Source organism: Mycoplasma anserisalpingitidis, assembly GCF_007858495.1.
GTDB lineage: Bacteria > Bacillota_I > Bacilli_A > Mycoplasmatales > Metamycoplasmataceae > Mycoplasmopsis > Mycoplasmopsis anserisalpingitidis_A.
Genome location: NZ_CP041663.1, coordinates 807,400 through 865,070 on the forward strand (window position 1 = coordinate 807,400; position 57,671 = coordinate 865,070).

Annotated in this window: 46 protein-coding genes, 1 tRNA gene and 1 CRISPR repeat array (2 of these 48 only partly in view); of the genes, 33 read left to right on the top strand and 14 right to left on the bottom strand. The window is 25.5% G+C overall.

The features are described from left to right. The 3 genes in view from FOY43_RS03380 to FOY43_RS03390 are tightly spaced (at most 17 nt apart) and all read right to left on the bottom strand, a layout consistent with a single transcriptional unit that may run on beyond the window. Positions 1-148 carry the 5' end (the start) of a PTS lactose/cellobiose transporter subunit IIA gene (locus FOY43_RS03380; RefSeq protein WP_162847765.1) on the bottom strand. The gene continues 176 nt to the left of window position 1, outside the view, so the window shows 148 of its 324 coding nt (coding positions 1-148); the start codon lies at positions 146-148; the stop codon falls past the left edge of the window. Next, positions 132-1,010, bottom strand: a complete 879-nt coding sequence (murQ, locus tag FOY43_RS03385) for an N-acetylmuramic acid 6-phosphate etherase (RefSeq protein WP_146309129.1) — start codon at positions 1,008-1,010, stop codon at positions 132-134. Before murQ ends, FOY43_RS03380 begins: the two co-directional genes overlap by 17 nt. A gap of 17 nt (positions 1,011-1,027) precedes the next feature. Continuing rightward, positions 1,028-2,314 carry an N-acetylmuramoyl-L-alanine amidase-like domain-containing protein gene (locus tag FOY43_RS03390; RefSeq protein ID WP_146309130.1) on the bottom strand — a complete coding sequence of 429 codons (1,287 nt, stop codon included), beginning with the start codon at positions 2,312-2,314 and terminating at the stop codon, positions 1,028-1,030. Between the two features lie 235 nt (positions 2,315-2,549). Here FOY43_RS03390 and FOY43_RS03395 point away from each other — a divergent pair, with 235 nt between their 5' ends. From FOY43_RS03395 to FOY43_RS03460, 13 genes are all read left to right on the top strand, one after another. Further along, a complete protein-coding gene (locus FOY43_RS03395) occupies positions 2,550-3,335 on the top strand; it encodes a MurR/RpiR family transcriptional regulator (protein ID WP_146309131.1) in 786 nt (261 codons plus the stop codon). A gap of 10 nt (positions 3,336-3,345) precedes the next feature. Further along, entirely contained in the window at positions 3,346-4,122 is a 777-nt protein-coding gene (locus FOY43_RS03400; protein ID WP_146309132.1) for a hypothetical protein, read from the top strand. A 192-nt stretch (positions 4,123-4,314) separates the two neighbouring features. Continuing rightward, a complete protein-coding gene (locus tag FOY43_RS03405) occupies positions 4,315-5,013 on the top strand; it encodes a hypothetical protein (RefSeq protein ID WP_146309133.1) in 699 nt (232 codons plus the stop codon). 105 nt (positions 5,014-5,118) lie between these two features. Continuing rightward, the gene (locus FOY43_RS03410) at positions 5,119-5,877 is read left to right on the top strand and encodes a hypothetical protein (RefSeq protein ID WP_146309134.1); all 759 of its coding nucleotides are present in this window, start codon (positions 5,119-5,121) and stop codon (positions 5,875-5,877) included. Positions 5,878-5,983: 106 nt separating this feature from the next. Then, on the top strand, positions 5,984-7,051 hold the full coding sequence (locus tag FOY43_RS03415; protein WP_146309135.1) for an ATP-binding protein: 1,068 nt from the start codon (positions 5,984-5,986) through the stop codon (positions 7,049-7,051). After that, positions 7,041-9,293 (top strand): S8 family peptidase, encoded by a 2,253-nt coding sequence (locus FOY43_RS03420; protein ID WP_201273907.1) that lies wholly within the window; start codon positions 7,041-7,043, stop codon positions 9,291-9,293. Before FOY43_RS03415 ends, FOY43_RS03420 begins: the two co-directional genes overlap by 11 nt. 159 nt (positions 9,294-9,452) lie before the next feature. Continuing rightward, positions 9,453-11,030, top strand: a complete 1,578-nt coding sequence (locus FOY43_RS03425) for a type I restriction-modification system subunit M (RefSeq protein ID WP_146309137.1) — start codon at positions 9,453-9,455, stop codon at positions 11,028-11,030. Next, on the top strand, positions 11,023-12,810 hold the full coding sequence (locus FOY43_RS03435; protein WP_201273908.1) for a restriction endonuclease subunit S: 1,788 nt from the start codon (positions 11,023-11,025) through the stop codon (positions 12,808-12,810). Before FOY43_RS03425 ends, FOY43_RS03435 begins: the two co-directional genes overlap by 8 nt. 13 nt (positions 12,811-12,823) lie before the next feature. Beyond that, complete coding sequence (locus tag FOY43_RS03440) at positions 12,824-15,877, top strand: type I restriction endonuclease subunit R (protein WP_146309138.1); 3,054 nt, start codon at positions 12,824-12,826, stop codon at positions 15,875-15,877. Positions 15,878-16,014: 137 nt separating this feature from the next. Next, complete coding sequence (locus FOY43_RS03445; protein ID WP_236094560.1) at positions 16,015-16,959, top strand: Fic family protein; 945 nt, start codon at positions 16,015-16,017, stop codon at positions 16,957-16,959. A gap of 345 nt (positions 16,960-17,304) precedes the next feature. Continuing rightward, positions 17,305-18,195: a type II CRISPR-associated endonuclease Cas1 gene (gene cas1, locus FOY43_RS03450; RefSeq protein WP_146309139.1), complete on the top strand. Its 891-nt coding sequence runs from the start codon at positions 17,305-17,307 to the stop codon at positions 18,193-18,195. Continuing rightward, the gene (gene cas2 / locus FOY43_RS03455) at positions 18,177-18,485 is read left to right on the top strand and encodes a CRISPR-associated endonuclease Cas2 (RefSeq protein ID WP_146309140.1); all 309 of its coding nucleotides are present in this window, start codon (positions 18,177-18,179) and stop codon (positions 18,483-18,485) included. The genes cas1 and cas2 overlap by 19 nt, the downstream gene beginning before the upstream one ends. Next, positions 18,485-19,234, top strand: coding sequence for a hypothetical protein (locus tag FOY43_RS03460; protein ID WP_146309141.1), 750 nt, complete (start codon positions 18,485-18,487; stop codon positions 19,232-19,234). Before cas2 ends, FOY43_RS03460 begins: the two co-directional genes overlap by 1 nt. A gap of 40 nt (positions 19,235-19,274) precedes the next feature. Further along, positions 19,275-19,838: direct repeats of the CRISPR family, unit length 36 nt; unit sequence GTTTTTTGGTTGTGTTAAAGTTGAGTTAGTATAGAC. Between the two features lie 109 nt (positions 19,839-19,947). Here the strand turns inward: FOY43_RS03460 and cas9 are convergent. The 4 genes from cas9 to FOY43_RS03480 form a co-directional block, all read right to left on the bottom strand. Continuing rightward, positions 19,948-23,985, bottom strand: coding sequence for a type II CRISPR RNA-guided endonuclease Cas9 (gene cas9, locus FOY43_RS03465; protein WP_162847766.1), 4,038 nt, complete (start codon positions 23,983-23,985; stop codon positions 19,948-19,950). Positions 23,986-24,486: 501 nt separating this feature from the next. Further along, positions 24,487-25,494, bottom strand: coding sequence for a nucleotidyl transferase AbiEii/AbiGii toxin family protein (locus FOY43_RS03470; RefSeq protein WP_236094562.1), 1,008 nt, complete (start codon positions 25,492-25,494; stop codon positions 24,487-24,489). Continuing rightward, complete coding sequence (locus FOY43_RS03475; protein ID WP_146309143.1) at positions 25,487-26,095, bottom strand: DUF6088 family protein; 609 nt, start codon at positions 26,093-26,095, stop codon at positions 25,487-25,489. Before FOY43_RS03475 ends, FOY43_RS03470 begins: the two co-directional genes overlap by 8 nt. An 81-nt stretch (positions 26,096-26,176) precedes the next feature. Beyond that, positions 26,177-26,899, bottom strand: a complete 723-nt coding sequence (locus FOY43_RS03480) for a hypothetical protein (RefSeq protein WP_146309144.1) — start codon at positions 26,897-26,899, stop codon at positions 26,177-26,179. Positions 26,900-27,321: 422 nt separating this feature from the next. Here FOY43_RS03480 and FOY43_RS03485 point away from each other — a divergent pair, with 422 nt between their 5' ends. From FOY43_RS03485 to FOY43_RS03500, 4 genes are all read left to right on the top strand, one after another. Next, positions 27,322-28,176 (top strand): hypothetical protein, encoded by an 855-nt coding sequence (locus FOY43_RS03485; RefSeq protein ID WP_146309145.1) that lies wholly within the window; start codon positions 27,322-27,324, stop codon positions 28,174-28,176. A 582-nt stretch (positions 28,177-28,758) separates the two neighbouring features. Then, on the top strand, positions 28,759-29,685 hold the full coding sequence (locus FOY43_RS03490; protein ID WP_146309146.1) for an MAG4530 family protein: 927 nt from the start codon (positions 28,759-28,761) through the stop codon (positions 29,683-29,685). Between the two features lie 305 nt (positions 29,686-29,990). Then, entirely contained in the window at positions 29,991-30,347 is a 357-nt protein-coding gene (locus tag FOY43_RS03495; protein WP_146309147.1) for a hypothetical protein, read from the top strand. A 908-nt stretch (positions 30,348-31,255) separates the two neighbouring features. Beyond that, positions 31,256-32,560, top strand: coding sequence for an ATP-binding protein (locus FOY43_RS03500; RefSeq protein ID WP_146309148.1), 1,305 nt, complete (start codon positions 31,256-31,258; stop codon positions 32,558-32,560). A gap of 72 nt (positions 32,561-32,632) precedes the next feature. Here FOY43_RS03500 and FOY43_RS03505 read toward each other — a convergent pair. The 3 genes from FOY43_RS03505 to FOY43_RS03515 all read right to left on the bottom strand — a co-directional run bounded on the left by FOY43_RS03505 (position 32,633) and on the right by FOY43_RS03515 (position 34,584). Continuing rightward, positions 32,633-32,706: transfer RNA gene (locus FOY43_RS03505), tRNA-Trp, on the bottom strand. 13 nt (positions 32,707-32,719) lie between these two features. Beyond that, positions 32,720-33,820 carry a redox-regulated ATPase YchF gene (gene ychF, locus FOY43_RS03510; RefSeq protein ID WP_146309149.1) on the bottom strand — a complete coding sequence of 367 codons (1,101 nt, stop codon included), beginning with the start codon at positions 33,818-33,820 and terminating at the stop codon, positions 32,720-32,722. A gap of 8 nt (positions 33,821-33,828) precedes the next feature. Continuing rightward, positions 33,829-34,584 carry a hypothetical protein gene (locus FOY43_RS03515; RefSeq protein ID WP_146309150.1) on the bottom strand — a complete coding sequence of 252 codons (756 nt, stop codon included), beginning with the start codon at positions 34,582-34,584 and terminating at the stop codon, positions 33,829-33,831. A gap of 64 nt (positions 34,585-34,648) precedes the next feature. Here FOY43_RS03515 and uvrB point away from each other — a divergent pair, with 64 nt between their 5' ends. The 5 genes from uvrB to lgt all read left to right on the top strand — a co-directional run bounded on the left by uvrB (position 34,649) and on the right by lgt (position 41,894). Continuing rightward, complete coding sequence (gene uvrB, locus FOY43_RS03520) at positions 34,649-36,643, top strand: excinuclease ABC subunit UvrB (protein ID WP_146309151.1); 1,995 nt, start codon at positions 34,649-34,651, stop codon at positions 36,641-36,643. Between the two features lie 62 nt (positions 36,644-36,705). Further along, complete coding sequence (locus FOY43_RS03525; protein WP_146309152.1) at positions 36,706-37,113, top strand: hypothetical protein; 408 nt, start codon at positions 36,706-36,708, stop codon at positions 37,111-37,113. Positions 37,114-37,125: 12 nt separating this feature from the next. Further along, positions 37,126-39,969: an excinuclease ABC subunit UvrA gene (gene uvrA, locus FOY43_RS03530; RefSeq protein ID WP_146309153.1), complete on the top strand. Its 2,844-nt coding sequence runs from the start codon at positions 37,126-37,128 to the stop codon at positions 39,967-39,969. 40 nt (positions 39,970-40,009) lie between these two features. After that, positions 40,010-40,933: an HPr(Ser) kinase/phosphatase gene (gene hprK / locus FOY43_RS03535; RefSeq protein ID WP_146309154.1), complete on the top strand. Its 924-nt coding sequence runs from the start codon at positions 40,010-40,012 to the stop codon at positions 40,931-40,933. A 1-nt stretch (position 40,934) separates the two neighbouring features. Beyond that, a complete protein-coding gene (lgt, locus tag FOY43_RS03540; RefSeq protein WP_146309155.1) occupies positions 40,935-41,894 on the top strand; it encodes a prolipoprotein diacylglyceryl transferase in 960 nt (319 codons plus the stop codon). 91 nt (positions 41,895-41,985) lie between these two features. Here the strand turns inward: lgt and FOY43_RS03545 are convergent, their stop codons facing one another. The 4 genes from FOY43_RS03545 to FOY43_RS03560 form a co-directional block, all read right to left on the bottom strand. Then, a complete protein-coding gene (locus tag FOY43_RS03545; RefSeq protein WP_328592694.1) occupies positions 41,986-42,879 on the bottom strand; it encodes an alpha/beta hydrolase in 894 nt (297 codons plus the stop codon). Between the two features lie 112 nt (positions 42,880-42,991). Further along, positions 42,992-43,336 carry a cyclophilin-like fold protein gene (locus FOY43_RS03550; RefSeq protein WP_146309157.1) on the bottom strand — a complete coding sequence of 115 codons (345 nt, stop codon included), beginning with the start codon at positions 43,334-43,336 and terminating at the stop codon, positions 42,992-42,994. A 464-nt stretch (positions 43,337-43,800) separates the two neighbouring features. Further along, positions 43,801-44,676: a nucleotidyl transferase AbiEii/AbiGii toxin family protein gene (locus FOY43_RS03555; protein WP_201273910.1), complete on the bottom strand. Its 876-nt coding sequence runs from the start codon at positions 44,674-44,676 to the stop codon at positions 43,801-43,803. Then, entirely contained in the window at positions 44,633-45,253 is a 621-nt protein-coding gene (locus tag FOY43_RS03560) for a type IV toxin-antitoxin system AbiEi family antitoxin domain-containing protein (RefSeq protein WP_236094564.1), read from the bottom strand. Before FOY43_RS03560 ends, FOY43_RS03555 begins: the two co-directional genes overlap by 44 nt. Positions 45,254-46,102: 849 nt before the next feature. Here FOY43_RS03560 and FOY43_RS03570 point away from each other — a divergent pair. From FOY43_RS03570 to yihA, 11 genes are all read left to right on the top strand, one after another. Beyond that, entirely contained in the window at positions 46,103-47,371 is a 1,269-nt protein-coding gene (locus FOY43_RS03570; protein WP_146309158.1) for an ATP-binding protein, read from the top strand. Positions 47,372-47,561: 190 nt separating this feature from the next. Beyond that, positions 47,562-47,735, top strand: a complete 174-nt coding sequence (locus FOY43_RS03875; protein WP_162847767.1) for a hypothetical protein — start codon at positions 47,562-47,564, stop codon at positions 47,733-47,735. 9 nt (positions 47,736-47,744) lie between these two features. After that, the gene (locus FOY43_RS03575; protein WP_146309159.1) at positions 47,745-49,733 is read left to right on the top strand and encodes a serine/threonine-protein kinase; all 1,989 of its coding nucleotides are present in this window, start codon (positions 47,745-47,747) and stop codon (positions 49,731-49,733) included. After that, positions 49,717-51,324 carry an ATP-binding cassette domain-containing protein gene (locus FOY43_RS03580; protein WP_146309160.1) on the top strand — a complete coding sequence of 536 codons (1,608 nt, stop codon included), beginning with the start codon at positions 49,717-49,719 and terminating at the stop codon, positions 51,322-51,324. Before FOY43_RS03575 ends, FOY43_RS03580 begins: the two co-directional genes overlap by 17 nt. Further along, entirely contained in the window at positions 51,314-52,867 is a 1,554-nt protein-coding gene (locus FOY43_RS03585; protein WP_162847768.1) for an ATP-binding cassette domain-containing protein, read from the top strand. Before FOY43_RS03580 ends, FOY43_RS03585 begins: the two co-directional genes overlap by 11 nt. Before the next feature lie 175 nt (positions 52,868-53,042). Continuing rightward, a complete protein-coding gene (locus tag FOY43_RS03590; protein WP_146309162.1) occupies positions 53,043-53,966 on the top strand; it encodes an NAD(P)/FAD-dependent oxidoreductase in 924 nt (307 codons plus the stop codon). Positions 53,967-54,019: 53 nt separating this feature from the next. Then, a complete protein-coding gene (locus FOY43_RS03595; protein WP_146309163.1) occupies positions 54,020-54,469 on the top strand; it encodes a hypothetical protein in 450 nt (149 codons plus the stop codon). A 147-nt stretch (positions 54,470-54,616) separates the two neighbouring features. After that, the gene (locus tag FOY43_RS03600; RefSeq protein ID WP_146309164.1) at positions 54,617-55,576 is read left to right on the top strand and encodes a phosphate acetyltransferase; all 960 of its coding nucleotides are present in this window, start codon (positions 54,617-54,619) and stop codon (positions 55,574-55,576) included. A gap of 3 nt (positions 55,577-55,579) precedes the next feature. Beyond that, on the top strand, positions 55,580-56,764 hold the full coding sequence (locus tag FOY43_RS03605; protein WP_146309165.1) for an acetate/propionate family kinase: 1,185 nt from the start codon (positions 55,580-55,582) through the stop codon (positions 56,762-56,764). Then, positions 56,757-57,188 carry a pantetheine-phosphate adenylyltransferase gene (gene coaD, locus FOY43_RS03610; RefSeq protein WP_162847769.1) on the top strand — a complete coding sequence of 144 codons (432 nt, stop codon included), beginning with the start codon at positions 56,757-56,759 and terminating at the stop codon, positions 57,186-57,188. Before FOY43_RS03605 ends, coaD begins: the two co-directional genes overlap by 8 nt. Further along, positions 57,181-57,671, top strand: partial view of a ribosome biogenesis GTP-binding protein YihA/YsxC gene (gene yihA, locus FOY43_RS03615; RefSeq protein ID WP_146309166.1) — the 5' portion only. 85 nt of this gene lie beyond the right edge of the window; the window shows 491 of its 576 coding nt (coding positions 1-491); it begins with the start codon at positions 57,181-57,183; the stop codon falls past the right edge of the window. Before coaD ends, yihA begins: the two co-directional genes overlap by 8 nt.

Consider the following 57,671-nt stretch of genomic DNA (forward strand, 5'->3'; position numbering starts at 1 on the left):
ATTGCTTTCCTTCTTTGATTTTTTGATTAGCAAGTTCAAATTCAGATTCAATAGCGTGATCTAACGCTTCTAAGAATAATGCTTTTGCACCACCACTATTAGCGATTAGTTCAAAAGCAATTAATTCTACATTAATTTCTTGATCCATAAATTTTTTCGTACTCCTTTTTAGCTTGTTCATAAGTAAAATTGTTTTCAATCATTAAAATAGAGATTTTAACATTGTTGGCAACCTTAAATATTTCTTCAACAAAATCACGTTCTTTTTTAGTTATTTGCATAATCATATTAATACATCTTTCACGTAATTTTTGATTTGAAGGTACAACATTTATCATAAAGTTTTCTTCGACATAACCTAGTTTGATCATTACTGAAGATGAAATCATGTTGCAAACTAATTTTTGTGAAGTACCTGCTTTTAATCTGGTTGAACCTGTTATTGTTTCGGCACCAGTTTCTATTTCAACAGCCACATCAACCCATTTTGATGTTGGTGAGTTTAGACTATTACAAATAAAAGCTGTTTTTGCACCGATTTTTTTTGCATATTCTAATCCAGAAACAACATATGGTGTTCTTCCTGATGCTGTTAAACCAATTAGAATATCATTTTTACTTAAATTTATATTCTTTAAGTCGATGATCGCTTGTTCTCTATTATCTTCTGAACCTTCTTGTGGAGTGATTATTGCATCTAATCCACCAGCAATTAGTCCAATAACTTTGTTTTTTACACCGAAGGTTGGATATATTTCAGAAGCATCTAAAATACCGATTCTTCCACTAGTACCAGCGCCTATATAAACAATTCTTCCATCAAATTCTTTAAGTTGCTTGTGAGCGATTTCAATAATTTGAGCGATTTGTTCTTTGTGTTTAAGCACTAATGGTGGAACAAGTGAATCTTCATAATTGAATTTTTCTACAATTTCAACAGTAGAAATTTTAGATAAATTTGTGGTTCTTGGATTTCTCTGTTCTGTATCTAGTTTAGAAATTTCATTCACCTCAAATTCCTCCGATTCTACACAGCTCTATAAATTAGAATACCAGGAACTTTAGCTGGATTATAGTAAACTGTTTTACCTTGTGCGTTACTTTCTTTAGTGTTGATGTTTCTGTCTTGTAAGTAATCTACAAGAGGTGTGTCAACTACTTTCATGTTTTTTGCACTTGATGAAGCATTTCTGTAGTATGCTTTTTTAACTGTTTGACCATTTTTATCAACTTCATCTTTAAATATTAATAAACCACAGTGTGTTACATCAAGTCAATCATTTAAGCTTGAAGGAGCTGCTAAAGTTACAATATCTCCTTCTTTGAAGTATTTGTAAAGAAGTTCATCAGTAACTTTATCATAATTTACATAACTGATTTCTCTTACTTCACTTCCAGTTCCTACTAAAACTTCTTTACTAGTGTCTTTTTTGATGTTTCTATTGAATGTAAGTGTTGTCACTTTATCTTCACCTAAAATATTTTTGTCTACAACATTAGTCATTTGTAAACCTGTAGGTGAGAATTTTTCACTAGCTCAGTCAGTAAAGTAGTGTTTTCTGGTTTCATAACTTACTTTACCATTTACATATCTAGTATTAACTAAGTTTTGCATAAATTCATCTTCAGTATTTGAATTAGCGAATGCATAAATATAGTCTAAATATGTAAAGCAATCTAAGTTATCAAGATCAACAACCAAAATTTCAGATGTATTTGGTGATCCTATTAGTCTTTCAGCTGTATATTTCACATCCATGAATTCATTAGCAATTCTTACTAATAATTCATTTTTTGAAATATTTTCTTTTTTTCATTCAGCTGTTTTGCTTAAAACATCTTTAATCTTATTTTTTGTAGATGTATATGTTAGGATTGCATAGTCATTTTCTGTAAGATATTTTGAGTATCCATTTACTAATTCAAATGGTGCTCTATCTTTTACTGATTGAATGAATTTAGCAAATTCATCAATTTTATTTTTAAGATCAGTGTTATTTTCATAACTTTTGTGTTCAGAAATTAATGCATTTACTTTATTTAAAAGTTCTTTAGCTTTAGCAATTTCAGCTTTAGATTCATTTAGTAAATGAGAATTTTTTCCGCCACTTAAACTTTCTTTATTGAATTTTTCAATATCATCAATTTTTGCTTTCAATTCGTTTGAATAAGTTATTGAAAGATTGATTTCTTTATTTGCATTTTCAATATTTTTTACTTCTTCAGATTTTTGAACGCATGATACTAGTGGTAATGTTGTTAGTATTGTAGAAGCTCCAAAAATCAAAGTAAAAACTTTTTTGTTTAACTTCATTAAACCTCCTCTATCTCTACAACTAAATTTTATAAATATAATAGGTTGAAATTAAAAATATTTTTATTAATCTTTTATTTTTATTAAAATATTTTTAATAATAACTAAAAAGTAAATTTATATACTTAAAAACAGATTAAATCACTATTTTTTATAAAAAATTCATTTTATGAAAATATATTTTCCACATCAAAAAATGAAAATTTATACCAGTTATTTTCTATAATTTATATATATGAGTAAGAAAAAAACAACAAGTAGCGAGCAATCAAAAAATAGTCGTTCTGAAGAATATGTATCTTCTCTTATTTCAATAAGTAAACAAGATAAAAATGTAAGTTCATATATAGCTACAAAAATATTAGAAATGTTGCAAAATGGTGAAAAATTCACTAAAGCTATAGATTTTGCTAAAACTATTGGTGTATCAAATTCAGCACTAACTTTTTTTGTTAAAAAGACAAATTTAACAAATTTTAAAGAAATTATTTTTGTTCATAATTTATTAATAGATTTTAAGTCAAATACTGAAAAAGTAGACTATGGTGATTCAATTTACAAAGCGGCTAAAATATTAAATAGTGCTAATAAAATATTTTTAGTTGGTGTTTCTTCATCAGTAGGATTTAATTATGATTTTTATCTTAAACTATTAAGAATGGACAAACATTGTATTTTGGTGTGAAATAAATATGAACAAATTGGATTAAGCCATATTTTGAATGAAAATGATGTAATTATAGTTAATTCTATTTCTTTACAACATTTATGAATGATTGAAATTATTAAAAAAACAAAAGCAAAAGTTATTTTAATTTCATCTTGAATACCTGAGGAAATTAAAAATAAGGTTAAATTCTATTTTAAGGTTGATTCAAATGAAAAAAGTGATGGATTAAGACTTTATTCTATGAAATCTAGAATAGCTTCAGCTGAAATTTTCTATAAAATTTATGATTGTATGAAGTCAATGGGTGATAATTTAGAAAAAATTAAATTAACTTCATATAGACAAGAATAGAGGAGAGAATATGATATTAACTATATTTATAATAATATTATTAGTATGTCTTTATGTGTTTACAACATTAATTTATCGTTATTTACTAACCTGACTTTTTAGAAAAAACTGATTTTTAGGTCTTTATGAACACATTTATCACTCAAATACAATTAATATACCTATTCAAACAAAAAAATTATATGAAGATACTCATTTAGATAATCATAAGAAATTATTAAATTATACGGTCGTAACAACAATTTATTTAGTGTGATATCTAGTTTGTTTTATGTTTATTTGTATCTATTTAGTTTTAAGATATTTTAATGTTATCAATCACCAAATAGACTATTTAGATGTAAAAATATTATTCAATTTTTCAATTTTACATGTTCTATTTATATTTTCAATTATAGATATGATATTTCAATTTCAATTATTAATTTCAATGCTTATTAAAAGTTGAAAATGAACATTAGTAGCTGAGAAAAAAATAAAACAGATCGCACTAATTGAAGATTTTAAAATTGAACCAAAAAAAGATATTGATCTATCTCAATTTAATATAAATAGTAGAAAAAACTATTATATTTATTCAATTAAAATTAACAAATTTAGTCCTAAAAGTATTGTAAAAGTAGATTTTGAATATTTTAAACAAAAATATGGGTTAGAATTAACTAAAAACTTATTTGAAACATTTTTTTGACTGATTGAAAACAATAAACCTGAAAGTAAATCTACCTTTAGTTATTTAGAGAATTTGGAAATTTTATATTTTTATAACTTAACACAATTCAAATAATGAATATTAAAGTTGATATTTTTAATTTTAATCTTCATTTTTTTATTTAACAAGTTATAGAAAATGTTATGACAATAGTAAAATTATAAATATAAGATTTCTCAAAAGGAGAGCATGACATTAAGCATTTTTATTGTTATAACTTTAATATATAGTCTTGGATTAACTTTTTTAGTGTACAAGTATTTTGTTATGGCTTTTTTTCGAAGAGCTTGATTTTTAGGATTTTATAAATATATTGTTGAATCAAATTTAAGTGAAATGCCTTTGGAAGTAAAAAAGTTATATAAAAGAACAAAGGATGATAATCGTAAAATATTGACTGATTTTAACGTTGTAGCAACTTTATATGTATTAATTTATTTATCATGTTTTTTATTTATTTGAATTTATATATTACTCAAAAGTACAAATGAAATTGATCATGAAATTTATGTATTAGATGGAAAATTATTTTCTAATTTCACATTATTACATCTTATAGGTATTCTATTGATTATAGAATTGAGTTTTAATTGTAGATATTTAATTATAATAATGGTTAAATGTTGAAATTGAAAATCACAGGTTGATGAAATAATTAGTACAATAAACATTTCTGGCAATTATGATATAGTTCTAAAAAATCAAAAAAATTCAACTAAGAAAAATATTGATATCGAAAATAACGTTTTTAATTTTGGGATAAAAATTAAGAAGTTCATTGATGGAAAATCTTTAGTAATAAACTTTAATGATTTCAAAGAAAAATACGGATCTGAATCAACAAAACATTTATTTAAAACTATGTTTTGATTATTGAATAATCGTAGATATAATAGAGGGTTGATTTTTTCAAAATCTAACAACTTAGAAGAGTTATACAAATATAATTTTCCAAATCAGCATTAATAATAAATATTAAATTTCACATTTTTTCATATTATTTAAAATTTTGTAGTTATTTTAAGGATTTTGTTATTTTTAGTACTAAAATAAAAAGTAGAAGGGATAATTATGATTTTAGGAATAATAGTAACAATATTTTTAATATATTTAATGAGTTTACATGGCGCTTTCTATGTATATGGAATTTACAAACCATATACTAAAATTTGGACTTTAGCTTTGTATAATAAAATAATAGACAATTCTACTACCGAATTACCTAAGAATGTTTTTAATGCAATCAAAATTCTTGAAGCTGATACTAAAAATAAAGTTAATAAAGTAATAAAAACTATTTTTATTTATTTAAGTATTAATATTGTAATTTTTGCAATGCTTCTTATTTATGGAATATTAGTAAAACTTAATGTTATTGTTGTTAAAGATAATTTTATAATGGAAACCGAAATAGTTAAAGGTTTATCTCAATTTTGATTCTTTTTAATTTTAGATTTTGTTGAACTATGTTTTACTGTATTTGTATCAATTAACTTTATATTAAATGGAAAATCTAAATTAAAAGCAATGAAAGATAAAATTAAAACAATTTCTGTTATTGAAGAGTATGTTTTAGATGAAACACAACTTGTTTTTGAAAGTTCGAAAAAATTTAATAGTGAACAATATGCTTTTGGTTCAAAAATTGTTTCAATAATGCCTATTTTAGGTTTGATTGTAGAGCTTAAAAAAATTGAAAGTAAGTATAATAAAACGCAAATAAAAAATATTTATGAGTCAATTTTATGATTAGCACAAGAAACTAAAGGAAATAAGGATTATAATTTTTATAATCTTCAAAACTTAATTCAAAGATACAAATCACTTTAATGATTTTTAATGTAGGATATCCTACATTTTTTTAATTTTTGTCCCATATTTAAAAAAAATGTCCCCAATTAATGTATAATACAAGCATATTGAGGAGGCACGAAAAATGAAAAAACAAAATGTAATAAATTTAATTAAGTATCATATGGAAAGAGACGAAGTTTCATTTATTGATGAAGCATTAATAATAACGAAGTATTTTGATAAAATCGGAGATTATCAGCTTAGTGAATATATTATGGGACTTATTTCTGGTAATAATCAATATTATCCTCAGATTAATGAATATAAGAGTAGATTCCTTAAAAAGTTAGATATTGAAAATGTATCCTCATTAAATTTACCTCTATCTATTTCTGATGATATTAAGGGAATAATCAATGCTGTAAATCATGACATAGAAATAAATAAATTTCTTTTTGAAGGACATCCTGGTACTGGAAAAACTGAAGCTGCAAAACATGTAGCAAGATTGTTAAATAGGGTTATTTTAAGAGTTGATTTTGAGAATATTGTAGATAGTAAATTAGGACAAACTACAAAAAACATATCAGATCTTTTCAAGGAAATTAGTTCACTACCTAATTCCAATAAAATTGTTATTCTTTTTGATGAAATAGATGTTATAGCTTTAGATAGAATTAATGAAAATGATGTAAGAGAAATGGGAAGAGCTACATCAACAATTCTTATGGAACTAGATAATCTAATATCAAAAAATAAAGGTATTGTCATTATTGCCACAACTAATTTGTTTAATAATTTTGACAAAGCATTAGCAAGAAGATTTGATGCAAGAATTAATTTTAATAATTATTCTAAGAAAGATTTAATTGAAGTTGCAGAAAATTATTATTCCTTATTTATAAAGAAATTCAAAGGTTTAACAAAGGATACTAAATTGTTCAAAAAAATACTCGAACTATCTGATGAATTACCCTATCCTGGTGAATTAAAAAATATAATAAAAACTTCACTTGCTTTTAGCAACGTTGATTCAGAATTCGATTATTTGAAAAAAATATATAAAAATTTAATTGGCGATTTAGATAGTAAAACTTTCAATGAATTACATGACCAAGGGTTCACATTAAGAGAAATTGAAAAATTAAAAGATGAATCAAAAAGTAACATTTCTAGAAAACTAAATAAAGGAGATGAGGGTGGAAAATAATATTTTATTACTTAGAGGTAACGAATTTAAACAAATTTCTAGAAAAGGTTTTGGTGGTGATCCAAATATAAATGGACATGTCACAGTCACAATGGACCACCTTGATAAATTAATTAATAAATTAATGCAGATTCGTGAATTTTGAAATAATGAAAAGGTTGTTTTTGATGGTATCTTAATATCTGTTTATTATAATAAGATTGCTGCTAAAAGCAATAGAATATCAACAATTTTTAAAGGTAAACATTCTAACGATTTTATTGTAGGTAATAAATACAATGAACAAAAAAATAAGCATATAACTACTTATCATATTACAAAAGATGATTTGAATAAAACAATTGAATTATGTGTTGAATCCTCTAAGGTTTTAAAACAATATTTAAACAGTAAAATTAATCAAAAAATTTTTAAAGAGAAGAAAGAATATATTAGGAAGATTGATTATGGTAATTCTTTGAAGAATTGAAAAATATTTATCGGAGTCATTGCAGACATATCATATGTTGAAACTTTTGATGTAGAACTAGCTAAAAAAGATGTTAATCAACACATGATTACTCTTTATGATGTAAAACAAGATTTAAAATTATTACTTAGAAAATTGGGTATTGATATTTTAAGTACTAGAATAATAGGTAATCATACAATATTTTTAGAAAAAAATCAATTAGATTTATTATATGAAAAAGCACCTTATCTTGTCTCTATGTCTACAGTTGATTTTTCTAATCTTTCGCCAGATGATTTTTTGATTAATAACGAGATTGTAAATTACAAAATAGAAGATCCAACAAATCAACCTACCATAGGTGTTATTGATACTTTATTTGATAAAAAAGTGTATTTCAATAAATGAGTTGAATATCACGATTTGATTTCAGATGAAATAAAAAAGAGTGAAAAGGATTACATTCACGGAACTTCAGTTACATCAATAATTGTCGATGGTTGTCGTTTAAACAATTGACTTGATGATGGTTGTGGTAGATTTAAGGTAAGACATTTTGGTGTATCATTAAGTGATGGTTTTTCATCATTCAACATTATAAAAAATATAAAAGAAATAGTAAAAGCCAATAAAGATATTAGAGTATGAAATATTTCTTTAGGTACTAATGATGAAGTAAATGAAAATTTTATTTCAGTAGAAGCATCTATTTTGGATGAAATTCAATTTGAGAATAATGTCATTTTTGTTATATCTGGGACAAACAATCATACCAAAAACATAAGAAGAATAGGATCTCCTGCTGATTCAATAAATTCTTTAGTTGTTAATTCAGTGACGCAAAATAAAAAAATAGCTAATTATACGCGCAAAGGAACTATTTTATCATTTTTTACAAAACCTGATGTTTGCTACTACGGAGGCAGTGATGAAAAATATATTAATGCTATTGGACCATCAGGAAAAATAGAAGTAAGTGGTACATCCTATGCGGCACCTTGAATTGCTAGAAAGCTTTCGTATTTAATTGATGTTTTAGGTTTTAATCGCGAAATAGCAAAAGCTTTGATTATTGATTCTTCTAGGGGTTGAAATTGAGAAATAAGTGATGAAAAAATAGCTTATTATGGTCATGGTGTTGTTCCTATTCATATCAATGATATTTTAAAAACTAAAAAGGATGAGATCAAATTTATGATTTCAGATATAAGTGAAAAATGAAATTCTTATAACTATAATTTCCCTATACCTTTGAATGATGATAAATATTCTTTTGTTGCAAAAGCCACTATGTGTTATTTTCCAAAGTGCAATCGTAACCAAGGGGTCGATTATACAAACACTGAATTAAATTTACATTTTGGACGTATAGATGATGAAAATAAAATAAAAGACATTGCCGGTGATAAACAGAATAATGAAGGTGGTTCTAAAACAAGTTATGTTCACGAAGTTTCTGCTAGAAATGATTTCAGGAAATGAGATAATGTGAAGTGTAAAATTGAGAAATTTTCTGCAAAAACAAAAGAAAGAAAATCTTACAAAAATAAAAAATGAGGTATGGAAATTAAAACAAGTAATCGTTTAGATAGTAACGATGGAAAAGGGATAAGATTTGGTGTTGTGGTAACTTTAAAAGATATACACGGAAGAAATAGAATAGACGAATTTGTAAGAAATTTCACATTAAATAGCTGAATAGTTGATGAAATTGATATTGATAAAAAAATCAATATTTATGAAAAAAACCATGAAGAGATCGTATTTGAGACAGAAGATTTAAAATTTTAGAAAATCTAATTCTTGTTACATATGTAACAAGTTTTTTATTATCTATAAAAATATTGTAAATGTGTTTACATTCTAAGTGTTCAAGATATTTATCCAAAAAACATATAAGGAACATATAATTTAATATAATTCAAATAACAAGATTATTAAGGGGTATTTATGAGTAGTAATTTATCAAAACAAACAACACAAAGAGCTGAATTGCATAAAAAAATTTGAGCCATTGCCGATGAAGTTCGTGGTTCGGTTGACGGATGAGATTTTAAACAATATGTACTAGGAATTCTTTTCTATCGTTTCATCTCAGAAAATTTAGCTGATTATTTTAATAAAGATGAACATGAATCAGGTAATTTAGACTTTGATTATAAAAATATTAGTGACGAAATAGCAAATGAAAATTTTAAATATGACAGTATAACTGAAAAAGGATTCTTTATTTTGCCAAGTCAATTATTTGCTAACGTTGTAAAAAATGCAAATACTAATGAAAATTTAAATGTAGATCTTGATAATATATTCAAAAGCATTGAAAATAGCGCAGTAGGAAATGATTCTGAAGAAGATATTAAAGGATTATTTGATGATATTGATATTACAAGTAATAGATTAGGAAATACTGTAAAAGAAAAAAATGATCGTCTTGCAAAAATATTAAATGGAATTGCTGAGATCAATTTTGATAGTTTTATCGAAAATGACATTGATGCTTTCGGTGATGCATATGAATTTTTAATTTCTAATTATGCAAGTAATGCTGGAAAATCAGGAGGAGAATTTTTTACTCCACAATCTGTTTCTAAATTACTAGCTAGAATCGTAATGGATGGTAAAACTAAAATAAATAAAGTTTACGATCCTACTTGTGGTTCTGGTTCACTTTTACTGCAAATGAAAAAACAATACAGTGAAGGTGTTATTGAAGAAGGTTTTTATGGTCAAGAAATAAATATGACTAACTTTAACTTAGCAAGAATGAATATGTTCTTGCATAACATTAACTATAATGATTTCTGAATCAAAAGAGGCGATACTTTAATTCAGCCATTACATATGGATCAAAAACCTTTTGATGCTATTGTATCGAATCCACCATATTCGATAAAATGAATTGGAGAAGATGATCCAACATTAATTAATGATGAACGTTTTGCTCCAGCTGGAAGATTAGCTCCTAAATCTAAGGCTGATTTTGCATTCATATTACACTCCTTACATCATCTTTCATCTCAAGGTAGAGCTGCTATAGTTTGTTTCCCTGGAATTTTCTACCGTAAAGGTGCTGAAAAAACAATTTGTAAATATTTAGTTGATAATAATTTTATCGACTGTATTATTCAACTTCCTGATAACTTATTCTTTGGTACATCAATTGCTACCTGTATTTTAGTTATGTCTAAAAATAAAACTGAGAATAAGGTTTTATTCATTGATGCATCAAAAGAATTTAAGAAAGAAACTAATAATAACATTCTTAGTGATGAAAATATCGAAAACATTGTGAAAGAATTTAGAGAAAGAAAAGAAATTCAATATTTCTCTAGATATGTTGATAAAGAAGAAATAGAAAATAATGATTACGATCTATCTGTTCTAAAATACGTTGAAAAAGAAGACACTAGAGAAAAAATTGATATCAAATTATTAAACAAAGAAATTAAAGAAACTGTTCAAAGAATTAACGAATTAAGAAATGCTATTGATGAAATAGTTAAGGATTTAGAAGAAGATGAATAAAATTTGAGATTTGATTAAAAACGAAAAAGTTGAGTGAAAAAGTTTAAGCGATGTTTGTGATATAAAAAGAGGAACGAAAATAACTAAAAAAATTATGGAAGAAAATAAAGGTGAATATCCTGTTTATTCATCTCAAACAACCAAGAATGGAGAAATAGGCAAACTTAATTATTATATGTTTGATGGTGAATATGTTACATGAACAACGGATGGTTGCTATGCAGGTACTTTTTATTACAGGAATGAAAAATTTTCTGCTACAACACACTGTGGTGTTTTAAGTGTTAAGTGTTGGCAAAAATTATTGACAAAATTTTTATATTATTATCTTACTTACGATTCTGTTAACTTAAAGAACTCAATAGTTGGTACAATACCTCTTTTTACATCTGAAATGGTTTCATCAATTAAAATCCCAATTCCATCAATAGAAACACAAAACAAAATTGTAAAAATACTTGATAAATTCAACATTTATGTTAAAGAGTTGGAGCGCGAGTTGGAGCGCGAGTTGGAGCGCCGGAATAAACAATATCAACACTATAGAGATGTGTTATTGAGTGAGAACTATCTAGAATCAAATTATAGAAATAATTTAATGAATGTTGACCGAGAAATTAAGTGAAAGAAACTTGGTGAATTTTGTGAAATTGGAACTGGTAATTCGAACCGCAAAGATGAAGTGTCTGATGGAATATATCCTTTTTTTGTTAGATCCAAAAATATTTTAAGATCAAATAAGTATGAATTTGATGAAACAGCAATAATAATTCCTGGAGAAGGTGGTGTAGGTGAAATATTTCATTTTATTGAAGGAAAATATTCATTACATCAAAGAGCTTATAGAATTAAGGTTTTACATACTAATATTAATAGTAAATTTATTTATCATTATCTAACAAATTGATTTAAAGAATATATATTAAATATAGCAGTGGGAGCAACTGCTACATCAATAAGAAAGCCTATGATTGAAGATTTTGAAATACCAATTCCATCACTAAATATTCAAAATAGAATTGTCAAAATACTTGATAAGTTTTCTGAATTATCCGAAAACACTAAGGGACTTTTACCAAGAGAAATTCAACAAAGACAAGAACAGTATAAGTACTATAGAGATAAATTATTAGTATTTGATAATACACATAGCCCAGAGAGAGAGAGAGAGAGAGACGTTGCGGGGCAACTAAGTAGAGAATATCTTTCTATACTTGAAGAAGCAGAAAAAGTTGAGTGAAAAACTATTGGTGAAGTTTGTTATTTAAGGATCGGAAGAGTTATATCAAAAAAAGACATTCAAACTTTTGATGAAGATAGACATCCAGTGTACTCATCGCAAACAATTAATGATGGAATTGTCGGATATTTAAAATCATATGATTATAATGGAATCTATGTTTCTTGAACAACTAGAGGAAATGCTGGATTTGTTAGATTATTAGATGGAAAATTTACAATAACAGCAAATGCTGGAATTATTTGACCAAAAGATCAGTATTTGCTGGGTACAAGGTTTATTTATCACTGACTAGTGAAAAACATGAGCAACATAAGTATTAAAGGTATAGGAGTAATACCATTGTTCACTTTAGAGCAAATGAAGTTAGTTAAAATCCCTATTCCACCAATAGAAACACAAAACAAAATTGTAAAAATACTTGATAAATTTTCAGAGTTAACAGAAGGAACTAAAAACTCTTTACCTAAAGAAATTAAACTTAGAAAACAACAGTATGAATATTATAGAAATAAACTTTTAGATTTTCCTAAAGAATAATAATGGAGGATTTATGTCTAATCCCAATGAAAATAACGTTAAAAAACTATCGACAATCGCAGAATTAAATACTGGGATTATTTTAGCTCAGTATAAATCTGTTGCTAATGAAGGTAAAAGTTATCAAAGTGAAGAAGCTTTAGAAAAATTTCTTATTAATTCACTTAAACAACAAGGTTATCAATATTTAGAAAACCTTAAGGAACCACAAGATTTACTAATTAATCTTAGAAATCAAATTGAAAAATTAAATAAGATTAAATTTAATGATAGTGAATGAAAGAGATTTAGTGAAGAAGTTTTTACAAATCCTAAACATAATCTAACCGATAAATCTAGACAAATTCAGGAAGATCATATAATAACTTTTACTTTTGATAATAACGAAAAACAAAATATAAAACTAATTGATAAAAAAGACTTAAATAATAATAGTTTACAAGTTATTAATCAATTTAAACAAAATGGGATACATTTAAATATTTATGATGTAACTATTTTAGTAAATGGACTTCCACTTGTGCATATTGAACTTAAATCTAGAGGAAGACTTATTTCTGAAGCATTCTATCAAATTAATAGATATAGTAAAGAGAGTTTTAATGCTGTAAATTCTTTATACAAATATGTACAGATATTTGTTATTTCTAATGGAACTATGACTAAGTATTTTACTAACAATTATAATGATGGTAAAAATAGTATGGATTTTGCTTGTGAATGAGCAGATTCAAAAAATAATCCTATTCCTGATCTTGTTGATTTTACAAAAACATTTTTTGAAAGAAGAGTGTTGTTAGAAATTCTAACTAAATATTGTATTTTTACATCACAAAATAAATTATTAGTGATGCGCCCATATCAAATAGCTGCTACTGAAAGAATTTTGTGAAAAATTAAATCAAGTTTTGAAAATAAAAAATATGGTTCAGTAGAAGGTGGTGGTTATATTTGACACACAACCGGATCGGGTAAAACACTAACTTCATTTAAGACAGCAAACTTAGCCAGAAATTTAGATTTTATTGATAAAGTATTTTTCGTTGTTGATAGAAAAGACTTGGATTATCAGACAGTTAATGAATACAAAAAATTTGATAAAGATAGTGTTGAATCAATTAGAGATACTTCTGCACTGAAAAAGTCTATTGAATCTAGTGACAAAAAGATTATTGTTACAACAATTCAAAAACTAAATAATTTTATTAGCAAAAACTTAAATCACCCTATTTTTGACAAGCATTGTGTTTTGATTTATGATGAATGTCATAGATCTCAATTTGGAGAAATTCAAAAAAATATAACTAAAAAATTCAAAAAATATTATCAATTTGGATTTACAGGAACTCCAATATTTGTTGAAAATGCACTTGGTAATGAAATTACTGGTTCAATTTTTGGACAATTATTACACTCATATGTTATTACTGATGCTATTAGAGATGGCAAAGTATTAAAGTTTAAAGTCGATTATTGTAATGTATCAGCTTCTTTTAAAGAAGAAGAAACTGAAACTGATGAAATCAAGTTAAAAACGCTTGAAAGTAAAGTTCTTGGTAACTTAGAAAGAATTACAAAAATTAGTGAGCATATTTTGAGGGTATTCAATGAAAAAACTCATAGAGGAATTTCATATACTCACAAAAACAAGAAACTAAGTGGTTTTAATGCTATTTTGGCAGTTGAAAATGTTGAATCAGCTAAAAAATATTATGCTGTTTTAAATGATTTACAAAAAAATAAAAATAATGAAGAAAAATTAAAAATAGCAACAATTTTTAGTTTTACACCAAACGAAAAACAAGATGCTATTGGTGAATTATTAGATGAAGATTTAGATGAACCAACAAAATTATTAGACCAATCATCAAGAGAATTCCTTGAAAAAGCAATTAATGATTATAATTCAATGTTTTCTGATGAAAAGTTAAATTTTTCAACAGATACAAAAGGTTTCCAAAATTATTATTCTGATCTTTCAAAAAGAGTTAGAGATAAAGAAGTCGACTTACTTATTGTAGTAGGAATGTTTTTAACAGGTTTTGATGCACCAAGTTTAAATACACTTTTTGTTGATAAAAATTTAAGATATCATGGATTAATTCAAGCTTTTTCGAGAACTAACAGAATCTTTAATGAAGTTAAAAGTTTTGGAAACATTGTTTGTTTTAGAGACTTACAAAAAGCTACTGAAGATGCTGTTAGAACTTTTGGTGACAAAAACAGTCTTAATGTTATGCTTGAAAAAAGTTATGAACAATACATGAAAGGCTTCAATGATGAAATTTCTGGTAATTATGTAACAGGTTATGAAGAAATTTGTAATAAGCTAAAAACAGAATTTTCAGAACCAACTAAAATTAACTCAGAAAAAGAGAAGGAAGAATTTGTTAAAACATTTGGTCAATTCCTTAAATTAGAAAATATATTAAGAAACTTTGATGATTTTCATAATAGTGAACCAATTTTAAGTGAGCGAGAAAAACAAGATATGAAGAGTGTGTATCTTGATATAAGAGAATCGTTCATCAAAGAAAGAGATCACAAAGAAAAAGAAAATCTCTCGAAAGATTTTCCTAACCTTGAATTTCACATTGAACTTTTAAGAACTGATGAAATAAATTTAGATTATATATTTAAATTAATTATTGATAAGTCTAAAGAACATAATGATATTTCGGCCCTTAAAGAAGAGATAAGAAGATACATTAAATCTAGCGTTGGATATAGAGAAAAAGAAGAACTTATTATAGAATTTTTAGACAGTATGAATTTAACTACTTTACAAGTAAAACAAGATATTTTAGGTGAGTTCTATGAATTTGCATTAAAAAAACGTGAAGAGAAAATACAAGAACTTATAAATGAAGAAAAACTTATCAATACTGATAACGAAGCATCTAATTTTATTATACAATCAATAGAAAAAGGTGAAGTTTCACCAAATGGTATTCAATTAAATAACATATTACCTAAACTTTCGAGAATGAATAATGATAAACAAAAGAAAAAAGAAAAAGTTATAACTAAACTAAAAAAACTTATTGAAGAATTTTTTGGATTATAAAACGTTATGTAATAGTGAAGTAGCGTTCAATAGTCTTGTTTAGTTTGATTTTACACTTGATTTGTCCTTAAATTTTGAATTTTCCCTTAAAATGTGGTATATTTTAAGGGATAAGTTGAACTATAAGGGAGAAACTAATGAGAAATTTTAATTATTCTAAAATTAAGGATAAAAAATGAGATTCAGAAGTTCTTGGTTTAGTTGCTTCAATTTATAGATACCAAGGTAGACAAGAACTTTATTTGAGACAAAAACCTGAAGAATTGAATAAACTTATAGAAATAGCGAAGATTCAAAGTACAGAAGCTTCTAATGAAATTGAAGGAATTGTAACCACAAGTACAAGACTTAAACAGTTAGTGGAAGAAAAGATAACTCCAAGAAATAGAAATGAACAAGAAATTGCAGGATATAGAGATGTTTTGAACATTATTCATGAAAGCTTTGATGTAATTCCTATTTCGAGAAATTATATTTTACAAATGCACAAAATTATGTTTAGTCATATGAATAATCCAATTGCAGGGAAAACTAAGAATGTGCAAAATTATATCAGTGCAACATACTCTGATGGACATACTGAAGTTTTATTCACACCACTTTCACCTTTTGAAACTCCTGAAGCGTTAGATAAAATATGTAATGAATATAATAAGGTTATCGCTAATTTGGAATTAGATCCACTTCTTGCTACACCTATTTTCATTCATGACTTTTTATGTATTCACCCATTTAATGATGGTAATGGTAGAATGAGTAGATTACTAACAACACTTTTATTATATAGAAGTGGTTTTTACGTAGCTAAATACATTTCACTTGAATCCCTAATTTATAAAGATAAAACAGCATATTATGATACTTTAAGGCAAGCAGGAGTTCATTGACATGATGAAAACGAGGGTGTATTACCTTTTATAAAGTATCTATTAGGAATAATCCTTGCTGCATATAAGGAGTTTGAAGATAGATTTACAATTATAGAAGAAAAACTTCCAGCTATTGAACTAGTAAGAAAAGCGATATTACACAAACTTGGAAGATTTACCAAACAAGACATTAGAGAACTTTGTCCATACTAAGTATAAGTTCTATTGAGCTAGCATTAAGAAAGTTAATTGAAGATGGTGAAATCAAGAGAGAGGGTGTAGGAAGAGCAATAAAATATATACGATTAAAATAGTAATAAGTCTGCTTATAATAATACAAATAATGTAGCGATTAAAAATTTAAAAATAAATCAACTTTTCTAACATATTTTTACAAATATATAAAATTGTTATATAATTTAAATGCAACTAAAAAAGATCTATACTAACTCAACTTTAAACACAAACTAAGAAATAAGGCGTGGATAATACTTATTTATCCTCAGCCGTAGTTGCAGATCAACGTTATTTATAACGTTGGTTTTTTATTTTAAACTTGTGAAAAAAGTAATTGAGATAAATCTAACTGATTATATTTCTGTTTTTCTTGGTAATTTACTAATAAAAAATCAAACAGGAAGAATTACAATGCCCTTAAATCAAATTGAAACAATAATATTAAATAATCCTAGATGCAATATATCTGTAACCTGGATTAGTGAAATTGTTAAAAACGATATAAATTTTATAATTTGTGACCAAAAAATGATGCCAACAGCATCAATTATAAGAATTAACGGAAATTACAATAATAATGAATTTGTTAAGCAATTAGAATGAACTGATGATTATAAATATAAATTATGAGCAAAGATTGTTAAACTCAAAATTCAAAATAGTTTTAATTTACTACAAGAATTAAATTTATTTGAAGATGAAGAAAAAAAGAAGAAATTTCTAGAATACAGAGATAAAGTAGAACTAAATGATAAAACAAATAGAGAAGGACATGCTGCAAAAGTTTATTTTAATCTTCTTTTTGGGCAAAATTTTAATAGAAGAGAAGAAAATAAAATAAACATAGCACTAAATTATGGCTACAGTATACTTCTTAGTTATATTTCCAGAACACTTATTTCTGCCGGCCTTGATAATAGATTGTCTATTTGACATAATGTTAAAGTGAATCCTTTAGCTCTTGCTTGTGATTTGATGGAGCCTTTTAGATCTCAAGTTGATTTTCTAGTATATAAAATGTATGTATTAAATAAAAATTCAGAGATCGAGAACTTTAAAGAAGCTTTGTTTGATTTATTAGAATTAAAAGTGAGTTTTAATGGAAAAATGAGTAAATTTCAAAAAGTTATTAGTAATTTTATTCACAATTTTCAAAAAATGGAATTTCAAGAATTTATAGCGGACTTTATAGAATGAGACAAATGCGAATAATATTAATGTATGACATTTATGATGATAACTCGAGAGAATCAAATTCATTTAGAACTAACTTAATCAAAAATGGATATTACATGATTCAGTATTCCATTTATGTAAAAGTTATTCCATCTTACTCACAATATAGTTCTGAAAAACAAAAAATATCAAAATTTCTACCTAAAAGTGCAAATGTGAGACTTATATTACTTTCTGAAAAACAATATCAAGAAATTGAGCTAATAAAAGGGAATTACAGTAAAAATGAAATAATCAATAACTGTGGGAGGTATATAAAATTATAATGATAAAGATAAATAAATTTCAAAACCAACATTATGATTACAACGGGATCATAATAATTCAATCTGAAAACGTAGATAACTTGATAAAAGAATTGCACTCCGATGATGCAATAATTGAGATAGGTAACAGTGAATTTAAAATAAGTGATTTTATAGTAATTGATCCATTAACAAAACTTATTGATTTATATCAAATAAGTTCAAAAAACATTTTATATAAATATATTGTTAATTCATTAGAGTGAACTAAAGAGGTAATTTTTAATTCAGAAATCCTTGAGAAATGCAATAAAAACATTAATGATTTTATAGGAGAAGAATTTAGTAGTTATCTACCCGATTATTCCAAAATAATTAAGTATATTTATGATTTTAATCAAGACAAATTTATAGATAAAAATACTTTAATTAAATGATTAAATAATTTTAAGCTCCAGAGTAAAAATAACATTATTCTGAAAAATGTAGATTTTATAAAATTATCAGATATATCTGAATATATCAATAATTATAATTTTATTTTTCTAACTAATAATGCATTTAACATCATTGAAAATTTAACAGATTTAAAATTAGTGTATTTAGAAAATGATGGTTATTTATTACATATAGAAAATTATGAAGTTGTTAAATTTGAGATTTACAAAAGAGATTCTTCGTTTAAAATGAATCATAATACTCTTCCAATAAATGGTAAAAATGAGCTAAGAAAAATTAGAAATATAATTCAAGAATTAATTATTAAGTAAGTAATGATATAATTTTTATATCAAAAAACTAAATTTTGAGGTTTTTTGGTTGTGTTAAAGTTGAGTTAGTATAGACGAATTAGTGCGCCAGTATCTGTTTATTGACGTTTTTTGGTTGTGTTAAAGTTGAGTTAGTATAGACTAGCTTTAGCGATTAATTCATCGTAAACGTGTTTTTTGGTTGTGTTAAAGTTGAGTTAGTATAGACCAGGCAAGAACATTAAAGTAAATTCATTAAGTTTTTTGGTTGTGTTAAAGTTGAGTTAGTATAAACCTCAGTTTTGAAAGAATAAAGCTCTTCCCTGTTTTTTGGTTGTGTTAAAGTTGAGTTAGTATAGACTACTGTTTTCAGCGTGTGATGTAAAAAGTCGTTTTTTGGTTGTGTTAAAGTTGAGTTAGTATAGACAAATAGGTTATGAAAAAAATGAAAGCTGCAGTTTTTTTGGTTGTGTTAAAGTTGAGTTAGTATAGACAGTTCTAACAATTATTTAATCAATTGAACAGTTTTTTGGTTGTGTTAAAGTTGAGTTAGTATAGACTAGAACTTTCTAATGTTGCTAGACAATCTGTTTTTTGGTTGTGTTAAAGTTGAGTTAGTATAGGCTTTAATTCAAACCGTTTTTATAATAGTTTATAAATAAAAATCAAATCACTAATTAAAATTTAGTGGTTTGATTTTTATTTATGCAAGATATTAAATAATAAATTTATTTTTACTTAATTCAACGCTTATATTCTTTTAGTACACTATTTAATCTTGGTTTATAATTGACTTGTTTTTCTCTTACCGTTGAAAATTCTACCCGAATATCAGTATATTCAATCGTTTTTATTATAAATAAATTCTTATTTTCTATTTGTTCTACAGACTTATCAGAGTTGCTTTTTTCTTCTTTCCTGATATAAGTTAACTTGTTCAATAAATAAATAACTTCAGTTTCTTTGGTTATTTGTATATCTTCATCTTCTTTGATGTAATTAAACTTTTTAAATCCTTCAATGTTTTTGGTAATTCAATTATTAATTTTTTGTAAAAAGTAATTATTTGTTATGTGAGTGTCAATTTTTGATAAAATTTTAATTAATTCAATTCTTTCACTAACATTTTTTAAAAAATCATATCTTAAAATGATAGGTTTTCAGTCATTATCATTTTTATTTTTAATACATAATATACCAAAGTAATTCTCATCAATTTCTTTTAGATTACCAATTCTAGAAGTCTTATCTTTTTTAGTCCAATTTATATAAGCGCTTGACTTTCTATTTTGTGAATTATCAAATAATGTTATTTTCTTTATCACCATAATTTTTTTAGAATCTTTTAATAAATATTTTTGAGGTATAAAAACAAATCATTTATTTTGAATATCTGAATCTTTTATTATTTTTTTGTGTTTTGATATACATTTAGAATATTCATCAACCAAATTAGCACAATCATTAGATACATTATGATTATTTTTACACTTATTTAATAAGTAGTATATTAAAGAATCATAAATAACCTTAATTTGCGATAAAAATTTTGTATCATTAACCCAAATAGGAATTCACTTAAAATAAATTTTATCTTTTTCATTTACTTTATTTTTTTCTTTGGAAACAACATCTAAATAAATTTTTATAAGTGATTCAGGAGTGTCTAAATCATCATTTTCTTTATTCTTTCATTTGTGATATGTCTGAATTGTAAAACTGATTAATGTGGCTAGATCAATTTCCTTAATATCACTTGATCTTCTTAAGTCTCTAATGATTTTTGTTTCATCGTTCTGATATTGTTGATATACAGCTACAATATTTTCTTGAGTTGTTTTTTTATTAAATTTTATAACTGGGTAATATTTAAAATCAACACTATTTTCAAATTCCTTTTTATATTTTCGTTCTTCATCTAAAAGCACTTGTTGAACTGCACCAGCAACTTCTTCTTTTTCCTTATTATAATATTTTCATTTTCCAAGAACGTTTTCTTCTGTTATTAAATCCTTGAATATTTTAGAGTTATTGTATGTTGTTGAAATAACTGTTGAGTCAACGGCATGATGAATATTATCATTCCTATCTTTAAATGGGAGTCTTGAATATGTTCTTACAGCAGAAGTTGCGAAACCTTTGAATGGAATAATTTTAATATCTTTATCATGAAACTTTATTTTAAATCATTCACATGCTGTTTTTGTTATCGTTTGTGTATCGATAAGATTGCTTCTTAAAAATGTATTATCGATTCTATATCCAGATTTTAACAGATTTCTTATTTTCTTTCTTCTTATGTTTTTAAAGTATTGTATTAGTAGTTTGGTTTTGGTTTCTTTTTTTCCTTTTTTGATTTTTCAATCTTCTATTAGTGATTTTAAAAGTTCAAAAGATTTGTAATCAACATTATTATTCTTATTTTGATTATTTTTTTCGTCATCGATTTTATATAAATCATTTCAATTTTTAAGAATTGTTTTATTATTTTTGACATAATCATATGCAGTTTCATTGCTTTTCTCCTTGTTGGAAGTTGAATTTGTTAAAGCTAAATTAGCCATTCTACTATCGTAAAATTTACTTTGTGGAATAATATGATCAATTTCATAGTCGTCTAAGTCAGAAATTTTAAAATTTTCAAATGACGATAATATTTCTCTGCCTGTATATAAATCAATTCCGTTTTGTTCAATTAACAATTTAATCTTTTTAAGATTATTACTATCTTTTCCGTATTTTTCTAAAAGAAATTTATTAAACTCCATCAACACGTTATTTTCATCATTAATTTGTTTAATAACTTTTTCACTTTTATTTAATTCACGAGCTATTTCGATAACGATATTATTAAATTTGTAATCTTTATATAGTTTGTCAACTAATTTATCAGTTATTTTTAATGTTTTTTCGGTTGTAGCATTTAAGTTTTTTGTTTTGAAAAATACATCAATATCTATATTTTCTGGTTTTGTTCGAACACTTTGAATAATTTCTTCTCTATATTTTGAGAAGGTTAAAATTTCTTCATTATTTTCTCTTTTTAAAATTTTATTGTTGAATTCGTTTATTGCCTTACTTGATAAGTTACCGTATTTTGGCTTTAATGCAATTACAGCAGCAATAGCTTCATTTACTTTTTTATTATCTTTAATAAGTTTTTTGTTAACTGGAAGTTTATCGATATTTTCTTCAAAGTATTTTTCTAACTGAATTTTTCTACTTTCTTCATCACTATTTCTACAAAGAAGTGACGTAAAATAACTAAAAATAGATTCTTCTTCAGATTTATTTTCTCAAAGTAATTGATCAATATTACTAAAATTAAAACCAAGAGATTTGCATAATATATTAGCATATTCGAATTTAGGAAATTTAAAGGTGTTTTTATCAATTATTTTCTCTAACTTTGTAGTATCATCAGCATCTAAGTATTCTAATTTTGATTCATCAATAAAATCGTTTTGAATAGTTTCGCTTAAATAATTATAAAAGAAATCAAACTTTGTGAGATTTTTGTCTTTTAATCCTAATATTGTTATTAAGCTTTCTATATTTAGTTCTATTTCTTTATTAGCTTTAGACTTATCTCATTTTTTAATATTAGCTAAATATATTATTAACTTTTCATACATTTCAGGAGTGATTAATTTACGGGCTTCATGATTTAATATATTTTGAAGATTATTAATGGTATTAAAGATTTTATAGTTATTACTTAAGATAACTTCAACACTTAAATCTTCAAAACCATTTATGGTATTGTAAATAGAACATTTCTTTATATATTTGTCTCAAATGTTGTTATATAGTTTTTCACCATCTTTTGAATATATTCCATAAGTACTGTAACTTTTTTCACTACCAGGTCCTTCATTGTATTTTCTAGTGAAACTAAATAAGCTCTTTATATTTTCTTTGAAATCACTAAAAATATTTTCAGCAAATACTTTGTTTAGTATTCATTCTAGTTCTCTGCTTCATTCTATATTTGAAAAGACTTCTTTAAATTTATCATCCTTTAATTTAAGATTTCATTTAATCTTGACTTGTGAGTTTAATACATCTTTCTTAAATTTTTCAAATGTTGGAAAAACTTCAATATTAGTTGGATTTTCAGTTTTTTCGGAAATTTTAATATCATAAAATACACCCCTATTTTTGAATAGGTCATAGATTAATTTGATTGCTATTTTTCTAAAGTAAATAGTATTAGTAGATGGTTTATTAATATCGAATTCCTTTTGAAGTAAAAGATTTATAAAAAGTAATCTTAAAAGCTGAATATTATTTTTATATTCATTTAGGAATTCATTAAAACCAGATAAATCTTGACTGTTGAAAAATAGTTTTTGAATGAAATTGCTATCATATTGTTTATTGATGTTCTTCATTTCTTCATCAATTATGTCTAGTATATAAATTTTTTGAGCTTCATTTATTTTTATAAAACCAGATGATGATAAATCATTTTCTAATTCTTCTTTTGATTTATATCCAAATAAATTATTGTTATTTTCATCACAACAATTCATAATCATTGTTCTTAATTTAGATAACTTTAATTTTCTTCTTCTAATTAATCTTCTTGCTCCACGTTTTTCTCTTCTTTTCTTTGCACTTGTAACTTCAGGGAATAACTCAACTCCTGTTTTTAAAACCTCATTTGTTTTTTGACCATTTTCTTCTGATGTTTTCAATATTGTTCAACCAACCGAACCAACACCAAGATCAAGTCCAAGTGTTATTTCGGAATTATTATTTTGTTCCATAAATGCCTCTCTATAAAAATTTAATATATTTAAATTATAGTAGAAAGCAAAATAAAGCATTGCTTTTTGAATAAAAGCGAAATTTATTTTGTACTTTTGGAACCTTTTCTGCTTATATTTTCACACGCATATTTTTACTGTTGCTTTTATACACATTTTGCGTTAGGTTTAAAGTGTTAAAACAACAATAAAAAATATACCTGTAAAATACCTTCCTTCATAGAAAGACGGAATTTAATCTTCATAAAATATTAGAAATAATAAAGGAAATAAGTGAAAAAGAAGAATTTAGAAAACTTTGAAAAAGTTATCAAAATAAATTTCCATTCACTAAAGAGATAAAATTTAATGAAGTTATTAATTCGGCTGAGATGATTAACGAATTAATTAGTAGGTCTAATGTTTGTTAAAATTTGATAAACACATTTATAAACTAAAACAACAAAAGTTGACATTTATTTGTGCACTTTTGTTGTTTTAGTTTATACCGAAAAAAGTATTTTATTTTTTATTTAATTTATGTATTTGTTCTTCTAAATTTTTCAAGTTTTCGATTATTAATTCAAATGGTGGGATATCTCCATAAATCATTTGTTTCATATGTTCATAGTCTTCTTTTATTTCGTTTATTCTGTATTCTTCAGGTACAATTTTTATTTTATCAATAGTGGCTTCTTCATACTTAGCTCATTTAGTATAGTAGAATTTTTGTTTAAATTGAACTACTTTATAAAGCAATTTGATGTCTATTAATGCATCTTTAATGTATTTTGAATTCATAAAGGAATATACATCATAATAATGCCTTGCCTGTCTCTTAGGTATGAAAACGTTATTTGGTCTGTTGGCTTCTTGATGTAAAATAGTAATTTTCTCCCAAAATGTTCTTTGAGGAGAAACACTTTTTACTATTATTCCATCTCCTGAAAATATTTTTGGAAAATCTTTATAAAGATCTGGTTTGATTAAAATATCTTCTGATGGTGTCCATGCAGCTAAAGGACCTATTTCAAGCCTTATTTCTTTACGAATATAATTATTATCAAATATTTTAGGATATTTAAAAATAACTGTTTGATTATCTAATGGGTCAATAAAAATTTCAAAAGGATTTTTGATTAATATTTTTAGGTCATTAACCACATTAGGGATAAATTTTTTAATTAAAAAATCCTGCGTTTTTAAGTTTGCATTTTTATTAAATTTGTCTTGTTGTGTACTTGTACGTTCTGATCAAGGTTCATATTTTTCATAACCAATTGCTCTTCAATCTAAAATCAAGTCAATATCTTCAGAAAATCTTTTTATAATACCATAACATTTGGATAAACTAGTACCACCTTTAAAAACAAATAAATTTTTTCATTTTGACTCTGTAAATAAGTAATTTAACATAAAACAAACTCAATAGTCTTTTTCTATAATCACTTCTGAAATATTATTTATAAAGCTTGCTTTTTCTATCGCGACTTGAAGTTCTTCTGTTGTTATGTCATTAAATTTAAACACTTATACCTTCGCATATTTTTCTTATTATTTGGTAGGTCCAAATTGTTGTTGTTTTACATTCTTCGAGTAATAAAGTTTTATCTTTGTCAGTTAATTTATTTTTTAAATAAATAATCTCTTTTTCTTTTATTTTGTTTTTTCCTAATGTTTTTAAAGCTTGTATTATCAAAGCACTTAAATAAGATTTATTAGAAATATCCCTATTTGTTATTTTTTTAAATTTGATTATTGAATTACCATATTTTATATCTATGTTTCTTCCATCAGATGCATATATTCACTTAGAAGAGACCTGTGTTGATAGTCCCAATATATTTAATGATGTTTCTCCTGCAGGAATTATATTTCAATTATATTTTCTAGCAATAGCTTCAGCAACTTTAGATGGGGAAGGAGTACTAAAAGTATCTAAAGTTTCAAAATATTTCGGCTTATAGTAAACACCATTCATTATTCTTTTTATATATTCACTTTTGCACATTCTATTTAATGTACTTTTTATTGTTTCATATCCTGAAATATCATAAAAATCATTTACTATAAAAACATAGTTTGTATGAAAATTATCAATTCTTTCTTTAATTAATTGTTTATAGTTCATATTATCTCCTTGCACATAAATTATATAATATTCGGTGCAAATAAATATAATAAAAATCAAGCCATAAAGACTTGATATGTGCTAAGCTACTGAATTAATTGATGATAGTAAAGTGTTTATAATTTCTTTAATATCAGTATTTTCATTACTTAAATATAAATTTACAGCATCTTTGTAATTTTTGAGAATTAAGTCATATTGCGCATCTATTGTTGAATCTGTATAAAACATTTTGTATTGTTTTAATAATTGACTTTTAGAAGCATCAGGCATTACTTTTAAGTCTATATCAACCATAATATTCATTAGCTTATCCTTAGTTTTCTTTGAATAGTCTCTAAGTTTATTAACAACATTTTCAAGAACTTTTAATCAGTAGTCAATGTTTTCTTGTTTTTTAAATATGGTTAAAATATCAACATCTGGATTCTTCTTAGCTTCATCTACAATCTTTGTGATGAAAGGAATGGACTCTTCTACTGAAACATTTATGCTATATGTTATAGTTTCTTTAGTATATTTAACAAAATCTTCACCTTGTTCTGATAAACCTGCTGTTTCAAGCAATTTATCAACTGTTTCAGTAAAAATATCAGCAATTGTTTTTCCTTCGAAAATAGGTGTATTTGGGTTTGATTTTTGATAAGCTAATTGAATATCATTGACTAAACTAGAATATTTTTCTATATTTTCTTTGTTAATTTCTTTAGTTTTCTTTTCCTCGGTGTCTGTGCACGAAACTACCAAAGGAGATACTAAAATTGTTGGACTTAATGCCAAACCAAAAAATAATTTCTTTTTCATTTTTACCTCTAATTTAATTATAAATAATTTAGAAAGTTTTAATTGACATGAAATTTATTTTCATATGATGTGAATAAGCGAATCTATTTCACTTTTTACTGATTAGGCTTAATTTTGCACAATGAAATCATATTCTATATTAAAAACAGCATTATAAATACTATTATCTAAATTTAATACAATTCATTCATATAATTATAAAGTTTCTATGAATCATATCGTAATTGATAATATTTTGAACACAAAAATAATTAAGCGTTTCATAATTGTGGTAATTGAATTCAAAAATATAGAAATGTTTCTATACATTGTAAAAACTATTTATAATTATATTAGTTATTGTATAAAGTTAGTATTTTAGGTAATAATTTTGCTTTAAATTAACTTTTTAATAACTAAATTTATTACTATAAAGGCGGTTCATGATAAATATTATTGAAAACAGAAATACAAATTTAGAAAATGATAAAGATGTAACTACTAAAAATCATATTAAAGATTTTGTCCAAAAGATACAAGAAAGTGACTATAAAAAAATTATCGAAATAATTCAAGATTCTAAAATACTAAATTTCTCATTTATAAAAGAAGAGACAATTTTAACTGAGGACAAAGAGTTTGTAATTAATAATAGACTAAGAAGCTCAAAAAGTGAAATTGAAAAAATAATAAGAGGACAAAAAATGATATCCAAATATGTGTCAAATACTTATTGAGATGATTTAGCATATTACAATAAATTGTTCGTCAGCAATGTTATTAAATATAGAAATTTTGTAATTTCTACAGCTAAGGAATTTTATGAATTACTTATACAAAAAAATGAGAAAAAAATAACTGAGTTTTTATACAATCTTTCCGAGTTTTTTTCACCACTCATGGATGTGGAAGAACCACATATTAAATTTGCTGGATCAGTAACAACGGCTTCCGCGTATTTATCTGCTAAAGTATTAGAAAATTTTGTATTTCCAAATTTAAAAAATCTTTTTGAAAGTATTAACTTGTCAGAGGATGACGTTATTTGAACCCTTTCCACAGAAATAAGGAAAAAAGAAAATATATTTAACGTATTAGCGTTGCAAGAAAAAGCTTATTCTATTTACTATAATAAACCTTGATATAAAAAATGAATAAGTGGAAATATTGTTCAAAGGTCACTTTATGAACATATTAAATGAACTAGAAGAGAAATAGTTGACGCTTCAAAAATGTACAACGAGTTACAATTAGCATTAAAAAGAGCTGAGTATGATAAATATTTTGGAGTATATTAATGTTTAAAAACAATAAATTACAAAATCACACGAATATTTTCAGAATTATATTTAATGTAATTTTAATAATATTGTGTATAGCAATTATTAATTATTCATATGATACTTATTTGACAAACTTAAAAAATCCGATAAGCGATGCTCAAAAACTGACTATTATATTTATAGTATTGTTATCAATTTTTGTTTTATGGACTTTATACAAAATAATTGTTAATATTATTTCATTTGTTCAGAATATGAAGCTAAAAAAAGAACAACTTTTAACATTAAGAAGGACGGATGATTATATTTTGTTTGTAAATTCCAAAAAAGTTGTTGGCATCAAATTATTAATATTTTCATTTGTGTTTATTCTGCTATCTTTAATATTTTGGGGCGTTTTAATATTTTCATCTACGACACCTATATGAATTAATTTGATTTATTTATTCTTATGAATATTATTATTAAATAGTTTTGTTAGAAATATTATTTTATATAACTCAAAAAGAAACCTTAATAATCCTAAAAAAATTGCTGAATTAAAAAAATGTTATTTATTAACAAGCTTTAAATTTGTTTCCTTTATAAAATCGATCTATGAAAACTCTTAAAGATTTTTTAATAAAAATGTCCAATAATAATCTTGTTGTTACAGGTAGCTATTCATACATATTAAATTTTCCTAGATTGAATTTTCAATACAATGATATTGATTACATTTCAGTTGGAAGTGTTAAACATATTAATTTTGATGATAATGAAAATTTAATTCTGTATTTAAATGATGAATTTGTTCAAAAAGGAATTTTTAACAAAACCGTAGATTTTGAAATATTTTATCTCTCTGTTGTCCCCGAGAAATACACTGTTGTAAAACATGGAATTAAAACAGTTAATAAACAATGATGTTTTATAAGTAAATTATTTCAATTAATAAGATTATTTTGTAATAATTCAAACAAAGAAAAATTAACAAAAGTTCTCAACGATTTATTAATCATAAGTAACGATTTAAGTATCAAGTTATCAAGATATAGAAAAAGAACTATACAAAAAAATTTAGATATTATTCTAATTTCATCTTCATTTTTATGATTTTATAAACCGAGTACTGCAATTAAAATTGAACTTTCAAAGACTAATTTTTATAAATTAATTACATGAATTAGAACAAAAGCAAGTAAAAAGAAAACAAAAGTACTTGAAAGATATGTCAAATTAATATTTTGAAGTACAAAAACAACTACCTTGCTTAATAAGATAAAAAAATTTATAAATAATCCAAGTTTATTTATTGACGATTTTTATAAATTTAATAATAATACACTACTTGACTTACATAAAATACATCAAAAGTTTGACGATACTACAAAAATAAAAAATTATATGAACAGTTTTAAGATGAATTTCAAAAACTATAAACATTGCAAGATCTATTTTGACTGTTTTAGTCAAATACAGCATGAGGATAATTTTCTAGATATAAGAAAAATGATGTTTATTTCTATATTTAAAGAAAATTAATAAGGAAAGGAATACTAGTGTTTTTAACAAAAGATAAGAGATCAACCTACGCAAAATTAATTTATTTAATTTTTTACACAGTTATCACGACAACTGGATTATTTATAACGATATTTTTAAAAAATAATTTGGATTTAAGCAAACCTATTATAGTAGCTGGATTTATTTTTTCATATATTGTGATATTTGTTTTCATTGTTTGATTTCTTTTAATTCAAATAATGATATTGATTATGCATAAAAAAGGTAAAAATATAGGTTTTGCGTTTGGATTTTGAAAATTTCTCACTTTTAATAATAAAAAAATGGAGACACAAGATGAAATCAATGATACATCTATAAAACCTATTGAAAACTTCAAAAAGTACGTTAAAGATAAAAGAAATGTAATACCAATTTTAGTTCTATTTTCATTTTTTATGTTTTCAGACTTATATTCATTTTATAATTTTTTAGTTAAGTTTGATGGGTTTAAAAACCAATTAAACATTTTTCAACTTATTTACAAAATTATTTCACTCTTGAATTCAATCGTTTTATCAATCTCAATAATAACTAAAAACTTAATTGTAATGTTATCAAGAAGCAAAATTAAAAAGAATAATGATTTAACTAAATTGCAAAAAGTATATCTAACTTTAACTTTTAGAAAAAAGTTATAATTTACAACAGTCATGCAAAATATTGCATGATTTTTTAATAATTTAGCAAATCACAAATAAAATTTGCAATTTAGTATGTAATTATTTTTTATAAACTTACCTAAGTTTATCGATTTATAGTGAAATTTAATAATATAAAGTTAATAAAACTAAGAATGCAATTGGTGGGAAGAGTATTATAAATACATCATAACTGTTGAAGTTTGCTTATGCTAAAAAGTTTTATGCTTAAAATTTTCAATACCACAAGTAACCTAAATATAAGATGACATAAACAACTTTATTTATTATTGTTTCTCATACCAAAACATTCGCTTTTGAAAACATCTAATTTAAGATGTCTAAAAGCATATTTAAAGAATTTCAACAAAAATACTGAAAAATATATTCTTAAAGTGATACAGAGTGAACAATTATAAACCATAATTATTTTAATAACAAAACTAATTATTCTTATTGCTAATAACGTTATGGGTGTTTATGTTTAAGAACTCACTTGTACATTGGTATATGGGTTCACATATTAATACAGTAAATCCATAAAGTTGTTATATAAAAATATAATATTTACAATTAAAATGCAACAAAAAAATGAAGAAGAATCACAACAATTGTTAATCATCAGTCTTTTTGCATTTTTTATAAATGCCCATAAGTACATTTTAATAATTCTATTCATATATCAACTTATTGTTTGCACGTGTTTTAAAAAAGAAAAAAATAATTGATTTCATGGATTCAATGAAGAGCTAACTATAAATCTATATTAAATTTATACTAACAGTTTTATTTAATAAAAATGCGTAAATACGCAAAAATCTTAAATAAATTAAAGTTAACATAACTATAAATGTTATAATATATTTAGTAAAAATGCGTAAATACGCAAAAATTTTAAATGGAGTGATATGGAAATTCAAAGACCTAGATATTTAAATAAACTTATTTCTAAAAAACAAAATGGAAGAGTAAAAATAATTACTGGAATTAGAAGATGTGGGAAATCATTTCTTCTATTTACACTATATTGCAAATATCTTTTGTCAACAGGAGTAAAAAACGAACAAATTATAAAAATTAGCTTAGATGATATTCAAAACTTAAAATATAGAAATCCAATAGAGTTAGATAAATATTTAAGAGATCAAATTGTAGATAGTACACTTCAATACTATATTTTTATTGATGAAATTCAATTTGTAAAGGAAATAAAAAATCCATTTTTTGAAGAGGATGATTCAAAAATAACTTTTGTTGATGTCTTAATTGGTCTAATGAAAATTCAAAATGTAGATATTTATGTAACTGGAAGTAATTCAAAAATGCTTTCTAAAGATGTGTTAACTCAGTTTAGAGATCGGGGTGACGAAATTAAAGTTTATCCATTTTCGTTTGCTGAATTTTATAGTTGTTACGAAGGAAATAAAAATAATGCATTCAGCGATTATTGTATTTATGGAGGAATGCCGCATTCAGTGGTTGAATTAAAAACTCACAATCAAAAAAGTGAATATTTAAAAGGTATTTTTGAAACAACTTATCTTAAAGATATCAGAGAACGTCATAATATCTCAAATGTTGAAACAGTAATCAGTAGTTTACTTGATATTATTTCATCTCATATTGGTTCACTAACTAATCCAAGTAAATTAGAAAAAACTTTTAAATCAGAGAAAAATATAACTGTAAGTCAATATATTATTTCTAACTATCTAGGTTATTTTGAAGATGCTTTTTTGATTGAAAAAGCTCAAAGATATGATGTTAAAGGAAAAAAATACATTTCAACTCCATACAAATACTACTTTAGTGATTTAGGACTTAGAAATGCCAGGTTAAATTTTAGACAAAATGAAATTACACATATAATGGAAAACGTGATTTATAATGAATTAAGAATGAGGGAATATAATGTAGATGTTGGTATTGTTGAATATAACACAAAAGATTCTAATGGAAAATCTCTTAGAAAGCAACTGGAAGTTGACTTTATTATAAATATCGGAAGTAATAGATATTATATTCAATCAGCTCTTAATGTAGATACAGCTGAAAAAAGACTTCAGGAAACTGAATCATTAAGAAGAATTGGGGACTCATTTAAAAAAATCGTTATTGTTAAGGATAATATAAAACCAATTTATGATGAAAATGGAATTTTATATATAGGTGTTGAAAACTTTCTTTTGGATGAAAGTTTAATCAATTATTAATTTAGTGAAAATGCGTATTTACGCATTTATTTTAAATTTAAAATAAAAAAGTTTACCTTAGTAAACTTATTCTGGCGGGAGTTACAGGAGTCGAACCCGTCTCGACGGTTTTGGAGACCGCTGCATAGCCGATATGCTAAACTCCCAGAAATAAAGAGATTATTTACCAAATCTGAAGTGGCAAATATCTCCATCTTGCATAACATAATTCTTGCCTTCTTGACGCATTTTACCAGCAGCTTTTGCACCAAGCTCTCCGTTATGTTCAATAAAATCATTATATGAAATTACTTCAGCTTTTATGAATTTTTTTTCAAAATCACTGTGGATAATTCCAGCACATTGAGGTGCTAACATGCCTTTGTTATAAACTCATGCTCTAACTTCAACTTCACCAGCAGTAAAGTATGTTTCAAGATTTAATAAGTTAAAAGATTCTCTAGTTAAAATATCCAAACCGCTTCTTTCAACATTATACATACTTAAAAATTCTTTTGCTTCATTGATATCTTCGATTTGAATTAATTCTGATTCCATTTGAACAGAAATAGGAATAATAGTGGTATTTGGTTCAAGAGAGTTTTTTAGTGCATTAAATAAAGTATCATTTTTATAGTCAACTATTTGTTCATTACTTAAATTTGCGACGTAGATAATTGGTTTAAGTGTTAAAAGTTGATACCCTTTAATTATTTTTAATTCTTCTTCATTTAAGTCAACTTCTCTAGCTGGTTTTTCAGATTCTAATTTTTCCTTAATTTTTAACGCTGCTTCTTTTTCAATTTGAGCAATTTTATCACCAGATTTTGCTTTCTTTTCAACTCTATGTAAAACATTATTAATGGTTTCTAAGTCAGCTAAAATAAGTTCAAGATTAATAATTTTTTGATCTCTGGCTGGATCAACTGAATTAGCTACGTGCATAATGTTTTTATTTTCAAAACAACGAACAACATGAATGATTGCATCAACTTCTCTAATGTTTGAAAGAAATTTATTTCCTAGTCCTTCACCTTTTGAAGCACCTTCAACAAGTCCGGCGATATCAACAAAATCAAAAGTTGCATAAACTACTTTTTTAGGATTTATTAATTCAGCTAATTTATCAATTCTTGGATCCTTTAATGCCACCGAAGAAACATTAGGTTCAATAGTGGTGAAAGCGTAATTTTGTGCTTCTACTTGTTTTTTTGTTAGAGCACTAAAAAGAGTGCTTTTTCCAACATTAGGTAATCCAACAATTCCTGCTTTAAGTGACATATTTCTCCTTAATCAATTTTCCAAATTTGTTCATTTTCTAAATGAATTTCTTCATTATTTAATAATTTATTATATATTTCATCAAATTGAGAGTATTTTTTATCTAAAATAGCACTTCATTTAGTGAATTCTTGTTCGCTAAGAACAAAATGAATTCTATCAAATTCTTCAAGTATTATTTGACTGTAAAGAAGAACAATTCCGGATATTAATAATGAATATTGTTTTTCATCCTTTTCGTTTTCCTTCAATTCTTTAATTTTTGAAGTTATTTTTTCCACTAAACTAAGATTCTTTTTATTTTCGGTTGGTGTGTAAATACGTATAAAACTTTTGTAAAAACTATTATTCAAAGGGATTTGCAACATATAAATATTAAAGAGAAAATCTAGATAATTGATTCTTTTAGCAAAATACTCACTATTATTTTTATCTGTTTTTTCAAATTCTTCAATAATTTCTTTAGCAACTTTAGTAAAAGCTGAAACTTGTGCACCCACTGACTTGTAAATACCTTGTTGAATACCTTCTCCGCTTTCTACTGCCTTTATATAGTTTTCTTTAATATTACTTAAATATAAAAAAAATACATTGTAAAGTGATTTATATTCATCATTCTCTTTAATCTCCAGTAAAAAATTGTCCATTTCTTGAACGCTTTTATCAAAATTTTCTTTGTAATTTTTTTCAAAACAACTTACAGAGCTAAGTGGAAAAACCAAAGATAGAAATGAACCAACTAAATAAATAGGTTTAATTTTCATAATTGAAATTATACATTAATGAGCAAATATAAATAAAAAGTATTAAATTTAATAAAATTGATATATGTCTATTTTTAAATTAAATTCATCTTATGCACCAAGTGGGGACCAACCTAAAGCAATTGAAGAGTTAACTGACGGAATTAAAAGTGGTTTGGAACACCAAATTTTACTTGGTGTTACTGGTTCAGGTAAAACTTTTACAATTGCTAATGTAATCAAAAATTTTGATCGTCCAGTTTTAGTTTTATCTCACAATAAAACTTTAGCAAGTCAGCTTTATAGTGAACTAAAAGGATTTTTCCCTGAAAATGCAGTGGAATATTTTGTCAGCTATTTTGACTACTATCGTCCAGAGGCTTATATTCCTAAGTCAGATACTTATATCGAAAAAACTTCATCAACTAACCAAGATATTGAAATCTTAAGAATGAGCACAGTGAATTCGCTTTTGAGTCGTAGAGATGTTATTGTTGTAGCATCTGTTTCAAGTATTTATGGGGCTTTAAGTCCTGATGAATATCAAAAAAGTTTCTTTGATATTTTTGTTGGAATGGAAATTGATTTTAATGATTTTGCTAAAAAATTAATTAAAATCAAGTATTCAAGAAATGAAACCGATCATGTTCCCGGTTCATTTATGGTGCGGGGAGAGTCTTTTTTAATTACACCTGCTGATAATGAGGAATATTTAATAAGAGTTGATTTTTTTGGCGACGAAATAGATGAAATTTTACATATAGATCCACTTACTAAAGATGTAATAAAAAAATATAAAACGCATACAATTTATCCTGGTGAAGCTTATACAGTTCAAAATGAAGTGTTTGATAAAGCCATCCCAAAAATTCTTGAAGAGTTAAATCAACAAGTTATTCTTTTTAAAAATGAAGGTAAGTTTCTTGAGATGCAACGAATCCAAGAAAGAGTTAAAAATGATATGGATGACTTAAAAGAATATGGTTTTTGTTCAGGGATTGAAAATTATTCAATGTACCTTAATGATAGGGATTTTGGTCAAAGACCTTATAGCTTATTTGACTATTTACCTTCTGATGCATTAATTTTTATTGATGAGTCACATATGATGATTCCTCAACTTGAAGCTATGTATAAAGGTGATAGAAGCCGTAAAAGTACCTTAGTTGAATATGGTTTTAGATTACCAAGTGCACTTGAAAATAGACCACTGAAATTTGAAGAATTTGAAAATGATTTCAATTTTCAAAAAGTTTATATTTCCGCGACTCCTGGGGACTATGAAATGGACAAAACTCAAGGAGTTATTACTAGACTTTATGTTAGACCTACTGGTTTATTAGACCCAATAATTGAAGTTAAGAAAACTGATGGACTAATTGAAGATATTCATGATGAAATAAAAAAACAAATTGAGAAAAAAGAAAGAACAATTATTTTAACTACTACCAAGAGAATGGCTGAAGAATTAAGTAGTTATTTAACTCTAAAAAACATTAAAGCAGCTTACATTCACTCAGAATATGATACTTTTGTAAGAAACGAAATTTTAAGAAAGCTAAGAAAAGGTATTTTTGATGTTGTTGTCGGAATTAACTTGCTTAGGGAAGGAATTGATTTACCCGAAGTTTCTTTAGTTTTAGTTCTTGATGCTGATAAAGAAAGTTTCATGCGTAATGAACGTAGTTTAATCCAAATAGCTGGACGTGCTGCGAGAAACGCTTCTGGTAGAGTTGTGTTTTATGCAGATAAAATCAGTAGAAGCATGAAAAAAGCAATTGAAGATAACGAAGAAAAAAGAAAAATTCAAATTGAATACAATAAAAAACACAATATTGTTCCAAAAACAATTGTAAAACCAATAAGTGAACCAATTAACAACGAAAAACTTGCTAATGCAGTTGATTTATTAATTAACAAACAAGAAACAAGCAAAAAACTTACTAAAAGTGATAAAACTGCTAGAGAACAAACCATCAAAAAACTTAGAGATGAAATGAATAGAGCTGCTAAAGAGATGGATTACGAAAAAGCAATTGAATTAAGAGATATTATTTTAGAATTAGAAAAACAACAATAATATTATAAAAAGTTATAATATATAAACAATATTTACAAAAAATTAACTTTTTAAGGAGAAATATGTGATATTCAGTAGAAGAAATTAAAGAAAATAAGGACATAATAAATGATTTAACTTTAACAGTTGTTTCAGTTTATGACGCACTAAGAAAAATTTTATCTGCAGTGTCTGATTTAACTGAAGAAGAAAAAAATGTATTAACAAAAAACAATATAAATACATTAAAGGAAACTTCTAAAGCGTTAAAAGAGTTTCATGAAATATTATTTGAGTTAATTAAAAGAAAAAAGGTAAATTTAACTGAAGAAGAAATGAACAAAAAGTTTACATATCTTGAACTTGTAGGGACAACTAAAGATATAAAAAATCTTGTTGAATTAGAAATTTTTAGTGATGAAGAAATGAATAAAATTAAAAAAATGTCATTCAAATTTGAACCATTCAATGGATGTAATTTACCAGAATAATTTGGAGAAAATATGAAAAATCAAGAAATTATTATTAAAGGCGCAAGGGAAAATAATTTAAAAAATATTAGTCTAACAATTCCTAAAAATAAGTTAGTTGTTTTCACTGGATTAAGTGGTTCAGGTAAAAGCTCTCTTGCCTTTAACACAATTTACGAAGAAGGTAGAAGAAGATATGTTGATTCTCTAAGTTCATATGCAAGAATGTTCTTAGGAGGAACTAGTAAACCTGATGTTGACAGTATCGAAGGGTTATCACCTTCAATTTCAATCGAACAAAAAACAACACACAATAACCCACGTTCCACAGTCGGTACAGTTACTGAGTTATATGATTATTTTAGATTACTATTTGCAAGAATTGGTAAGCCATATTGTCCAAAGCATAAGATATTAATATCTTCACAAACTTCTAAAAGTATTATAAATAAAGTTATTGATGAAAATTTAGAAGAGAAATTAATTATTTACGCACCACTTATTGATAACGAAAAAGGAACTCATAAAAACTTACTTGAAAGATATAAAGCCGAGGGTTACATAAGAGTTAGAATTGATGGAATTACTTATAAATTTGAAGATAAAATTGACCTAGATAAAAACTCACGTCATACTATTGATTTAGTAGTTGATAGAGTTAAAGTTGATGAAAATAATAAATTAAGAATTACACAAGCAATTGAAATTGCATTCAAAATCTCTAATGGTCTACTAAAAGTAGAAAATATTGATAAAAACATCGAAAAGTTGTATTCAAAAAATCACTCTTGTGTTTATAAAGATTTTGACATGCCTAAAATTGAAACTAAATTATTTTCTTTCAATGCTCCGAGTGGAATGTGTCATCACTGTAAAGGGATAGGTGTTGATATTAAGGCCGATTTTGATGCATTAGTACCCGAACCTTGAAGAACTATTGACCAAGGAGCAATAAAAATCTTCCAAAATACAGTAAACACTTCGAATTTAGAGTGGCAAGAATTTGAAGTGCTACTAAAACATTACAATATCCCTACTAACAAACCAATCGAACAATTTACCAAAGAAGAATTAGAAATAATCAAGTACGGTTCTGAAGAAGAAATTGAATATGTTTTAACTTCAACAAGCGGTAATGTTTCAAGAAGAAAAAAACACATCGAGGGTGTTTTAACTAAAGTTGAAAATCAATATTATGATACTTCAAGTGAAAGAATTAGAGATTGACTTAAAAAATACATGGGAACTTTTAGTTGTTCGGTATGTAAAGGGTCAAGACTAAATGATAAAGCACTTGCAGTATTAATTAATGATAAAAATATTTATCAAGTTACTCAAATGTCGATTTCTGATTGTTTAATTTTTGTAGAAAACTTAAATTTATCTGAAAATGAAAAAACTATTTCAAGTCTTATTTTAAGTGAAATTAACTCTAGATTAAGTTTCCTTAAAAATGTTGGTTTAGAATACTTAACACTTGACAGAAATGCTGAGACACTTAGTGGTGGAGAAGCACAAAGAATTAGATTAGCAACTCAAATTGGTTCAAAACTCTCTGGAGTACTTTATGTACTTGATGAACCATCGATCGGACTACACCAAAGAGATAATCAAAAGTTAATACAAGCGTTAAGAGAAATGGTTGATCTTGGTAATTCATTAATTGTTGTTGAACATGATGAAGAAACAATTTTTTCAGCAGATTATATCGTTGACATAGGTCCAGAAGCAGGGGTACATGGCGGTAAAGTTGTGGCTCAAGGAACTGTAGAAGACATTGCTAAAGTCAAAGAATCTATTACCGGACAATATCTCTCTGGTGAAAAATTTATCCCAGTTCCAAAATCTCGTAGAAGCGGAAATGGAAAAGTTGTAACAATTAAAGGGGCAAAAGAAAACAATCTTAAAGATATTGATGTTACAATTCCACTTGGTAAATTTGTTTGTGTTACAGGGGTTTCTGGTTCAGGTAAGTCTACTTTAATTAATGATATTTTAGTCAATGGCGTTCAAAGTGCAATAAGTAAAGGAAATACTGAGTACATTAAAAAAGCTAAATTTAAGTCAATTAATGGTTTATTTAACATTGATAAATTAATAGCAGTTTCACAAACTCCTATCGGAAGAACTCCTAGATCTAATCCAGCAACTTATGTTGGTGTATTTGATTTAATTAGAGAAATTTTTAGTAATGTTGAAGAAGCACGTGCACGTGGTTATACAAAATCTCAATTTAGTTTTAATGTGCAAGGTGGACGTTGTGAAAAATGTTTTGGTGAAGGTTATATAAAAATCGAAATGCATTTTTTACCAGATGTTTATACTCCTTGTGATGATTGTGATGGAACTAGATTTAAACAAGAAACACTAGAAATTAGATATCACGGGTTAAATATTGCTGAAATTTTAGATTTAACTGTTGAAGAAGCACTTCAAGTTTTTGAAAATAAAGCTAAAATTAGAGATATTTTACAAATTATGTACGATGTTGGTCTAGGTTACGTAAAACTAGGTCAAAGTTCAACTACTCTTAGTGGTGGGGAAGCACAAAGAATTAAATTAGCCCTTTATTTACAAAAGAAACCTACAGGTAAAACTATTTATGTTTTAGATGAACCAACCACAGGATTGCATACTCATGATGTTTCTAAATTACTAAAAATATTGAATAGAATTGTTGATAATGGGGATTCAGTTGTGGTTATCGAACATAATTTAGATGTAATAAAATCAGCAGACTATATTATTGATTTAGGACCTGATGGTGGAATTAACGGTGGCCAAGTTGTTGCTTCTGGAACACCCGAACAAGTTGCTGAAAATGAAAATAGTTATACTGGTTCATTCCTTAAACAAATACTATTAAAAGAAAAATAATACAATATAATAATAAATATTAATAATTAGTAAGGAAAAAATGAGTAATAATAAAAGTATAAATTCCAAAAAAATCATCGACATGTACAACTTAGATGTAATCAATTTTGAGTCTAATCCAAACTTTTTAGATGTCAAAGCTCCTGCAATTAAAAGGGTAGGTCTTGAATTGGCTCAATTCATTGATCATCCTTATATTCAAAAAAACATTATTTCTTGAGGAACAACTGAAAGTACATGGTTTTTATCGATAGGTAAAGAAAAAACCTGTGAAGCACTTAGATCAGTATTTAAATACACACCACCACTTGTAATTCTTTCAAAAGGAGTTAGTCCTGATGTTATTCCTTGAATAGTGGAATCAGCAAATGAATTTAAAATTCCTGTTTGTATAACAAATCATTCTAATTCAACTATTACAACAACAATCGGTTCTCAGTTAAATAGTTTTTTTGCTGAAGAGACACAAATTCATGGTAGTTTAGTTCAAGTTGGAGGAGTTGGTGTACTAATAATAGGACAATCAGGTTTAGGTAAGTCTGAAGCAACACTTGACTTAATCCAAAAAGGTAATATCTTTATTTCTGATGATGCAGTTTTAATTAAAAACATCGGTGGTGTTGTCTATGGTAGAAGTCCTGAGATAACAAGAAATTTCTTGGAAGTTCGTGGAATTGGAATCATTGATGTTAAATATACATATGGAATTCGTTCAGTAGCTTCTAAGTGCCAAATTCAGTTAGTAATTGAATTGGTTGAAAAAACCGAACAAAACTCATTAGACAGACTTGGTACACAAATCCTTACTTATACAATATTAAATACTAAAATCAAAAAAATTAGAATTCCAGTAAAAGACGGAAGTAACACTGCTTCACTAATTGAAGCAGCGGTAAGTACTTATCTAGCTAGACATGATGGATATGATGTAATTAAAACAATAGAATCAAGAAGGGAGAATTAAAATGAATCAGCCTACTCCAATTTGAGTTCCTGAAGTAGGAATTCGCGCTGGTGCAAATACCCCTTTATTTAGCATCGGTTCATATGATTTTAGAGTTTATTCATTGATGATTATGCTTGGTATCATAGCTTCGATTTTATCAATTGCATTTTTCTGATATCGTGCAAAATATAAAATTGAAATTTTAATGACTTTTATTTTAATTACTGTTCCTTCTGCAATCATTGGTGCCCGTTTAGGTTTCGTGGTTGAAGAATTACTTTATTCACCTGATCCATTCTCTGGTTCACACTGATATGCAATCTGAGATGGTGGACTTTCAATTCAAGGTGGTGTTATTCTCGCTGTTATCTTAGATTTATGATATGGTTATACCCAGAGAGATGTTATCGACATGCGTAAAGTTGCTTCGTACATCATTCCAACAATTTTAATTGGTCAATTTATCGGACGTTGAGGAAACTTTGCTAACCATGAACTTTACGGTAGAATTGATTATTCAGGACAAAGTTCATTAATTTTTGGTAAAAGTTTTGCACAAAACATGTACATAATTGACGATTTAAGTGAATCATTATATGGTCAAGGTGTTGCAGCATATCGTTATCCTTTATTCCTTTATGAAGGTATCGCAAACATAATTGGATACTTAATTATCGTTTGAATATTTAATTTATTTGGGATTTTTAAACCTGGTGCTACTTCAGGATTGTATTTTATCCACTATGGTATAGTTCGTAGTATTATGGAACCTTATCGTCAAGATTCGTATAATCTTTATATTGTTGTTTCAATCGTATTTGCTATTGTCGGACTTCTTGTATTTGTTTATTTTGAATTCTTTAGTAGAACTAACTATATAAGAGTTAAAAAATCGTACTATTGAGATTGAGAATATGCAAGTGAAAAAACTGTTGAAAGTAAATTTACATTCAAGAAATTTTTAGCTAAACTTAAATAATAAACTATATAAGACCTTAAAAAGGTCTTTTATTTTTGTAATTTCAGGAACCGACAAAAATAAAAAATGCAAATACTAATTTGCACTTCTATTATGATAAATATTTTTTAAAAAATTCTTCAATTTTATCAAATGGAATAAAATCTTTGTTTCCACCATCATATAAGTCAACGTGGTTTGCACCTTTTATAGGTAAAAAGATTTTATTTTCTGTGTATTTATTACCTTTTAACATGTTTTCGTATGCATCTTTAGCAAAATAATATGAATGTGCCTTGTCACCATGAATCATAAGCACAGCAGAACGAATTTCATTGCTATATTGTAAAATTGGTTGATTTATAAACGATATACATCCAATAGAATTTCAACCTTGATTAGAATTTAGACTTCTTTCATGGTAACCTCTATCTTTTCTTTTGTAATAGTTGCTATATTCTTTAATAAATAGAGGCATACTTTCATCAACAGGAATTTCCAAACATCCACCCATTCTAGAGTAGTTTTTTGTTCTAAATTCACTGGTTCTTAAATTATTTAAGGTTAACTTTTTGCTATAACGATGTTCTTCGGTGTTTTCTCCATCAAAATATCCATTAGCATTTAAACGAGACATATCATACATTGTTGAAACCAAAGTTGCTTTAACTCTTGTATCAATAGCAGCTGTGTTCAAAGCTAAACCGCCTCAACCACAAATACCAATAATTCCGATTTTATCTTGGTCAACTTTCTCGTTATTTGAAAGAAAATCTACTGCTGATTGAAAATCTTCAGTGTTAATATCTGGTGAAGCCATATTTCTTGGATTTCCACCACTTTCGCCTGTAAATGATGGGTCAAATACAACAGAAACAAAACCTCTTTTAGCCATTTCTTGCCCATATAAACCAGAACATTGTTCTTTAACAGCACCAAATGGTCCACTAACAGCTAAATCAGGAAGTTTATCATTTGTATTTCTTGGGTAATACATATCAGCCACAATTTCAATTCCATATCTATTTGTAAATGAAACCTTTTGACATTTTACTTCTTCGTATTTTTTAAATGTTTTATTTCATTCTAAATTTGTAATTTATTATTTTCTCCTTTAATTATTCTAATTTAAAGATAATTTCTTGAGTTCCAGAACTTAAAATTTGTTTGAATTGAGAAATTTCGTTTATTCTACCTATTTTTGTGTAACTTCAAGAATTGCTTCCATAAAAAATTACAATTTTATCCGCGTCATATAATACAATATCACCGACTTCGGTTCTAATATGTTTGTCATTGTGAGGTAGTTTCTTTATAAGGTAACCAACTTTTTCAAATCCTCCATAATCGCTAAACATTACTTTTAATGAACCATTTTCATTTATAAGTTTTTTTAATTCATTTGTTGTTGGATTTTGTTCCAATGTTATAGTAAATTTTTTATTATTAATTTTAACTATCATGTTATTCAATTCTTTCTCAGTATTTTTAGAATTACTATTATCATAATTCTTTTTGTTTTATTAATTACCGTGAATGCTGTAACAACGGTTGCAGAAGTAATTAATGCAAGTAAAATAATTAGTTTTTTTATAATTTTTTCATATTAAATTCTTTTGAATTATATCAACTAATAATTAAAACAAATTTGTTGAAATATAAATAATGACAAATCATCCTAAAAATTATTTTATATTACTACAAAACGCTGTGTTAGTAAAAGAGAAAGTGAAATAAGGAAAAAGTGAAGGTGCAATAGAAATAAAAGTACTTATTAAACTTATTTATAGTATTTTATGTATAAAACTGATGTCTGATTATTTATAAATGCTTTTATTTAATGTGTTATAAATATCTTTTTTAAGGCTATTTTAATCTCAAAATAAATGAAATAAAAACTGAGTAATTAACTCAGTGTATAATCATTTTAAGTATTTAATATTTTTTTAATCAATTCTATGCTGTTATCTATTATCTCTTCAAATGTTGTTTCTTTGACAAAAGTATTTTTAATAGAATAAGATTTTCATCTTTCTGAGAAAGAATCATCATCTCTTAAATCTTCCAATAAATCTATAATTTTTCTTATATTAAATTCTGTTTTTCGATATTTAAAGGTTCTAATGCACGCATCCTTTAATATTTTTCAATTTACTTCTTTTTGTTTTAATTTATAAATTATATAAAGATCATAGTAGTCTTTACTTCTGCTGTTTAAAAATCCTTTGTTGTAAATAGTGTGTATTTTTTCAGCGAGCATCGTTTCTAAAGGATATGCTTTAATCCTTATTTCATCAGAATCAAATGAACTTACATATTTATAATCTATCGGATGTGGAGTAATAATATCTCCAGTAGCAATATCAAGTGGAATAATTTGTTTTATATTTTCCATTTTACATAATACACTTACACGAAATCCTCCGTATTCATCTTCTTTTTTAATTGGTTCAATACTTCGCAATTCGTAAAATACAACATCTGATTTTTGAGGTTCAAAAACTTCACTTAATATTTGAATAACATTCTGCTTAGATAACTCTAAATTGTAAAGAAGAAAATCAATATCTGTTGTGGTTCTTGTATTTATACCAACTACATTTGATAATAAAAATCCACCCTTAAAAATAAATTTTCCTTTATATTTGCTCGTAGCAAGCTTTTTTAATATACTTTCTAAAAAGTAGTATAACATAACTGAATTAAACGATACTCCAGTATCTTCACTAATTTTACGACAAATATATGTTAATTTTTCTTTAGTAATAAAATACCTCCATAATTTCTCTAACTTTTCTTTCAATTCCCATTTGTTTAGCAATTTTATAAAGTGAATGTATATCTTTTTCTTTATATTCAGAGTAAGAACGAATAAGATCTACATAAACTTCTATATCCATTTCTTTTTTGTTTGCAATGAAATCACACAATATTCTTTCATACGAATAAAGTCTTACCTCATTTCCAAACATAGTTGTTTTTTTAATAACACCTAGATTATATATCGATTTTTTTACATAATGAATATTTAACTTATTATCTTTTTTGTTGAATTTATAACCGTTATATACAGAAATATCTATATTTCATGGTATTTTATCAGTTTGCCCGAGTAAGTAGAGTGCAATTTCATATGAAAAAATAACTTTTTTATACTGATGTTGAATAAGAAATAAATCATCATAATTACCTCATTTTGTAATATAAACACCTCTTGCAATTCTGCTTATTTTTCCTTCCTTCAATAAACGATTAATGTATATGGTTGGAATATTGTGTTCTCTACAGTATGAAGTCGTTATAATACCGCCTGATTCTTTAAGATAATTTTCTATTTTTTTCTTGTATCCCATATTGAATTTTTTAATTGTTGCTTTCACACATATATTATATCAATTTTAAAGTGTAAATGCAACAATAATAGTCTTCAAAATATTTATAGATAATGGAAAAGTAGATGGAATGATAACAACTAATGTACAGAAAATCTTAAATCTAAAATATGCATGGGAGTTTTTTGGATAAAAATGTAGTAGTAAGTAAATCAGACTTTTACATGCTTAGCCATATCACAAGGTTGTTAATGAAGGGTTTTGTCTATTAACAAATATTGATAAGTTGTGTGAAAATAAAGTTTTTAGAAATAGTTTCAATCAATTCTTTAACATAACATCAGATATAAAAGATTTTTATAATTTTATATCAGAAAATTGGGAATGAATTAATTTAGAAATAAATAATATTTCTACAAAAAGATTTCAAAAAAACAATGAAATATTACTTAAATTCCTATTAACAATACTGGAAAAGCTAAATAATAATATGATTAATAAATTAGTGAGTGTAGTAAATAAAAACTAAGTATATAATCAATTTTTAATTATTCAATAGTTTTTTAATCATTTGTATAGTAACAAACAAAAAGAAACCTTTAACTAGAAAAATCTGGTTTTTTATTTCCTGTTATGTATGGAAAAAATGAAAGTGAAATAAGGAAAAAAGTGAAAGTGAAATAAGGAAAAAAGTGAAAGTGAAATAAGGAAAAAAGTGAAAGTGAAATAAGGAAAAAAGTGAAAGTGAAATAAGGAAAAAAGTGAAAGTGAAATAAGGAAAAAAGTGAAAGTGAAATAATATCAATAATACTTATTAACCTTATTTATAGATTATTTAGAACCAATATATTTTTTAAATTTTATATTTAAAGCTTTATAATTATATTAGGTAATAAAATGGACTATAAAAAAAGAATAATTGATAATAAAATTGAAAAGAGATCAAAGGCAATAGGCGGGTTGGTTATTGAAGGTGTTAAAGCATGCGGTAAGTCAACTACTGCTAAAAATTTTTCTAATACGGTTTTTGAATTTCAAGACCCTGAAAAAGGAGAATTTTATAGACAGATTATTGATTCAACCCCTTCAGAATTATTAAAAAATAAAAAACCAATTTTATTTGATGAATGACAGAATTATCCGAAAATTTGAAATGCTGTTAGAAAATACATTGACGATAATAATTCTAAGGGTGAATTTATTTTTACTGGATCTATCGCTAAAAAAGATAAAAGCTTACATTCTGGCACAGGAAGAATTTCATACATTAAAATGTATCCGATGAGTTTATATGAATTGGGTGAATCGAATGGTTCGGTGTCGCTAAAAAAACTTTTTGATTCTGAATATTCAGTTACACCAAAAATTTGTGATAAAAATTTTGATCATATAGTACTAAATATTTGTAAGGGAGGTTGACCTTCAAGATTAACAAATAGCGAAGCACAACAACTTTTATTTCCTAAATTAATTTTAGAAAACATTTATAAAAGTGATATTTTTGAAATTGATGATATCAAGAGAGATTCAGCCTTAACAAAAAATTTCATTTTGTCATATTCAAGAAATATTTGTAGCCTTGCAAGCGACAAAACAATTATGGATGATATTGGAGTTACTAGACCAACATATAATTCGTATTTTGAAGCCTTGCAAAAATTATTTATAATCGATGAAGTTGAAGCATGAAATTTTAAAGTTAGATCTAAAGTTGCTATAAGAACATCAAATAAAAGAAATATTGTTGATCCGTCTTTAGCAGTAGCTGCATTGAAAATAAATGCTGATTATCTAAAATATGATTTAAATACTCTTGGATTCTTATTTGAATCTCTTTGTTTTAAGGAACTTAAGATTTATTCATCTGATTTTGATGCAGAAGTGAAACATTATAGAGAATCTAAAGGTTTTGAAATTGATGCTGTTGTTGTTTCTGAGAATGGTGAATACGGAATTATTGAGTGCAAGTTTGGTGGAGAAGAATCAATAAACAAAGCCATAGAAAACTTAAATAAATTTGAGGAAAAAGTTATTTTGCATAATTCAGAAGAACCCAATAACCAATGAAAATTACCTAAATTTAAAATGGTTTTAACCGCATTATCAGACTTATATAAAACAAAAGATAATGTATATGTAGTCCCGATTACTGAATTAAAAAACTAAAAAACTTCAAAAAAATTTAAATTTTTAATGTAAAATAATGATGTTATGGTTAAACAATATGCTCAAATTATTGTTAAGAAGATTATTGTTGATAATCTATTTTTGGGCGTTTAATTGTAATATGTGAATAAACTATGTTATACAACAAAAAGGCCCATATTCTGGGCCTTTTTGTTTTGAAAGGGTAAAAATGACTTTAGCAGTTCTAAACAGCTATGTAAAAGAAGTAAACAAGAAAGAAAATATTGCAAACAAAGTGAATGTAAAATTATCAAGAAATGGTTTAGTAATTGATGTTTATGGAAAAGCATACATAACAATTGCTTGTGGATTTACTTGAAAATGTACAATAAAACAAGATTAGGAGAAAATAATGTCTAATTACAGTCAAAGTTATTTTGATCAAATAAGACTAATGGTGAATCATGCCTATGTCTTAATTGATGATGAAAATTATACATATTTAGAAAATTCACTCTCTAATTCAAACAAAAATAAGGGTTTTAAATTACATATTTCTCCATATATTGAAAATGTAAATGAGGTGTTATTAATATGCACTGATTTTTGTGTTAAAAACAATTTGTCATTTAAATTTATAAAAAATAAAGAAAAGTTAATGGAAAATTATTCAGATTTAACAAGTCTTGAGAATTCTTGCAAATTTATAACAATTTATTTAGAAAATAATGAACAAGAATTAGCGAATAAATTATCTGATATGCTTAAAAATTACAAAGGCCTTGATATATTTAGTGATAAAAAAGTACCTAATTCTGAAATTGTTTATTATAGATATGGTGATTTTAGAAAAAATAATAATAGTGATGACCATAGAAAATTTTTTGATTTACCTGAAGGCGTCTCTGACTTGTATGTTAGTGAAAATAGCCAAGAATTTTTGCTTAACAATAAGTATAAAATAGTAAATATTTTAAATAAAAAAACATCATCATTAACTTATTTAGCAACCTTTAATGAAGAAAAATATATTATAAAACACGCCAAATATGGAACTTTTACAAGCCATTTTGTTGAATCAACAAAAAGAAAAAATGATGAAGTACTTTTCTATAATAAATTAATTAATAAGTCAAACTTTGCAAATCATATTGAAAACTTCAATGTTGAAAATGATTTATTTACAGTTTGAGAATTTATGGATGGAACTAAAATTTCTGATCAAGTTGATGAATTTTCTTGTTTTTATGATTTTAATAAAGAAAAAAATCTACATGTGAAAAATTTTTATTTAATTTTTGAACAATTACTAGAATTATTAAGCAAAAACAATGAGTTAAGTTTTATAGATATTGTTCCAAGAAATTTGATTTGAAATAGAAATGAAAATAAACTTTACTTTATTGATTTGGATCATTGTGAACTTAAAAAACAAAGCTGAGACATAAACAATCTAGAATTGAGAAATTTTATTTATCAATACTTTACAAATGAAGTCCATCTATTTGAAAATTTAACTGAACAAAGATTAAAATTATTTTTCTATAAATTATTAAAAGTCAATAAAATAGATTATTGCATTTACTTATTATTTCTAGAAACTTTCAATAAAGATAATGATTTAAACAGCTATTTTGAAATATTGAAAAATAAAAAAACAGATAGTTGACCTAAAATAAAAGATGAATTAATTTCATTTAATGCTAATTCAAAATTAAGAACTGATTTTAATTTGGATGAGCTATATTTTTGATTAATAAGCTTTTATAAAAATAAAGATAAGTTATTTAAACTCAATCAATTTGCAAATCATTCAAGATATAATTTTAAAAAAATTGTTAAAATGGGTGAAATCAATATAAGAACTAAAGATTTTGTGTTTTTAGAATTCTTCAATGCAATGTTAAAACTTAACTGAAAAAATGATAAACAAAAAATAAATGAACTTTTACTCAAGTATGAAGAAAAAATAGTAAAAGTTGAAAATAAAATTTATTATAACAATAATAATTCTTATCTTTCACCTTATTTTATAGATGGAACTGCTGGTTATTTATTTTGCTTAGTATTGTATTTTAAATATATTCAAAAAGATGAAAATGTTAAAAGTAAAATCCTTGAGTTGTCTAATTCATTAACAGATAGTTTTGCAAATAAATTTTCAATTTATAATGGTCTTACAGGAATTTTACTTGTTCAATTTATGGTTTTCAATTTATTCAAAGATAAGAAATTGTTATTAAAACTATGTGAACAATTAGAACTAATGAGTATGTTTGCAATCAATAATTTTAATGATGGTGTTGATAAAGGCATTATTTCAGAATTTGAACTATCAATATTTAATGACTTATGTAAAAAAATTAAAAAGAAAGGGATAAGAAATGAAATATTTATTTAAACTCAAAGGTATTTCAACATTAATTTTTACCTTATTGTTATTGATTTTTGCAATCGAATTTTTAGTTTCATATTTTTATGGAATTTTGATAAGATATTTAACTTCATCAATAGATGAAAGTACAAAATACTTATTAATTTATTTATCTCTTTTGCTTTTATCACTAATTATTTCATTTGTTCATAATATTTTTCAAAATAAATTAGCTACTAAAATCAACTTATTTATAAGCAAGAAAATTTATACTAGTTATGCTAATTTAAAATTATCTGAAAGTATTAAGTATGAAAGAAATGACTGATTTTACATACTAACTCAAGCACCATTTAAATATGTTAATGATTATGTTTTACAAGTGTTTTCATTACTTAAATCTATATTATCATTTTTAGCCATTATTGTGGCAGCAAGTATTATTTCACCAATAACTATAAGTTATACTTTGCCAGCATTTATGATTTATTTATTAGTAATTTATTTACTTAGACACAAATTAAATAAAGTATCAGATCTAGAAAAAACTTTATATACTATTCCGATGGCTGAAAGTCAAAAATATATTGAATATCTTTTTACTAGTTCAATTAATAGTAGATCGAATGAATTATCTAATTCATATTCAAGTTCTTTAGAAAATAAAATTTATAAAAAAATTAACAACCTTTCAAACATTTATTCTATTTATATATTCGTTTTACAATCTTTTGCATTGTTATACACATTTATCATTTTAAGCTTAAGCATGGTAGTTTGAGTTTCTGATCCAACTTTAATTACCATAGCTTCACTTTCAGTTTTAATGACTAAATTCTTTGATCTAAACTCTTATTCAATTTCTATTGTTAATGCTTTAACAACAATTAAGGTTGCTAAAAACGTGTTTATTGATGTTATAGGAAAAGTAAATTTAACTGAAAAAAGTATTCTTGATGCTGAAATAAATCCGAAAAAAGAAGTTGTTGATTTTGAATCACTTGAACTTAAAAACGTTAATTTAACACTTGATAATAAAGAAATATTAAAAAATATTAATTTAAGAATCAAAAGAAATGAAAAAGTTTTAATCACAGGTGCTAGCGGTTCAGGTAAATCAACATTATTGAAATTATTAACTGGTCACTATGAAAATATTAGTTCAGGAACAATAAAATTAAATGATGATTTGGTTAATAATCTAGAAAATCTTCAAAGTAATTCATTTTTAGCCACTACAAATATGAATTTCTTTGAATCCAATTTAAATGAAAACTTAACACTAAATAATTTGGAAAATCCTAAAGTACATGAATTACTAAAATTATTTAATATGGAAGTTAATATTAATGAAGAAATTGTTGATAAAGATCCAGAATTTTCAACTGGTCAAAACCAACGTTTAGCCCTTATTCAAGCATTGATGAGTGATAAAGAAATATTACTTTTTGATGAAAGTTTTTCAAATATTGACAAAGAAAATTTTGACGTAATTTTACCATACATATTAAGTCTTAATAAAACAATAATTATAATTTCGCATACATTAAATAGTGAACACATTAATAAATTTGACCAATTAATTAATATAAAGAATGGAGAAATCAATGAAGCTTAAAAAATATTTATTTCTTAATTGAAAATTAAGTTTGTTTACTGTATTGATTGTTCCAATTTTCTCTTTTATTAATGTTGTGAATTTTTGATTAACCACAAGTTTACTTAAAGATATTACAGGTAATTCTAATGTTGATATTAATTCACTAATTATTAGAATAGCAGTATTTGCTGGATTTAGTATTATTTCGTTATTATTTGTTATAGTTCAACAAAAATGTTATTTATTAATTATTTTCAGGGGACATTATCACTTAAGAAAAGATGTTTATGCACAAATATCCAAGGCACATCCAAGAGATATTAAAAATGCTGATAAAGAAAAAATATTGAATACTCTTGAAAATGATTGTCATAATATAAGTCAAATGTTAATTTTACCAGCTGCGTTTCTAAATGGATTTTTGGAAGTGATAGGAATTATGATTCTTTATAGTTTTTTAAGTTGAGAACTACTTTTAATTTTTTTAGGTGTTACAGTTGTTAAAATAGCTAAAGACATGTTTATTTATAGTTTTTACTCTCCTTTTACCAAAAAAGAATCGGAGATTAAAAATACTATTCTTAATAAAGTTAATCGTTTTTTAAGTGCATATAATTTAATCATTTTTAGCAATAAAAAAGAATATTTTGTTAATAAATTTATTACTAAGATCACTCCTGTTTATACAGCTTATAATAAAAACCTAAATAATAAAACAATTGTTAGTTATATTGCAAATTTATTAGATTTAGTTATTGAAGTAAGTGTATTTATCGGTGCATTCTTTTTATACAAAAGTGGGAAAATTGGAATTGAGTTATTAGTTCTTTCAATTGTTCATTTCGGTTCTCTAGCTGTAAGACTAAGTTTCACTGTTCAAGTCTTTGGGGGGTATTTCCAATTAATTTCTTTATGAAAAAAAGTTAAGAAATTTTTATCAACTTTTAAAACACCAAATAATTTAAGTTTTGATAGATTTGAGAAAATAGAATTAAGAAACATTAATTTAAGTTTTGATGATAAAAAAGTCTTTGAAAACTTTAATTTAACCATAAATAAGGGTGATAAGGTATTGTTGCTTGGAAAAAGCGGATGTGGGAAAAGCACTTTAGCTAAACTTATGTTAAACTTATATGATAATTTTGAAGGTGATATTTTAGTTAATGATATTAAAGTCGAAAAGAACGATTCTTTAAGTAATTTATTTAACTACTGCAGTGTTGAAAGTAAAAATACCTTGAATGTTGATTTAAATGAAAATCAAAATAGAAGTAAAGAATTAAAAGAATTATTTAATGTAAACTTTATTAATGATCAAATTGAGGAAAACAAGAATTATTCAACAGGCGAACAACAAAGAATTAATCTTTTAAATAGCTTTTATGTTGATAAAGAGATTATGATATTAGATGAAAGTTTAAGCAACCTAGATAAGAAAAATCGTGATGAGATCATGAATAAGTTATTTAAGTTAGATAAAACAGTAATTATGATTTCACACCATATTGAAAAAGATGATTATTCAATGTTTACAAAAGTTATTGACTTTAATAAAAAATAAAAAAATAAGTGCTTTGTTTCATAAAATGTGGAATAAACACTTATTTTTTAATGTAAATTTTAATCATAAGGTTAAACTATTAAAAAGTTGATTTTTTAATAAATATTCGTGCAAAAAACAACTTTTTAATATTTTTATAGTATAATTAACAAAGATAATTTTATTGAGAGGTTTTATGGACAAAAATATTTATGATTTAGCTATTATTGGAGCTGGCCCTGCAGGACTTAATGCAGCTCTCTATGCTTCAAGAGCAAATTTAAGTGTTATTTTTATTGAAAAGAGTGCACCTGGCGGAAAGGTTTCGTTAACTTCAAAAGTTGAAAATTGAATTGGCACTGAATTAATTGAAGGATGAGAATTAGGAACCAAATTTTTTGAACATGCTAAAAAATATGGAGCATTGTACAAATATGGTGAAGTTGTCAAAATAAACAATATTTCAGATTTAGATAAAGAAGTGGTTTTGGCTAGTGGAGAAATAATCAAATCAAAGACTGTCTTAATTGCAAGTGGTATGAAAAATAAAGTTCCAACTTTTATTAAAAATATAGAGAAATTTGAAAATCGCGGAGTAAGCTATTGCGCAATTTGCGATGGCCCATTATTTGGAAAAAATCCTTCGTTGATACTAGGTGGTGGTAATAGTGCTGTGGAAGAAGCTGCTTATTTATCTAATATTGCTTCAGAGGTTACTTTGATAACAAATATTGATCATCTTACTGCTGAAAAACACTTAATTACAGACTTAGAATCAAAATCTAATGTTAAGATTTTATATAACTCTACTATTAAAGAAATTAATGGGCAAAATTCACTTGAAAGTGCAATCATTATTGATAATGGAGTTGAAAAAGAAATTAAAGTTTCATCATTATTTCCATATATAGGGATGGTGGCAAGCAATGAATTTATCAAAGATTTAGGTATTGTTGAAGAAAATGGGTTTATTAAAACTGATGAGCACATGCAAACAAAAATTCCTGGTATTTTTGCTGCTGGAGATATAATAGACAAAAAAATACGTCAAATTGTTACTGCTGCTAGTGATGGTTCAATCGCAGCTAAAGCTATAAGTGACTTATTAAATAAATCATAGTATAAAAATTTAATATAGTATAATTTTTAAGAAAATAATTATTGGAGAATATTATGAACAATTTTTACTTAAATAAATCTAATGAAGAACTTAAAAAAGCAAAAAAACTTACCGTAACAATGATTGTTTTAAAATTTATTTTACTTTTTTCATGTATTATATTCTTTGTAGTTTTAGGACCTTCATTTCTTTTAACTCTTTCGAGTGCAGTTGCTGATAAGCCTTCAAATACTAATGATTTTGGATTATTTTCTACAGCAATTTTCTTACTTATTTTTGGTTTTATTTTATTTTGCGTTGGTATCGCATCATTTGTTATTCACATTATGGTTTGTGTCAAATCTTATAAGATTGATAATACTTCATTTATTTTACTTTTAGTTGGTTTCTTTATTAGTATTGTTGATTTAGTTGGAGCATTTATACTTCTTTCTAAAATCAACAAACAAAGTGATGAAGAACAATTAAAAGTACAATTTGTTTCAAACAACCAAAATAATTAAAACACCAATAAAGAGTCATAAGACTCTTTTTATTTTGATTTAATTTCAAAACATTCAAGTGGTGCTGCAAAAAAGTTCCAAAAATACCATTCTTTTTTAAAATAAATAAAAAATAGTAGAATATAAAAGAATAACAATAGGAGTAATATGAAATTTATTGATTTATTAGACAAAAAAATAAATGAAATTAATACAACAAAAAAAATTGTATTGATTGATGGTGATGATAATAGAAGTATTGAAGCGGCTAAATTACTTGCTAAAAAATATAAAAATGTTGAAGTAACTTTACTAGTTGAAAAAGACCACGAACCAGTTGATAATTTGCAATTTTTAAACATGAACAATGATAAAAATGTAATTGAACAAATGGTTAAAGATTATGTAGTTTTAAGAAAAGGTAAAGAAACTGAAGAACAAGCAATAAAAGCACTTAGTTCTCGTCCATTTTATGCAATGATGCTTTTAGCTCAAGGGAAAATTGATGGAGTTGTTGGAGGATTAAATTATTCAACTGCTGATATTTTGAGAGCGGCATTTAAAACTATTGGTCCAAAACCAGGAATTAAGACAATTAGTTCAGTTATGATTATGCATAAAGATGAAGATACATTAATCTTTAGCGACATTTCTGTTAATCCTAAACCAAACCAAGAACAACTTAGTGAAATAGGACTTAATGCAGCTGATTTTGCTAAACAAATGGGATTTGATCCTAGAGTTGCATTTTTAAGTTTTTCAACAGATGGTTCGGCCAAAACTGATGAAACAGTTATGGTCAGAAATGCAACTGATTTATTTAACGACACTTACCAAGGGGTTAAAGCTATTGGTGAAATTCAACTTGATGCGGCTTTAGTTTCTGAAATTAGAAAAGCAAAATATTCTAGAGAATCTTACAGTGAAAGAGCCAATGTTTTAGTTTTCCCGGATTTAGGTGCTGGAAATATTGGGTATAAATTAGTTCAACGTCTTGGTGGTTATGGTGCAATTGGACCGGTAGTGGTCGGTACAAACAAACCAGTAAATGACCTCTCAAGAGGAAGTACAGTTGAAGATGTTTTAAATACTGTTTTAATCACAGTTTTACAGTCAGAAGGAGTTTAATTAATGTCTAAAATTTTAGTAATTAATGCAGGAAGTAGCTCAATTAAATTAACACTTTTCAATAAAGAAAATTTTGAAGTAGTGGCTACAGGTATTGCTGAAAGAATTACTTTACCAATGGGTAAAATCACAATTAAGTTTAATGGTAAACATGAAAAAGAACTAGCGCTGCCAAACCATCATGTTGCAGCTCAACACATTTTAGAAATGTTAAATGAGCTAAAAATCATCAGTGATGTTAAAGAAATTGAATATATCGGATACAGAATTGTTCAAGGTGGTCCATACTTTGATAAAGCTTCAAAATTAACTGAAAAAGAAATTCAGTTAATTGACCAAGTTTCAATTTACGCTCCATTACACAATCCAGGAGCAATCCAAGCTATTAGGGCTTTTAATGAAGTTATTCCACATGCTAAAGCTAGTGCAAATTTTGACACTGCTTTCCATACAACAATTAATAAAGTGAATTCAACTTATCCAATTCCAAGAGAAATTAGTGAAAAATACGGAATTAAAAAATATGGTGCACATGGAATTTCGCATAGATACATTACCGACAAACTCCAAGAAATTCTTGGTAAAAAAACAGTAAACTTTGTTAATTTACACATCGGTAACGGTGCTTCGCTTTGTGCTGTAAAAGACTCAAAATCTTTTGATACATCAATGGGACTTACACCACTTGCTGGGATTATGATGGGTACTAGAAGTGGTGATATCGATCCATCAATTCATGAATTTTTAATGAAAGAGATGAATGTAAATATTAGTGAATTTACAAATATGTTGAACAAAGAATCTGGTCTTCTTGGAGTTTCGGGAGTGTCTAGTGATATGCGTGATGTTAGAAGTGCTGCTGAAAGTGGCAATAAAAATGCTATTTTTGCACTTGAACTTTATGTACAAAAAGTTGTTGATTATACATCGATTTACTTTAATAAAATCGGACCAAAAGTTGATGCATTAGTCTTTACTGCTGGTGTAGGTGAAAATAGTCCAAAATTTAGACAAGAAGTTATTGATAAAATTAACTTTAGACATATTAAACTTGACTCAGTTAAAAACAATGGGAATATTGATGAATTTGAGTTGATTTCAACTCCTGATTCTGAAATTCCAGTTTATGTAATTAGAACTAATGAAGAATTAGTGATTGCTCGTGATGCAGTCAAATTATATGAATAAAAAGTATGCAATCTACCCAGGTTCCTTCGACCCTTGACATAAGGGTCATATGGAAATATTAAAAAAAGCATTAAAAATTTTTGATGCTATTTTTATAATAGTTTCAATAAACCCTGATAAAAGTAATCAGTCAGATATAGATAAAAGATTTAGTGAAGTAAAAGAAAAAGTTAAACGCTTATCGAATGTAGAAGTATTGATTAACAAAAATGGTTTTATTGCTGATATGGCTAAAGAGTTAAATGTCAATTTTATTATTAGAAGTGCACGAAATAATACTGATTTTAATTATGAACTAGAGCTTGCAGCAGGAAATAAAACCTTAAATAGCGATCTTGAAACAATTTTAATTATGCCCAACTATGAAGACATAAATTATAGTTCAACACTTGAAAGACATAAGGAGAAATTAAAGAATGTTTAAATTTATCAAAAGTAGTTCGACTAAATCAAATTGACTAGTTCACTCTGGTGTTGAAATTTGTTTTTGAGGTCGATCAAACGTTGGTAAAAGTAGTTTAATTAATAGCATCACAAACATTTCTAATTTGGCACGTGTAAGTAAAACACCTGGTAGAACTCAATTATTAAACTATTTTGCTGATGAAAATAAAGTAATTGTTGATTTACCTGGTTATGGTTATGCGAAGATGGGCACAAGAGAAAATGAAAAAATGAATTTGATGATTCAAGAATATCTTGAAAATTCAACAAATTTAAAACATGTTTTTCTTCTTTTGGATTCACGAAGAGGTATAACTGAAATTGATGCGCAAATAATTAGTTATCTTAAGAGTTTGCGAAAACCAATAACATTTATTTTCACTAAACTAGATAAATTAAATCAAAGTGAAAAATCTAAACTTTTAAAGCTAATAAAAGAAATTGAAAGTGAGTGATTTGAGTT